Origin of the sequence: Kerstersia similis (genome assembly GCF_965139615.1) — a bacterium.
Taxonomy (GTDB): Bacteria; Pseudomonadota; Gammaproteobacteria; order Burkholderiales; family Burkholderiaceae_B; genus Kerstersia; species Kerstersia similis.
This window is the reverse complement of record NZ_CBCSIQ010000016.1, coordinates 57,010-100,882: the sequence shown is the minus strand read 5'-3', so window position 1 is coordinate 100,882 and position 43,873 is coordinate 57,010. Positions and strand designations below refer to the sequence as shown.

Below are 43,873 nucleotides of genomic sequence, written 5' to 3'. Positions count from 1 at the left end.
GGGGAGGTGGCTCCGGCTTGGGCTCGGGCGGTGGCTCGGGCTTGGGCGCTGGCTTGGGCGGTTCGGGCTCGGGCGGCGCCGATTCCGGCTGGCCGGCATTGGGGCTGTCGCCCGGCGCCCACATTTCCACCTGGATCGGGCGCGAATCGTCCTTGCTGCGCCACACGCCGACGACGACCAGCAGCGCCAGCACACCGTGCGCCAGCAGGGATTGCACCAATGCCTTGCGCGGCAGCCTGGGCGTGTCGTCGTCCGGCATCACGTTAGGATCGGGATCGCGTGAGGATTTCATGGTTTTGGGCTCAACGCTTGCCAGACTTGCTGTTGTCAGACGCTTGCTGGTCCACCAGCAGGCCCAGCCGTGCAACGCCAGCGGCGCGCAGGGTATCCATGACCTTCATGACCTCTTCGTACGGGACTTTGCCATCGGCGGCGATGACAACCGGGGTATCCGGCGTCAAGCGGCCCAGTACGGCCGATACCAGGTCGGCGCGGTTGATGCTTTCGACCTCGGCGCCAGCCTCGCGCATGCGCAGGCCCAGCTTGCCGTCCGCTTCCAGCTGGATCTCCAGCGGCGTGCTGGGAATCTGGTCGGCCTGCCCGACGGTAGGCAAATTGATCAGTCCGGGCGTGATCAGCGGTGCGGTCACCATGAAGATGACCAGCAGCACCAGCATGACGTCGATGTAGGGAACGACGTTGATCTCGTTTTTCAGGCGGCGGCCGCCGCGGCCACCACGCGAGCGTAGTGAGGCCATCAGCGCACCTGACGTTGGAGGATGTTGAGGAATTCGTCCATGAAGTTTTCGAAACGCAGCGCCAGGCGGTCGATGTCGTGGGTATAGCGGTTGTAGGCCACGACGGCGGGGATGGCGGCGAACAGGCCGATGGCCGTTGCGATCAGCGCTTCGGCAATGCCAGGGGCGACGGAGGCCAGCGTGGCCTGTTGCACATGGGCCAGGCCGACGAAAGCGTGCATGATGCCCCAGACCGTACCCAGCAGGCCGATGTACGGGCTGACGGAACCGGCGGAAGCCAGGAAGTTCAGATTGGACTCCAGGCTATCGACTTCACGCTGGTAGGCGGCGCGCATCGCACGGCGGGGGCCGTCCAGCATGGCGGAGTGGTCGGCGGGCGGGTTGCGCCGCACCTTGGTGAACTCCGTCATGCCTGCATCGAAGATACGGGCCAGGGCGCCATGTTCATTGCGGTGGCTGCTGACGGATTGCTGCAGCATGTTCAGGTCGCCGCCCGACCAGAAGTCATTTTCGAAGCGGCGTGTCAGGGATTGTTCCCGGCGCAGTGTGCTGCGTTTGCCGAAGATGAAGGTCCAGGACAGGATGGAGATCAATACCAGCAGCAGCATGATGACCTGAACCGGAATGCTGGCGTTCAGGATCAGCGACAGTATCGACATATCGGCGGAGGAGGAGGCCATGGAGGGTGATTCCGTTATTCCGAAATGAAAGTAAGCAAAGTGGAGCGCAGCGGCTCAGGCACAGGCATGGGCCGCATGGTGTCAACGTTGACGCAACAGACTTGGATGGTGCTGGTGGCCAGCAGTTCCGTGCCGCGCAGGACTTCCTGAAAAAAATCGACGGAAGCGCCGCCAATGCGGGTGATGTGGCTGCGGATCGTGAGCAGATCATCCAGCCGTGCCGAGCGCCGGTACTGGATGCCGACTTCACGCACCACGAACACGGCGCCCGTTTCGCGGGCATATTCCGCCTGGTTCACGCCCAGCCGCCGCAGCCATTCCGTGCGGGCGCGTTCCATGAATTTCAGGTAGTTGGCATAGAACACGACGCCGCCGGCGTCCGTGTCTTCGTAATAGACACGGACCTGCAGCGTTTCGCCGTCCGGGGTGGCTTGGGAGAGAACCGTCATTGTTTCAGTCCTGCGGGCAAAAGGGATCAGTAGGCGTCCAGGGTGGCCAGGATGGCTTCCACGGCCTGGGCCACGGGGATATGTTCGGCATTGCCGGCACGGCGGCTTTGCACTTCCACAATGCCGTCCTTGAGGCCGCGTTCGCCGATGGTGACGCGCACGGGCACGCCGATCAGCTCCCATTCAGCGAACATCACGCCAGGGCGCTGGTCGCGGTCATCCAGGATGACGTCGATGCCACGCGCTTGCAGCGCGCCGTAAATGGCTTCGGCCTGTTCGCGCACGGCTTCGCTTTTGCCCCAGCCCACCGGGCACAGGACCACTTCGAAGGGGGCCAGGGCGCGCGGCCAGACGATACCCTTGTCATCGTGATTCTGTTCGATGGCCGCACCGACGATGCGCGTCACGCCGATCCCGTAGCAGCCCATCTGCATCAGTGCCGGCTTGCCGGTTTCATCCAGGAAAGTGGCTTTCAGCGCTTCGGAATACTTGGTGCCCAGGTAGAACACGTGGCCGGTTTCAATGCCGCGCTGGATGGCCAGCTTGCCGCCGGAAGGGGCCGGGTCGCCGGCCACGGCATTGCGGATGTCCGCCACCAGTTCCGGTTCGGCAAGGTCGCGGCCCCAATTGGTGCCGGTGTAGTGGAAGCCGTCGTCATTGGCGCCGACGACGAAATCGCTCATGTTGGCGACCGTGGTGTCGGCCACGACGCGTACAGGCTGACGCGGGGCAACCGGGCCCAGCGAGCCGGGATGGGCGCCGAAATGTTCGACGATTTCGGTCTCGGTGGCAAAGCGCCAGCCGGCTTTCAGGCCCGGCAGCTTGCCTACCTTCACTTCATTCAGTTCGTGGTCGCCGCGGATTAGCAACAACCAGAGCGTCGTGCGGCCGCTTTCCGCCTCTTCGGTCGCCAGGACCACCGATTTCACGGTTTGCGTCAGCGGCAGGTCGAGCAGGGTGGCCACATCGTCGCACTTGCTGGCGTTGGGGGTAGCCACTTTTGTCAGCGCCTGGGCGCCGCTGGCACGCGCAGGCAGCAGGCAGGGGGCTTCGGCCAACTCCATGTTGGCGGCGTAGTCGCTGTCCGGATCGTAAACAATCAGGTCTTCGCCGGTGTCGGCAATCACCTGGAACTCATGGCTGCGGCTGCCGCCGATCGAGCCGGTATCGGCCGCCACGGCGCGGAAGACCAGGCCCAGGCGCGTGAAGATGCGCATATAGGCTTCGTACATGGTGTCGTAGCTGGCCTGTGCGCCGGCTTCGTCACGATCGAAGGAATAGGCGTCCTTCATGGTGAATTCACGGCCGCGCATGACCCCGAAGCGGGGGCGGCGCTCATCGCGGAATTTGGTCTGGATGTGATAGAAGTTCACCGGCAGCTGGCGCCAGCTGTGGATTTCGTTGCGGGCGATATCGGTGATGACTTCCTCGGAGGTCGGCTGTAGCACGAAGTCTCGGCCATGGCGATCCTTGATACGCAGCAATTCGGGGCCATATTGTTCCCAGCGGCCGGATTCCACCCACAGCTCGGCAGGCTGGACCACCGGCATCAGCAGTTCCAGGGCGCCGGCCTGGTTCATTTCCTCGCGCACGATGGCTTCCACCTTGCGGATGACCTTCAGCCCGAGCGGCATGTAGTTGTAGATGCCGCCGGCCAGCTTGCGGATCATGCCGGCGCGGGTCATGAGCCGGTGGCTGGTGACCTCTGCGTCGGAGGGGGCTTCTTTGAGGGTGTTCAGATGGTAACGTGAAGCGCGCATGGTATGGATGAGGCTCGAAGTAAGGGTCGAATCGGATCGGCAGAAGAAAAGGCTGACCGTATAATCACACGTAATTGTATTGAATTCGCTGGGGGTGGCTGATGCTTGACCGTGAAGGCTATCGTCCCAATGTCGGCATTATCCTTGTCAATCACAAGAACGAGGTGTTCTGGGGCAAGCGTATCCGTGAGCACGCATGGCAGTTTCCGCAGGGCGGCATCAAGCACGGGGAAAGTCCCGCGCAGGCAATGTACCGCGAACTGCACGAGGAAGTCGGCCTGCTGCCGGAGCATGTCCGCATTCTGGGGCGTACGCGCAACTGGTTGCGCTATGACGTGCCGGAGCGCTTTTTGCGTCGTGATTCGCGCAGTCACTACCGGGGCCAGAAGCAGATCTGGTTCCTGTTGCGGCTGGTCGGACGGGACAGCGATGTCTGCCTGCGGGCGACATCTCATCCTGAATTCGACGCCTGGCGCTGGAGTCATTACTGGGTACCGCTGGACTCTGTCATAGATTTCAAGCGGGATGTGTATTCGCTGGCGCTCAATGAGCTGGCAGCGATTCTGTTCCGGCGGGCGCAGCATAACAAGCGTTATCTGCGGCATCGTCCGGGCGGACGGCAGGACCCGGAAACGGCGGGAACGTCGTTGTTGCTGTAGTCTGTAGGGAGTTCGGCGCGGAGCGTCACCCGTTGCGGCGGGGGCGCTTTCGCGGAAATGCCGGGATGGTTTACGATAACGGATATGTTGGAAGATCTCGATCGACTCGTTGCCCGCATCGGGCAGTTGACTCAATACTCGGCACGCCTCAAGGCCGAGCGTGCCCTTGCGCTTGAACGCGAGGCCGCCGCCGTGCGGCGTGGTACCCAGTTGCAGGGCCAGCTGGCCGAGCAGCGCGAGCAGGCGGAAACGCTGCAGCAGTTGCTCGACGAGTGCGAGGCTTCCCGCCTGGGCCTGCAGACGGAAGTCGATAATGCGACTGCCGGGCTGCGCGAAGAGGTGGAACGCCTGTCGGCGGAAAACCAGCGCATGCGTGTGGAACTGGGTGTGCGCGAAGGCCAGCTGGTGCGCCTGCAGGCTGTCAATGAAGAAGCACGGCAGCGCATCGACGCCGTGCTGGAACGCTTGCCTGGCGCGATTGTCGCCGTGCAGGAAGCTGGCTCGGAGGCTAGGCAATGGAACGCGTAAATGCCACCATCCTGTCCCGTGATTATTCCCTGGCCTGCTCGGCCGAGGAGAAGCAGACCTTGCAGGCTGCGGTCAATCACGTGGCGCGGGTGACCGCTAATATCCAGGCCAGCGGCCGGGTATCCGGCAATGAGCGCATTGCCGTGCTGGCGGCCCTGCAGATCGCCAGCGAGTTGCTGGCCATGAAAGCACCGGACGGGCCGCTGGGAAGTTTGGCAGTGGGCGATTTCAAGCGTAAAATCGAAGCTGTACACCAGCTGATTGATGCAGCGCTGGCCGAGGGCAATGCCGCTACCTGAGTCATCAGGCGGGCAGGCGGAACCCCCGGTCTTGGGGTGAAAGAATTGGGTGGGCTGTGCTTTAGCAGCTTGCCAGCAGGTTGTCCCTGCGGTGTTCGTGACTTGGCCATATTCTCTGAACCGATGCTTTTATGGCATAGGTTGTGAGGGCGTCCGGTAGGTGCGATCGTCTCTTGTCAGACGAACCCGAAGCCAGACCACGAGCGACCAACTTGAACTCTCTGGGTTCGAGATGCCGGCCTGGACGGCACACGCGGGGCATTCAACACGGCGGGAACGAAATACGTTTCCCGCAGTCAATCAAGGCGGTGCCGTGAATGCGGTACCGCCTTTTTCTTTGGCTCCTGGCCATGGTCGGTGAGCGGCCCGCAGACCGCCGGATTTCACAATTCTTGCACGGGCAAGTTTGAGCGATGCAGGCCATTTTCACCGTATCCTGTCTTATTCCACGTACTTAAAGGAGTGCTCCATGCAGCGTACCCGACAACGCATGATTCGTCGCAGTGCCGCTCTGGCCCTGGCGCTGGCCTTGCCCGCCGCAACAGCCTGGGCCGGTAACGATGACGGCCGCCAGCCACGTGAACGCGCCCCGCAATTGACCTTGCAGGCCGAGGCTGCCACCAAGGTGCAGCAGGATACCGTTATTCTGACCCTGGCCTATGAATCGGAAGCGGCCAATCAGGCGGACGTCAGCCGGGCGCTCAATGAGCATCTGGAGGCGGCCATGAAGATGTTGCGTGATGAAAAAGGCGTGAAGGTGCGTAACGGCAGTTACCGCATCTGGCCGCAGAATGATCGTGATGGCCGTATCAGCGCCTGGCGTGGCCGTGCCGAGATCCTGCTGGAGTCTTCGGATTTCGCCAAGGCTTCCGGCCTGGCGGTCAAGGTGCAGAACCAGATGCCCTTGGATAACATCGCTTTCGTGCTGTCGCCGGAAGCACGCGCCAAGCATGAGGAACGCCTCTTGCAACAGGCGGCGGATGCTTTCCGCCAGCGTGCTCAGGCGGCGGCGGAAGCCTTCGGCTTCAAAGCCTATGAAATCCGCAAGATCGACCTGGGTGGCGGCGGTGTGCAGTACGAAATGGCACCGCGCCCCCAGATGATGATGGCCAGGGCGGCTGGCGGGGCAGAGGACAGCGTGCCGCTGGAAGCCGACACGGTGACCGTCTCTGTGTCGGTCAGCGGGACGGTTGCGCTGAAACCCTGAAGAACAGCCATGCGCCGACAATGATCATGGGCAATGACAGCCATTGACCCATGCTCAGCCCGGCGGCGAGCAAGCCGAGGAAGCTGTCGGGTTCGCGAGTGAACTCGACAGCAAAGCGGAAGATGCCATAGCCGGCCAGGAACAGGCCGCTGATCTGGCCGGCGGGCCTGGGCCGCAGCGCGAAGCACCAGACGATCACAAACAGCGCCAGGCCCTCCAGGCTCATCTGGTAAAGCTGCGAGGGATGGCGAGCAATGCCGTCCTGCGCCTGGGGGAAAATCATGCCCCAAGGCACGCTGGTAGCGCGGCCCCACAGTTCCCCATTGATGAAGTTGCCCAGGCGGCCGAAGGCCAGCCCCAGGGGAATCAAGGGTGTGACGAAGTCGCCGACTTCCAGAATGGAGTATTTCTTGCTGCGGGCGAACAGCAGCAAAGCGATCACCACGCCCAGCAGGCCACCGTGGAAGGCCATGCCGCCTTCCCAGAGATAGAAAATTTCCAGCGGGTGCGAGAGGTAATAGGACGGCTTGTAAAACAGCACATACCCCAGGCGGCCGCCCAGAATGACGCCGATGACGCCATAAAAAATAATATCGTCCAGATCGCGTTCCGTCAGGCGCGTCAGCCCGCCGTGGCGGATACGCCAGCGGCCCAGCAGCCAGGCGGAGGCGAAGCCGCAGAGATACATCAGTCCATACCAATGCACGGCCAGCGGGCCGATCTGCAGGGCGATGGGATTGAATTCCGGGTGTTGCAGCATGATGTCGGGGAGCACAGGGGGCCAGGGGAACAATGCGGGGATCATACCAGCCGTAGCCGGACGGAAAAGTGACTGCGTCCCGGGAGCTAAGTTCCCGTTTCTGTGGTTTCCCGTTGCAGTGGTTTTGCGTTTCTGTGGTGGCGCCTGGCGTTGCCGGGTCTCTGGGAGGATGCGGCTGGCGGTTTGCGCCGGGCGCAGCGGCCAAAGTGCCTGGCTGGATGCTTTTTGGGGCGTCCGGCGTCCCGGCCTGCTATCTGGTGATCGGCAGGCCGGGTGCAGCGGCGACGGAGCAGCAGGGCAGGATCAATCCTGCGTCGTGCTGCGGTAGGCGGCGGGCAGGCCGCGTTGTTCGCAGCAATTGCCCCAATGCTTGAGCTTGGAGGTCTGGCCGATACCGGGATTGAAGGTATTGGTCGGATCCAGCTGGCGATAGAAATTGGCCAGGGCAGGCTTGGCGACATAAAGATGCCCGACATTATGTTCTGCCGGGTATTCCGCCTGGCGGGCATCCAGCAATGTCCACATCTTGTGCTCCATGGCGACGGGGTCCACCCCTTTGCGGACAATATAGTCCTGATGGAACACGTGGCAGAAGAAGTGGCCGTAGTAGAGCTTGTGGATGATGTCGCCTTCCATCTCCTGCGGCAGATGCTCCACCCATTCGCGGTCGTTGCGGCGCAGGGCGATGTCCAGGGCGACGATATCCTGCACGCTGCGGCGGTGCGTGTCGCGGTAGCGGATGGCTGCGCCCGCGATGGCGAAACGATGCAGGAAGGCCTTGCGGCCTTCCTCGGCATCGCATTCAAAATAAGCGCCGCTCTGGCTGGTGCTGAAATGCTGTTGCAGGAAGGTGCGCGTGGCATCCGCCGTATCGTTGGCTACCCGCAGCAGCAGATGGTGTTCGTAGCGGTCGCGGTAGTCGCGCATGCGGCGCGGCAAATGATTGGGCAGCAGGGCGGTGAGGCCTTGCATGATATGGTCGGTCAGGCCGGGCAGCCCCAGGCGTTCGCAGACATCGTCGATACGGCTTTTGATGGCAAAGGCCTTGGGCACCCGTGCCGTGCCGAATTTGTCGATCAACAGAAAGACATCCTTGCCGTACTTCGCACCGATATCGAAGGCGGTGCGATGGATGTATTCGCCGGCAATGGGCAGGCTGGGCAATTCGGTCAGCAGGTGACGGCGCACCGTCGTGAGGTCGTCCGGGTCGTTGCTGCCAATATAGAACACAGTGCTGGCTTCGCGCGGGAAGGTATCCAGGCGCACCGCGAACAGGCAGACCCGGCCGGCTGAGCCGGAGGCTTCGTGCAGGCGGGTGGGGTCGGCGTTGAATCGTGCGGGTGTCGGTTCGTCCACCTGGCGGACATGTTCGGCATAGCGCGGGTCGGAGGCCGCGCCGGCATCGTCGGCAATGTCTTCCGGGCGATAGTCGCCGGCCTGAAGGCGGGTCAGGATTTCTTCTGGCGAGTCGCCCAGCTGGATGCCCAGATGGTTGACGAGTTCCAGCTGGCCATCTTCGCGGACACGGGCGTACAGGGCCAGTTCGGTATAGGCGGGGCCGCGCCGCACCAGGGCGCCGCCGGAGTTGTTGCAGACGCCGCCCAGCACCGAGGCGCCGATGCAGGACGAGCCGATGACTGAGTGCGGCTCCCGGCCTAGTGGGGCCAGGGTCTGTTCGAGGCGATCCAGGGTCGCGCCGGGCAGGCAGACCACTTGTTCGCCTTCACGGATGACTTGCACGCCAGTGATCCGCATCGTGTTGATGAGCACGATTTCGCGGTCGTAGTCATTGCCGTCCGGTGTGGAACCACCGGTCAGGCCGGTATTGGCCGCCTGCATCAGCACGATGCGGTCGGCGGCCACGATGGCCTGTACGGCCTGCCATTGCTCCAGCAGGGTGCCGGGCTGGATCACGGCAAGTACCTTGCCCTCGCCGGTACGGCGCCCCTTGCGGAAGCGCCGGGTGGCCGATGCATGCGTCAGGACATGCTCTGCACCGATAGCCTGGCGCAGCTGAGCCAGCAGTTGCGCGCTGTCGATGGTATCTGTGCCTGTGTTGCTATCCGTGTTTGCGGTGCTCATGCGAGACCCTCTTTGACCAGCAGGTCGGAAGTGATTTCACCGATGTTCCGCGCGCCGGTCAAAGTCATGGCGACGCGGATTTCCTTGTCGAACAGGTTCAGCAAGTTTGCCACAGCATCCTGGCCGCCGGCTGCCAGAGCATAAATATAGGCCCGGCCTATCATGGCCAGGTCTGCGCCCAGCGCCATCACGCGGACAACGTCCAGGCCGCTGCGGATGCCGGAATCCACCAGGATCTTCAGTTGGCCTTTGACTGCGTCGGCGATGGGCGGTAACGCCTTGGCGGCTGACAGCACGCCGTCGAGCTGGCGGCCGCCATGGTTGGACACCACGATGCCGTCTGCCCCGAAACGGACGGCGTCGCGCGCATCTTCCGGGTCGAGAATGCCTTTGATGACCATGGGGCCTTGCCAGAAATCGCGGATCCATTCCAGGTCTTTCCAGGAAATGGTCGGGTCGAAGTTGGCGCCCAGATAACCCATGTAATCTTCCAGGCCGGTGTGCTTGCCCAGATAGGCCGAGATATTGCCCAGGTCATGCGGCCGGCCGAACAGGCCGACATCCCAGGACCAGCCAGGACGGGTAACGGCCTGCAGATAACGGCGCAGGTTGGCGTTGGGGCCGCTCATGCCCGAATGGGCATCGCGGTAGCGTGCGCCGGGAATCGGCATGTCCACGGTGAAAACCAGTGTCGAGCAGCCGGCATCGCGGGCGCGTTCCAGTACGTTGCGCATGAAACCGCGGTCTTTCAGCACATACAGCTGGAACCACATGGGGCGCTTGATCTTGGGCGTGACTTCCTCGATCGGGCAGACCGAAACGCTGGACATCGTGAACGGGATGCCCTTGGCGTCGGCGGCACGCGCCGCCTGGACTTCGCCGCGGCGCGCGTACATGCCGGTGAGGCCGACCGGCGACAGGGCGACCGGCATGGACAGCGTTTCCTCGAACAGCCGGGTCGTGAGATCCAGGGTGGCCGTATCTTTCAGAATGCGCTGGCGCAGCAGGATGTCCGAGAGGTCGCTGACATTGTGGCGCAAGGTATCTTCGGAGTATGCGCCGCCGTCGATGTAGTGAAACAGGAAGGGCGGCAGGCGTTTCTTGGCGGCCAGTCGGTAGTCGGAGGGGGAAGAAATGATCATGGCTGTATTTCCAGAGAAGGCAGGCGGGCGGAGCGCTCGCGCCTGGCAATGTCGTCATCCATTTTGTGCAGGGTGACGCGCACGTATTCCAGATGTTCGCTGATGATGCTCCGGGCACGCTCGGGATCGCCAGCGAGGATGGCCTGCATCAGGCATTCGTGCTGAATGGTGAGTTTGTCCTGTGAGGACGGGCTGTCATGGACGAACATGACGCGGCGGTTTTGCGCCACGGTAGAAAGCACCAGGTCGAACAGGCCACGCATGACCTGTAGCAGGACGAGGTTATGAGAGGCTTCGGCGATGGCGAGATGGAATTGCGCGTCGGCATGGGCCGACTGCGTGACGTCGCCACGTTGCTGGTGGGCGATCATCTGTTCAAAGCAACGCTGGATTTTGTCTTTGTCTGCTGCCGTGGCGCGCAGCGCGGCCAGCGCGGCAGTGTTGGACTCCAGCGCGGCACGCGCTTCCAGGACGTCATAACGGTAATGCGGGTCTTCCAGCATCAGCGCCGCCAGCGGCGAGATGGACTGTTGCGGCCATTGGTGCGAGGCATCCTGCAGGAAGGTGCCGGAACCGGCTTTGCTGACCAGAATGCCATGGCTGGACAGTTTCTGTATGGCTTCGCGCAGCGCTGTACGCGAGACGCCCAGCTGCTCGGCCAGGCTGCGTTCGGCGGGCAGCCGTCCGCCGGGGGCGATGCCCTGGGCCTGGATCAGAGAGAGCAGTTTTTCAGCAACTTGGTCGGAAATGCGCATGGTCGGAAACATCATCAATCCGTAGCGGCAATGCCCCCGCCAGGCGTGAAGCACGGCGGGGGCATTGCGGGCCGCGGGTTTACGGGATCATCCAGGGCACGACATAAGCTTGCAGCGTTGTGATGCAGCCGATGATCACGGCAAACACCAGGCTATGACGGACGGTGAAGCGGAACAGATCCGACTCCTTGCCGACCAGGCCGACTGCCGCGCAAGCGATGGCGATGGATTGCGGGGAGATCATCTTACCCGTCACGCCGCCGGTCGTGTTGGCGGCGACCATCAGGACCTCAGGAATACCGATCTGCTGGGCGGTCGTGGCCTGCAATGCGCCGAACAGGGCGTTGGCCGAGGTGTCGGAGCCGGTCAGGAACACGCCGATCCAGCCCAGGAAGGGCGAGAAGAAGGTGAAGGCGTCGCCAGTATGGGCCAGCGCCAGCGCCAGGGTGGCCGACAGGCCGGAGTAGTTGGCGATAAAGGCGAAGGCCAGCACCATGCCGATGGAGTAGATCGGCAAGGCCAGTTCCTTGAAGGTTTCACCCAGCGTTTCCACGGCCTGAGCAGGCTTCATGCGCAGCACCAGGATGGTGATAAGGGCGGCAATGAGAATGGCAGTGCCGGTTGCCGAGAACCAGTCGAAGCGATAGACCGCCGCATAGGGCGCAGCGGATGCAACGATGGGAGGCGCCTTTTCCACCAGGTTGTGCAGGAACGGAACGGGCAGGCTGAAGATCCAGCCGGCGAGGGGGCCATCGGCAGCGAACAGGGCCTTGAAGGGCTTTACGCTCCAGATGGTGACCATGGCCGTCAGGATGATGAAGGGAGACCAGGCCTTGATGATGCTGCCGGCATTCAGTGCAATCCCCGTCCCTGCCGGCGCCTGGCTGGCGGCCTTGCTGGAGGCTTTGGCGGCGGCGTTGTCTTGGCCACCTTCGGCTTCATCGAAACGGAAAATATGCTTGGGCTTCCAGACCTTCAGGAACAGCGTGAGGGCGATCAGCGAGACGATGGCGGAGGTGATGTCCGGCAGTTCCGGGCCGATGTAATTGGCCGTCAGGAATTGAACCAGTGCGAAGGAGCCACCGCCGACCAGCACGGCAGGCCAGGTTTCGCGAATACCACGCCAGCCGTCCATGATGGCCATCAGCCAGAACAGCACGAGAATGGTCATGAAGGGCAGCTGGCGACCGGCCATCTGGCCGATGGCGAAGGGATCCAGCCCCGACACCTGGCCGGCCACGATGATGGGGATACCCATGGCGCCGAAAGCGACCGGTGCGGTATTGGCAATCAGGCACAGGCCGGCGGCATACAGGGGCTTGAAGCCCAGGCCGGCCAGCAGTGCTGCGGTAATGGCGACAGGGGCGCCGAAACCTGCGGCGCCTTCCAGGAAGGCGCCAAAGCAGAAACCGACCAGAATCAGCTGCAGGCGCTGGTCAGGGGTGATGGAAAGGATGGAGGCGCGGATGATGTCGAACTGCCCGGTCTTCACGGAAATCTTGTAGAGGAAGACGGCAGCGACAATGATCCAGGCGATAGGCCACAGGCCATAGAAGAAACCATAGACGACCGAGGCCAGCGCGCCGCTGACAGGCATGCGATAGAACAGCAGCGCGACGCCCAGGGCCAGCAGCACCGTAATGGTGCCGGCGATGTAGCCCTTCAGGCGCAGCTTCGTCAATGCCAGGAAGAAGAAAATGATGGGAATCAGTGCGACCAGTGCAGAGAGCCAGATATTGCCCGCTGGATCGTAGTTTTGTAGCCAAGCCTGTGGCATTGCTTAATCTCCCTTGGTAAGTGGTCGTACCAATTTGTTGTTCTGGTGAAAAGATGCGCAATTATATGCAGGGCTTTATGCACCATCGCATTAAGGTTTACCCTAGTTTTGGTGCATTTAAGGGTTTTTCTGGTGCAAAGTGGTAATACCAGTTGGTGCGCTTGCACCAGGGAAGAGCAGCGGGGTGTTGGCCCTGCGTCGGGCAGGGGCAGGTGTGTCCAGTGGCGCCGGGCGTGGTTGCCAGCCGTCAAGGATTCAGCTTGTTGCCGGCCAGGAAGGGCTGAGCGCTGACTTGGCTCGCAGCTCTGGGATAATGTGGCGGGAATGCCCGGAGCCTGCCGCAGCGTTGGCGGCATGAAGGCTGGCGTGCTTGGAAAGAAGGAAGGAATATGAACGAACAATGGGATAGCTTGATCGTCGGTGGCGGTTGCTTCTGGTGCGTCGATGCGGTGTTCCGGTCGCTGGATGGCGTAATCTCGGTTGAGCCGGGCTACGCGGGCGGCAGGACGGAGCATCCGACCTACGAGGAAATCTGCCAGGGCAATACCGGGCATATCGAGGTTGTGCGCATTCGCTTCGATCCGGCCCGGATCGGGCTGGAGTCATTGCTGGAGGTGTTTTTCGCCTCCCATGATCCGGCCAGCCGCGACCGGCAGGGAAATGATGTGGGCGAACAGTATCGTTCCGTCGTGTTCTATGCGTCAGATGCCCAGCGCGAGATGGCGCTGGCGGTGAGGGACAGGCTGCAGGCCGAGGGCTTGACCGAAGGCGCGCCCATCGTGACGGAAATCCTGCCGGCCCCGGTTTTCTGGCCGGCTGAGCCTGAGCATGACGATTACTTTGCCCGTCATCCCTGGCAGGGCTACTGCCAGTTCGTGATTGCGCCCAAGGTCAGCGCCATGCGCAAGAAGTTCGCACGCCTGCAGCGCAGCGAGTGACATCCTTCCGTGGTGGCGGGTTGCGCCCTGGGCCAGTGTCCGGGCCTCTGGCAGTCAGCGCCTATTGAAGTCAGGGGCTGTGGCAGCCAGGGCTGATATCAGGGTTGAACTTTGCGCAGAAAATCCGCCAGCACGAGAGCGTGATTGCAAGTTTTGTCATGCGCAGCGTAGAGCAGCGTGACGTCGCTTTGCGCCAGATACCCTAGTAACTGTGCGACAGCCTGCGGGTTCTGGGCGAGCTCCGCTTCGTAGCGTTCGCGGAAGGGCTCGAAGCGGGCCGGATCGTGCCCGAACCACTTGCGCAGTTCGGGTGTTGGCGCGATGTCCTTGAACCAGAGGGTCAGGGCGGCATGTGCCTTGCTCAGGCCGCGGGGCCAGAGGCGATCGACCAGAATGCGGGCGCCATCCCCGGTGCTGGCAGGTTCATAGACGCGCTTGATGTGAATCTCGTGCTGCATGAATCCTCCGTGCCGGGGTGGGCGCTGGATCTGTGATCAGAAGGGCAACTGGGCGTGCGGTGCCAGCGCCAGGATTTGCTCCTTGAAGGCCTGCTTGATGCGTTCCAGCGCAGCGGCATTGTCCGCCTCGAAGCGCAGCACGACGACAGGCGTGGTGTTGGAAGCGCGGGCCAGGCCAAAGCCATCGGCATATTCGGCACGGACGCCGTCGATGGTGTGGATATGCAAGGCGCCAGGGAATTGGGCTTTTTCCTGCAAGGCCGCGACCAGCGCATGCGGTTCGCCTTCCTGCATGGGCAGCTTCAATTCAGGCGTGGACAGCGCATCGGGCAGGGCTTCCAGCACGGCGGACGGGTTTTCATTGCGCGACAGGATTTCCAGCAAGCGGGCGCCGGCATACAGTCCGTCGTCAAAGCCGTACCAGCGTTCTTTGAAGAAGATGTGGCCGCTCATTTCGCCGGCCAGCGGTGCACCGGTTTCGACCAGCTTGGATTTGATCAGCGAGTGGCCGGTGCGCCACATCAGCGGCTTGCCGCCGGCGGCTGCCACGGCCAGGGCCACGTGGCGGGTGCATTTGACGTCGTAAATGATTTCGGCGCCCGGCTGGCGCGCCAGGATGTCGCGTGCATAGAGGATCAGCTGACGGTCAGGCCAGACGATATGGCCGGACTTGGTCACGACGCCCAGGCGGTCGCCATCGCCATCGAAGGCCAGCCCGATTTCGCAATCAGTGTCGCGCAGCGTACGGATCAGGTCCTCCAGGTTGTGCGGGTCAGCAGGATCCGGGTGGTGATTGGGGAAATCGCCGTCGATGTCGCAGAACAAGGGCGTGACTTCGCAGCCCAGGGCTTCGAACAGGCGGACGGCCGTCGGGCCGGCCACGCCATTGCCGGCATCCAGGGCAATCTTCATCTTGCGCTGCAAGCGGACATCTCCGGTGATGCGCTGGACGTAGTCGCCCGCGACATCGCGCAGTTCGGACTGGCCTTGCGGGCCGGTGTAGGCCTGGGGCGCTTCCATGCGCGCCTTGAGGCCGAGGATATCTTCGCCATGCAAGGTACGGCCGCCCAGCATGATCTTGAAACCGTTGTACTGGGGCGGATTGTGGCTGCCGGTAATGGCAACACCCGAGCCTGTATTGAGCAGGAACGTGGCGAAATACACCAGCGGCGTGGGCACGGAGCCAATATCCACCACGTTGATGCCGCCTTGCTTCAGGCCCTGTTGCAGGGCTTGCGACAGCGCCGGGCCGCTGTGACGTCCGTCGCGGCCCACCACGACTGTCGTCACGCCCAGTTCGCGGGCTTGCTCGGCGAGGGCCAGGCCCAGGCGTACGGCAAAGGCTTCGTTCAGTTGTTCGGGCACGGTGCCACGAATGTCATAGGCTTTGAATACGGCGGCAGGCAGGGGGGGCAGCGAGGTGGCAGTCATAGGGAGGACAGAAAAGAGAAGAGGGGGCTCCGGCATCGACACCGCAGCATGGGTTCATGGGCGATTCTACCCGGAGCCAGACGTAGAATAGGCGCAAACTGCAATGGCCCGCCCGGTTCCGGCGCAGGGCGAAAAGGATGTCGGGGGAACACGTGGAAGGTTTGCTGAAAGAGTTGCGCGCCATCGTCGGGGTGGAGCACGTGCTGGAGGGCGAGGCTTTGCAGCCCTTGCTGGAGGATTGGCGTAAACGTTATCGAGGCTGGGCCAGGGCGGGGGTACGGCCTGACAGCACGGAGGCTGTCGCGCAGGTCGTAAGCGCCTGCGCGCGCCATGGCGTGCCATTGGTGCCGCAAGGCGGCAATACCGGGCTTTGTGGCGGTGCGACGCCCGCGGATGATCGTGCGGTGCTGTTGTTGACCTCTCGTATGAACCGGGTGCGCGAGATCGACACGGCCAATGACACGATAACGGTCGAGGCCGGCTGCCTGCTGCAGCAGGTTCAGCAGGCGGCGGAAACTGCCGGGCGCTTGTTCCCGCTCAGCCTGGCGGCAGAGGGCAGTTGTACCATCGGCGGCAATCTGGCGACCAATGCCGGCGGCACGCAGGTATTGCGTTATGGCAACACGCGCGACCTGACGCTGGGCCTGGAAGTGGTGACCCCCCAGGGAGATATCTGGCATGGCCTGCGCGGGCTGCGCAAGGACAATACCGGTTATTGCCTGCGGGATATCTACATCGGGAGCGAGGGGACGCTGGGCGTGATTACGGCGGCGACCCTGAAACTGTATCCCCAGCCGCGCGCGCAGCGCACGGCGCTGCTGGCCCTGCCTTCGCTGCCTGCGGCCGTGGCCGTGTTGGAGCGGGTGCGTGCCGGCTTTGGCGCGGGGCTGACGGCTTTCGAGGTGATGGCAGCCATGACGCTGCAGGCCGTCGTGCATTATTTCCCCGAACAGCGCCTGCCGTTCGCCGCCGAGACGGCTCCGTGGTATGCCTTATTGGAGTTTTCCGATAGCGAAGACGAAGTCCATGCGCAGTCGCGGCTGGAAACCGTGCTGGGCGCGGCGCTGGAGGCGGGTGAAGCCCTGGATGTGGCCGTGGCAGGCAGTGTGGCGCAGAGCCAGGCCTTCTGGCATCTGCGTGAAAGCATTCCGCTGGCGGAATTCCGCATGGGCAAGGCGATCAAGCACGACATCGGCGTGCCGGTGTCGCGCATAGCGGCTTTTGTTGAAAAGACCAATGCCGCCTTGCAGGCGGCATTTCCCGGTGTGCGCCATGTCATCTTCGGGCATCTGGGCGATGGCAACCTGCATTACAACGTGGCGCCTGCGCCGGGCCAGAGCGAGGCGGAACTGCTGGCGCTGCAGGCGCAGGTCTATGACATCGTGCATGGCAGTGTCATGGCCCATGGCGGCAGCATTGCGGCGGAGCATGGCGTGGGGCAGCTCAAACGCGACCTGCTGCCGCGCTACAAGGATCCGGTGGAAATGGCCTTGATGCGTCGTATCAAGGCGGCGCTGGATCCTGACGGCCTGATGAATCCGGGCAAAGTGCTGTAAGGCCGTGAGCGGCGCGTGGGGCGTCGCTGGCCTGGCGGCGCCTGCAGGGCTTAACGCGCACGGCGCGGCAGAGGTGCCAGGCGCCAGATAGACGGGCTTAGTTGCGTTGGCAGCGTGGGCAGTAATACGTGGCCCGTTGCCCTTGCACGATCCGTTTGATAGCCGTGCCGCAATGCCGGCAGGGCTGGCCTTCACGGTCATAGACGGCGGCGTGGATATCGAAATAGGCGCCGGGCTGGCTGTCGGGGTTGACGTAATCGCGCAGCGTGCTGCCGCCGGAGGCCAACGCATCATTGAGCGTCTCGGTGATGGCTGCCGCCAGCCGGTCGCAGCGCGCCTGGGAAAGTTTGCCGGCAGGCGTGGCCGGGTGGATACGGGCGCGGAACAGGCTTTCCGAAGCATAGATATTGCCGACGCCCACCACTGCCTGCCCGGCCAGCAAGGCCTGTTTGATGGCCTGTGACTTGCCGGAAAAATGGCGGCGCAGCCAACTGCCATCGAAGCGGGGGTCAAAAGGCTCTATGCCCAGGTGCGCCAGCAGCGGGTGTTGCTCCACCGGCGTGTCACCATCGGGGTGCCAGAGCACAGCGCCGAAACGCCGTGGGTCATGCAGACGCAGAATGGTGTCGCCGAAGTCCCATTCCACATGATCATGGGGGCGCACGAAGCTATCACGCGCGACCACGCGCAGGGCGCCAGACATGCCCAGGTGGACAATCTGCACCCCGCGCTCGAAACGCAGCAGCAGGTATTTGCCGCGCCGGCTGCACTCCAGCAAGGTTTGTCCGGGCAGAATGGCAGGCAGATCGGCGGGGACTGGCCAGCGCAGGCGTGGTTCCCTTACAACGAATTCGCGCAGCGGCTTGCCGCTGACCAGGGGCGCAATGCCGCGCCGGGTGGTTTCGACTTCTGGTAGTTCGGGCATGGGATCCCCTGTGGCTTCGCCAGTGCTAAGATGGCCCTTCGTTCGTGACGGCAGGATTGTGCCATCAACAAGGCGGGTCGCGTGAAATCCCTCAAGGTTGTGAAATTCGTTACGGTAGCGCTGTTCCAGGGCAGCGCGGCTTTGTTGTGTGCTGCCCAGGCAGATAGGTTGCCAGGCAGCGACGCGCAGATACGGGACAGGCTCGACGAGCAGCCGGTGGAGGTGATCCGCCTGCGTGCCGGAGAGTTGCCCGAGGTCACTTTGTCCGCAGATATCCTGTACCGCATTCTGGCGTCCGAAATCGGCGCGCAGCGCGGCGTCTTCGATATCTCCTCGCGGACGATGCTCGGCCTGGCCCGTGATACGGGGGACCCCCGATTGGCGCGTCGTTCGCTGGAGTTCGCACTGGCCAATGGCAATATGCGCGGTGCGCTGGATGCCGCGCGCTATTGGAGCCGTCTGGCGCCCAATGACCCCGAGGCCAGCGCCACGGAGCTGGCACTGGCCGCTGCGGCAGGCCAGACCAGCGGTTTGGGCGAGGCACTGCGTGAACGTATCGACAAAGCCCAGGATAAGGCGGAGGCCATCGGCCAGGCTGTCGGCGTGCTGAGCCGTGTCAGTGATCGCCGCATGGCGCTGCGTGTGCTGGAAAGCGCGCTGGAAGGCCGTGCCCGCCACGTACCGGAATCTCATCTGGCCTTGTCCGATGTGGCCTTTACGGCCGGGGAATACCAGCGTGCGCTGGATGAGGCCAAGGCGGCCCAGGCATATCCGGCCTTGCGCGAAGAAGGCGCCTTGCGCCGCCTGCAGTACGGTATCGTGGTCGATCCCGATCAGGCGGTGGCCGATACGCGTGCCTTTGTCAAAACGCATCCTGCCGCGCGTAATGTGCGCCTGATGCTGGCCAGCTACCTGTCCGAACGGGGCGATTATGATGCCGCGCTGGAAGAGGTTCGCGATATGGCGCATCTGGCGCCGGAAGATTTTGAACTGATCTACATCCAGGCGCAGCTCAACTATCGCGCCGGCAGGCTGGATCAGGCAGATTCGCTGCTGCAGCAGTTTGTCGGTGTCCAGGCGCAGCGCCAGGAAGCCGTGGCGCCGGGCGCCAGCGATGCGGGCGAAGCGCTGGCCGATGCGCGCCTGTTGCGCGCCGCCATCGCCGAAGACCAGGGCCGGCTGGACGATGCCATCATGGAGCTGGGCCGTATCGACGACCCGGCCATGCGTTTCCCGGCCCGTCTGCGCCAGGCCAGCCTGAGGGCCAAGCAAGGCAATCTGGATGAAGCGCTGGCCATGTTGCAATCGGTCGAGCCCATGGACGAGGACGAGCGCATGCAGCAGGTCATGCTGGGTGTGCAACTGCTGCGTGGCGCAGGCCGCCACGAAGAGGCAGTGACCTTGCTGCGCGAAGTCGAGGCCGAAATGCCGGATTCGACGGATATCAAGTATGAACTGGCCATGGCGCTGGAGCCCTTGAACCGCATCGGGGAAATGGAGCAGCTGCTGCGCGAGGTGATAGAGCTGGATCCCAGCTACGCGCATGCCTACAACGCGCTGGGCTATACCTTCGCAGAACGCAATATCCGCTTGTCCGAGGCGCGTGAGCTGATCGAGCGGGCGCACGAGCTGTTGCCTGACAATCCGTATATTCTCGATAGCATGGGCTGGGTGCGCTACCGCCAGGGCGATGCGCTGGAAGCGCTGACCTACCTGCAGCGCGCCTATGCGCAAAGCCAGGAAGTCGAGATTTCCGTGCACCTGGGTGAAGTCCTGTGGGCCCTGGGCCGGCGGGGTGAGGCACGGGCCATGTGGCGTGCTGCCGCGGCCAGGGATGCCGATAACGAATTGCTGCGCGACACGCTCAAGCGCCTGGGGGTCAAGCTGTGAGCTTGAGCCTGCGGCGTTGGCTGGGTTATCTGCCTTTGCTGGCAGTGAGCGCCTGCGTGACGCCGCCGCCGATTGCCGAACAGCAGGCCGACGGTTTTGCCCGTACGGGGCGGTTTGCGCTCAATGTGGAAGAAGTAGGGCGTAAACCCGAGGCGGTGCAGGGTGGCTTTGCCTGGCGTGATGAAGGCAGCCGCCTGGTGCTGGATCTGGCCAACCCGGTGGGCAGTACGCTGGCGCGCCTGGAGGCCACCGCTGGTGGCGCTTCGCTGACGCATGCCGACGGCCGGGTAGAGTATGCTGCCGATGTGGAAACCTTGTTGGCGCAGGTGCTGGGCGGCCCGATGCCGGTGACGGTGTTGCGCGCCTGGTTGCGCGGCAAGCTGGCTGCCGGCGCGCCCGCCGAGAATGTCGAGCGGGATGCCGATGGCCAACTGGCATCGTTCCGGCAACTGGGCTGGGATGTCCGGCTCTGGCGCTATGACAACCAGGGCCCGTTGCGGCTCAATGCCAAGCGTCAGGATGGCCTGCAGTCCATAGACCTGCGCCTGGTGGTTCAATCCTCCTGATTTTTTCGCCATGTTCTACCGTCCAGGCCAGTGCCTGCATGATGTACCCGCGCCGGCCAAGATCAACCTGTTCCTGCATGTGACGGGGCGCCGTGCAGACGGCTACCACCTGTTGCAGACGGCGTTCCAGTTTCTGGATCTGGCCGATACCCTGCATTTCGATTTGCGTACCGACGGGCGCATCGTGCTGCATGGCGCAACCGCCGGCGTGGCGCATGATGACAATCTGGTCGTGCGTGCGGCCCGCAACCTGCAGGCGGCATGTGGGACCGCGCTGGGGGCGGATATTCGCCTGGAAAAGCGTATTCCCATGGGGGGCGGGCTGGGGGGCGGCTCCAGCGATGCCGCCAGTACCCTGATTGCGCTGAACCGTCTGTGGGATGCCGGCCTGGGGCGCGCGGCCCTGATGCAGCTGGGCGTGGCACTGGGTGCCGATGTGCCGGTATTCCTGTTTGGGGACAATGCTTTTGCCGAGGGGATCGGCGAGCAATTGCAGGCGTTGACGCTGCCCTCACGCGCCTATCTGGTCCTGCGCCCAGGTGTCTCGATTCCAACAGTAGAAATTTTTTCTGCAAAAGACTTGACACGTGATTCTGAGAGGATCATAATGGCGTTCTTTTCCGAGATGACGAAAACAAACAAGGGGAACATTTCCGAGTTTGGCCGGAACGATCTGGAAACGGTAGCATTCAGTCGCTACCCCGCCGTCAGGCAGGTGGCTGAGTGGATGACCGAAGAAGGGTTCCCGGTTCGCATGTCAGGGTCTGGAAGTTGTCTTTTTGGCGAATTTCACGATCTCGACAAAGCAGTTTTGGCAGAACGGAAATTTGCCGCTAAAATGCGTGCTGTGCAGTTTCCCGGTAACGGTGAGGCTGCCCCGGTAGAGACATATGTTTGCCGGGGATTAAGCGAGCATCCATTGAAGCAGTGGGTTGTTTGAGCAGTTGGGGAGTCGCCAAGTTGGTTAAGGCACCGGATTTTGATTCCGGCATTCGAGGGTTCGAGTCCTTCCTCCCCAGCCACTAACCCATACATACCAGGCATTGACTGCAAAAAATACGCAAAGCTGTTGAACCCGCCGATTCATCATAGTTGGCTCAGTTCGACAGCTTTTTCTTTTTCTGACGTCCGGAACCGTCACTACCATGTCCTCCAACGACAGCTTCATGATTTTCACCGGCACAGCCAATCCCAGGCTTGCTGCCGATGTCGCCAGTCATCTCGATATGTCCCTCGGCAAAATGTCCGTTGGCCGTTTCTCAGACGGTGAGGTGGCAGTGGAAATCAATGAGAACGTGCGCGGCAAGGACGTATTCGTGCTGCAGCCCACCTGTGCGCCTACCAATGACAACCTGATGGAAATCATGGTCATGGTTGACGCGCTGCGCCGTGCATCGGCAGGCCGCATCACCGCCGCCATTCCCTATTTCGGCTATGCCCGCCAGGATCGCCGTCCGCGTTCGGCGCGCGTCGCCATCTCGGCCAAGGTCGTGGCCAACATGCTGCAGGTGGTGGGCGTTGACCGCGTCCTGACCATGGACCTGCACGCAGACCAGATCCAGGGCTTCTTCGACATCCCCGTTGACAACATCTATGCGTCGCCGGTGCTGCTGAAGGACATCTGGAACCACGAATTCGAAAATCTGGTCGTGGTTTCGCCCGATATCGGCGGCGTGGTGCGTGCGCGTGCGCTGGCCAAGCAGCTGGAAGCCGACCTGGCCATCATCGACAAGCGTCGCCCGCGCGCCAATGTCTCCGAAGTGATGAACATCATCGGTGAAGTGGATGGCCGTACCTGCATCATCATGGATGACATGGTGGATACCGCCGGTACGCTGTGCAAGGCTGCCCAGGCGCTCAAAGAGCGCGGCGCTGGCAAGGTCTATGCCTATTGCACGCACCCGGTGCTGTCCGGTGGCGCGGTCAAGCGCATCAGCGAATCCGAACTGGACGAACTGGTCGTGACCGACACGATTCCGCTGAGCGCCGAAGGCGCAGCTTGCGGGAAGATCCGCCAGCTCTCCTGCGCATCGCTGCTGGGTGAAACCATGCTGCGCATCTCGCACGCCGAGTCGGTCAGCTCCTTGTTTGTCGATTGAACTGTTTCTGACGGGGTGCTGGTCGCGGCACCCTGTCTTTTTGTCCGCCACACAGGGTGGCGGACGCTTACCCGGCGGTTCGCCGCCTATCAAGTCTGGAGTTATCCATGCAATTCAACGCCACTACGCGTAGCGTCCAGGGTTCGAGTGCGAGCCGCCGCCTGCGCCGCGCCGGCCGTGTTCCCGCCATCGTTTACGGCGGCACCGAACAGCCGCTGAACATCGAACTGGATCACAACGAGATCTACCACGCACTGCGCAAGGAAGCTTTCCACGCTTCCATCCTGAGCATGCAACTGGAAGGCAAGACCCATTCCGTTCTGCTGCGCTCGGTGCAATGGCACGCCTACAAGCCGCAAGTGCTGCACGTTGACTTCCAGCGCGTGCTGGCCAACGAAGCGATCACCACCAAGGTTCCCCTGAACTTCATCAACGGCGAGCAATCGCCTGCTGTGAAGCTGGGCGGCGCCATGATCAGCCACGTGGTCACCGAAGTTGAAGTCAAGAGCCTGCCGGCCGACCTGCCTGCTTCCATCGACGTCGATCTGGCCAACCTGCAAGGCGGCGAATCGGTGCACCTCAGCTCGCTGGTTCTGCCCAAGGGCGTGACCGCGCTGGGCGATGCAACGCAAGTGCTCGCCACGGCCATCGTTCCTGCTGGTGGCGCTGCTGAAAGCGAAGCCGAGGCCTAAGCTGCCCGGACGCCAGTGCTGCACGGGCTTGTTGCCAGGCCCGTGCGTGCAGTCTGTAGAATCCCTGTCTGGCCTGTGTGGCCTGGCAGGGATTTTTTTCATGGATACCGTGCGCCGCTTTCCGGCGCAGGACAGGAGTTGCAATGAGTGCCGCGCCGATACGCCTGATTGTGGGCCTGGGCAATCCCGGAACCGAGTATGAGCGAACCCGTCACAATGCCGGATTCTGGCTGGCTGATACCTATGCCTCTGATTTGCGCGCCAGCTTCGCTGTAGAAAAAAACTTCATGGGTGAAGTGGCCAAGGCAAGGGTGGATGGCGAGAATATCTATCTGGCCAAACCGATTACCTTCATGAACCGCTCCGGGCAGTGTGTTGGCACGCTGGCGCGCTTTTATAAACTGGCGCCGGAACAGGTGCTGGTGTTGCATGATGAGCTGGATCTGTTGCCTGGGCAGGTCAAAATCAAGCAAGGTGGTGGGCATGCGGGCCACAATGGCCTGAAGGATATCCAGGCCGCGCTGGGTGGGCCGGGCTTCTGGCGCCTGCGCATCGGTATTGGCCACCCACGTACCCTGGGCCTGGCGCAACAGGTAGCGGATTTTGTATTGCACCCGCCGCGGCGCGAAGAGCAGGAACAGATTGACGACGCACTGGCGCGTTGCCGCCCGTTGCTGGCGCATTTCCTGTCCGGGGATTTTGAACGGGCCTTGCGTCAGCTGAATGAGGGCAAGCGGGCATGATGTCCGGTCGCCGTTCCGCGCGGGAAGCTATCCGGCAAGGGCCGGTGTCCCGGAGGGCAATGCGCCGGGGAGCCGGGCATGAGTGAGCAGCGGGCCATGAGCCTGGGGCGTGATGTGCGCGACTTCCTGGCGTTCATCCGGCGCCCGACGCTGGCTTGCCGCAGGCCGACCGGCATGGGGCTGCCCGTGGATAACGGACGGGCGGATTGGCTGAGACTGCCGCGTTTGCGCCGCATGCTGCTCTGGGCGGGGCTGCTATGGCTGATATCGCTGCTGGTATTTGCGCCCTTGATCGTCGGAGTGACCGAAGCAGGAGGGGCATCGCACCGGCTGGTTTTGCATCAATGGCTGTGGCTGCATGCCATTTTCTGGGCGCCGGTGACGGAAGAACTGGTGTTTCGTTACTGGCTGCGGCGGCCCTGGCTGGGTGCGGCCTTATTGCCACCGTTGATCGTTGTGCTGGTCAATGGCCCGACATGGTGGACAGGCGGCCTGCTGGCGCTGGTGTTGGCGGTGTTGTGGTGGCCGCGTACGCGGCACCATGTGCCCCGGCGTGCCTGGCGGCCGTTGCGCTGGTACCGGCGCGGCTTTCCGTGGATATTCCATCTGTCGGCGCTGGCCTTTGCCGGCATGCATCTGATCAACTTCAATCTTGGACAGGTGTCGTGGTGGTTGTTGCCGGTTTTGGTCTTGCCGCAATGGCTGGCTGGCCTGGTACTGGGATGGATACGCGTACGGGCTGGCATCGGCGCGGCGATTGTCTTGCATGGCTTGTATAACGGCGGGCCGGTATTGGTGTTGATGCTCGCATTCAAACTGATGCCAGGCGCTGCCTGACCCGAATAGCGCCAGCGCGCTGGAACAATGTCTTGTGCCGCGTGCTGTGCATGGGGGGGGATCGCTTGATCTGCCTGGCAGGTGCAGGCAAAGAAACATGCCGGCCCAAGCGCCGGCATGTTTCTTTCAGAAGAGCCAACCGTGACGAGGAAAGAGAGGTTCCCTCGTCATGGGCCGGTTCAGCCTTGAGGCTGGCCGCGTTGCTGACGGCGTAGGCCCAGCAGGCCCAGCGCCAGCAGTGCCAGGTGGCCCAGTGCGCCCCCGCCACTGCCACCATTATCGGAGCCATTGTCGTTGCCGCCGGCCGGTTCCGACGGCGCCGCCGTCACGACGACGGCAGCGGTGGCAGAGACTGCATTCGGACCACCGAAGCTGCGCACGCAATCCAGCCCGAAGGTATAGGTGCCCGCCTGGTTGAGCGTCAGTTGAACGCCGTTGCTGCCGTCCAGTGCCTGGGCTCCGGTCCACAAACCGTCATTCTCCCCTGTTGCGGAGCAGCTACTGACATTCTCGGCTTTCCAGGTAAGGGTGAGCGCACTGCCGGCAGCGAGCTGCTCGGCGGATACGGCGAGTTCTTGAGTAAAGACTTCTGGCAGAGCGACATCAATAGAGAAGACGGTGCCGTTTCCTTCTTGCAGGCGTGTACCGTCCGATATTTCGCCGTTGCCGCCGTGAGCGTTGATACCAAACAGTTTCTGTACTCCGTTGTTGACGGCGCCGGCAGATAGCCCGATGGGCAGACCGCCTTCGGTACCGAGATCGAAACGGTGCAGAATTTCGAGTTGATCGTCGGATCGGTCTGCTTGCTTGCCTGTTTTCACACGGAAGATCGTGCCGCTGCCTACGGCATATTTCTTGGCATGGACGGCGGAACCGTCGAAACGCGTGGTGCCGTAGATATTGCCGTCCACGGCGCGAACCAGTGTGCCAGTCGGATTCACGCCATCCGTATTGGCGACTCCCGTGGCATGAGTATTCTGGAAATAGTGCACGACCTTGAAACTGGCCGGATCATTTTTCCTGACGCGCCACAGGGCGCCGCCGTCGGACGATTCGGGCACGGCGCTTGCAACGGAGTCACTGGATCCATTGTTGAAATAGGTCGTGCCGTAGAGCCATTCGCCATCTTCGAGCAGGGCGCTCATGCTGCCGTCATCGCCCGCACGCAGTACTCCGTCACGGCCGCGCAGGAACGTATGCAGTACCTCGACCTTTTCGGGTGCGAGCACGCCGTTGTTGGCCGCACCTTCCTCCAGCGCCGCTTTGTTGATGCGCACCAGTGTTCCGACACTGCGCCCGTAGTAGTCGCTGCTCATGCTGCTGTCGGCAACGCCGAGTGTTGCGACGATGGTCAGCAGGTACAAGGCCTGGTCCTTTTCGCTCCAGACCATGTGCTGCGGGACGCCGCCCTTGTGCTGGACTTGCGTGGCATTGGTCGTGCCCGTGTAAAAGCCCCCGTCATTGCCGCCGGCGCAGAAATCCACCACCAGGGTGTAGATGCCCTGGGCATTCATGCGCCAAAGTTTGTTGCCCGTATATGTGCTTGCGCAGGTCCCTGCGCCACCGCTGCCGAAATAGAGATTACCGTCGCTGTCCATGGCGAGCTGGCCGCGAGGCTTGGCAGCCTTGCTCAGGGCAGCGGTTTGATCCGGCCGGGAGAGGAAGGTGGCCTGGCCGTCTTTGATGGTGAAGACACCGCCAGTGCTGGCCGTGCCGGAATAGATGGTGCCGCCGTAGAGCGTATCTTGCGCAGTATTGGGTACCAAGGTGGAAATGCTGGCGCGGATGTCGCAGTCCAACGGATTTGCCGTGTAAGTGACGCTGGAGGAGGGGTCCAGGCTATAGACGACGCCACGATCGAAATTCCAGTTTTCCCAGGAGCTGGGGCAGGTGCCGCCACCGACCCGGGTTGTGCCATACAGTTTGCCGTCTGCAAGCTGGATGGGTGGGGAGTATGGCCACGTGCCTGGGTGGCTGCCCTCGGTGCCAGTGAACCGCACCAGGATATCGGGGGTGAAGGAAGTGCTTGCCTGCTGGGCGGCAGCAGGCTGGGCATGAAGTATCCCGGCGCACAGCAAAGCGCTGCTTAAAAGCGTCAGGGAAATCAGGGCGGGAGGATGATGACGTTCAGTTTTCATGGGGATTCCGTACGGTAGGAATGAGAAGCGGGCGAACAGGGATACGGTCGGTTTTCAGTGTTGCGTGCGATGTCCAGCCCGGCGCCGGCGTTGCCAACCGACGCCCCCAAGGAGGGGGAGCAGCAGCCAGGGGAGGCTGCCGCCCCCGCCGCCATTGCCGTAGTCGGTATGGTTGCCATCGTTGGCCGTGACCGGCGCATTGACGTAGAGCGTGGCGGTCGCTGCGATCTGCGTGCCTTTGACTTCGTCTATGCATTGCAAGGTGTGGTAGTAAGTGCCGCTGGCTGGAATGATTTCGTCGCTGCCGCTGGATGCGACGGATTGCCAGTTGTTGTTTGCATCCTTGCGCCAGGACGCTTTGCAGTCACGGGCCTGATGGGAGGTCCAGGTGACGGTGCTTGTGGCGCCAAGATCTATTTCACTGGGAGAGAAGGTCAGCGTGATGCTGGCGTCAGGCGTTCCACCCTCCAGGTCGATGGTGAAGACTGTGCCGTGGTCGTCGGAGTGGTAATGGATTCCGCTAGAGGCCGTATAACCTTGCCCGCCAAACAGCGTGACGCCATAAAGGCGGCCGTCGGCACCTGCGTTCAAGCCGTTGGGGCGGCGGCCGTCTTTGTCGTATTCGAATGAATGCAAGGATTCAAAGCCACCGTCCAGAACCGTGCCGTTGTCGTCCAACCTGATCCGGTCTGGAACGACGCGCCACACGGTTCCGGTGGGCGAGGTGATCGTGACATCCGCACCGATATCTGCCGTTATTTTTTCTACCTTTTTTAGCGTGGTGTCGATGATGCGGTATTGGTTTGCGCCGCCGGACAAGGTTGTGCCGTAAATCGCCCCGTCTTTGCCTCTTGCCAATTGGCCACGTGGTTGGCTGCCATCGGTGAATTTGAAGGTATGCAACATTTGCAGTCCGCTATTGCCGTCCATGCTGATGCGATAGACGGCGCCATGGGGAAGAGGGCCGTCGTAGAGTCGGCTGAAATCATCTTCTCGTTGCGCACTGCGGTAGCTGCCTTCACCGCAGAGAGGCGTCTGGCGGGTGACATAACGCAGGGTGCCTTGGTTGACGGTTTTTCCCACTGCCCAATAGGTACATTGGGGGAGGGAAGTGGTACCGTACAGATAGCCGTCCGGGCCTTCGACGACCCAGTTGAGCGGGCTGTAGTAGGACTCCCTGTGCTCGCGATCGGAGACCAGGTCGCCAGGGTGGATCTCCTTGTCGGTGCCATAGAAGAAGTTGTTGGCAGACCAATAGCGGCTGGAACGTAATTCACCATTGGCCAGCGTCAGGGTATGCAGTACCTGGAAGGTGCTGGAGGGTACGGCCGCCGCAGGATTGATCTTGTAAATGATGCCGACCGGCGTGTCGGGAGCGGTGGGGACATCGGGGGCCAGCGGCATGCCGCGAGGATAGGCGCTGGTGCCGTAAAGCCAGCCGTCCGAGCCCAGGATCATGCCATTGGGAACCTGCTTTTTTCCGTTGGGGGCCAGTGCAAACTCGTAGAGAGTATGGAAGGAGCCGTCGGCGCTCAGCTTGAAGATGCGTCCCCCGCCTGAGGGGCCCAGATCCACACCATAGAGATTGTCAGCACTGTCGATGACCAATGCGCCGTTGGGAAGATTCAGTTCCCCCAGCGTGGCCTCGACGATTTCCAGGTGAGTGCCGTCGAACTCGGTGCGGAACATCATGCCGCGTCCGACCAGGCCGGAATGGCCCGAAGAAAAATAGCTGCTTGTGATATTCGGGTTTTGATTGGGCAGCGGGGGTTGCGCGCCAGTCATGGCCAGGCATGCCGCGAGATTCTCGCCTTTGCAATCTATGCCGTCATCGGAAAAATTGCGTGTGTTGATACTGTTGTAGTTGCTGCTGATGATGACGCCATACAGATGCTTGCTGCGGGATTGAACCGGTGTGCCCATGATGATGCCGAAGACCTGATCACCATCCGGCGTTTGCAAACGATCGTAGTGTCCGGGAGCCGCTGGCATCCACCATAAACCCGCGTTCTGCAGGAAGTTGATTTTCTGGCCCAGACTGCCTCCGAACAGGTAGCTCGTGCCGGAGTAAGGATGGGTCGTCAGCAAGGGCGGAGCCGTGGGCCAACGCAGGTTGGGCCAGCCCTTAGCGCTGCCGTCGGGGTCGGTTGTGAGTTCGCCGCCATAGTGGAAGGACGTCAGGTTGGTGACGGCTACGCTGGATTGGGCCTGCACCGGCGTCGCGAGCAGCAGGCAGAGCGCAATATTCAGCAGTCGGGCGCTGCGGATGGCTCGGGGCGCTGAAAGCGAGGGGGGGAATCCCGGGTAGCTGCGGAAAGGAAGTCTGGCAGTGTTTGACATGGTCGTTCGGCGTCTTGGGAAGATCGGGAAATGGGGCACGTGGGAGGCGTGTCAGAAGCTGACCGATACTGAGCCTGTGGCGGTACGGCCAGGTGCGATCCAGTACGTGCCGTCCATTGCCTCGTAGTAGTTTTCGTCGCGCAGGTTCTGTACCGAAAGCCGTAGCGTGACGTTCTTGTTCATGACCAGGCTGGCCCATGCGTCATAGACGTGGTACGAGCGTGTGTTGTTGGCGTGGCCGATGTATTCGGTATTGGCACGCGAGGGTTTTTCGTAGTGCATGCGCAGCCCCAGCGTGAGTCGTTGGTCGAACAGCCGCACGCCACCTGTCAGCACCAGTTTTTTCTCAGGAGGCATGGCATACAGGATGTTGGGGCTGGCGCCCCCTTTGCCGTAATCGGTGGGGGGATAGCCGACCGTGCTGCCCAGCGGGAAGGCGTCATAGCGCGATTCGCCGGTATTGATCAGCGCATGGGTATAGTTCGCTGCAGCAAAGGCCACGCCTGCGTCGTAATCGCTGGAAAGTTCTAGGCCGCGCGTATGGAATGGCGCCAGTAGGTTGACGAAGGCATAAGGGGGAGTGCTGCCGCCGCTGGTGGTGGATGAGGGCGTCATGATGGAAGCGCCCACGATGTAGTTATCGACCTTGGTGTCGAACCATGCCAGTTTCAGGCCGAGCTGATCGCGAGCCGAGAGCAGGCCGTTGAGCATCAGGTTGGCGCCCACATCCCAGCTACGCGATTTCTCGACGTCCAGATTGGGGTTGGGGTAATAGAAAAAACTCACGCCTGGATGCTTGCCGAAGCGCAGAGACTCGGTGATGGCGGGCGGTCGCATGCCTTTGCCGTAGTTGGCAAACAGCTGCAAGGTGTCGATGGGTTTGACGGCCAGGCGCAGGCTGGGCAAGACAGCGGAGTCATGTTTATCGACGGAAAACGAGGTGTACATGTCGCTGTACGGCGGGCGTGCCCCTGAACCGTTGAAGAAGCGACCGACATGCATGAGGCCATCGCCGCGCAAGCCGAAACTGTCGTAGCGCAGGCCGGCCGTCAGCTCTATGCGGTCGCGCCATGACAGGCCCAGTTCGGTAAAGGTGCCCATCACGGTGCGTTCACCTTGTGGCGTGCCGCCGACGGCGATTTTCGGATCCTGCCTATCGGCGCCTGTCGCTTGTGTCACTGCGCCAGGGCGGGTGCGGTCACGGTAGATTTCGCCGCCGAGTGTCCAGCGGGCGTCCAGGCCGCCGAGCATGAAGCGAGCCTGGTTCTGGACCGTAGCGCCCAGCGTGTAGGTTTCGTAATGCATGCGTGCCGGCGCGATGCCCATGGATGCCTTGCCCTCCCGATCAGAATCGTTGCGGGTATTGGCGTAGTACAGGCTGCTGTCCAATTGCCACCAGGGAGAGTCCGGTGCCCAGCTGTGCAAAAGTGTCAGGGTATCGTTGCGGACGCGGTTGCTGGACTCAATCGTTCCGCTCAAGCTAGGGTCGGCAAAGCTGCCCTCGTCGAAATCGGCGGCATAGCCGACGTAGCCCAGCTTCAACTGATGCGTCGCTGCTGGCTTCCAGCCCAGCTTGAAGAGTCCGGAGGTCTGATCCTGGCGGGTCTGGCGGTTGACGCCGGCGCCGGTCAATGTCGGTTCGGGGCCACCAACGTTGCGCTCGCCGCGTTTGAATTCGCCCATGCGTTTTTTGGAAACAGCGGCGGTGACATCCCAGTGTTCGTCCAGCCGCCAGCCGCCAGCGGCACTGCCGCTGAAGTTGTAGCTGTTGCTGCCGGAGCCCAGGTTGATCTGGGCGCCGGTGCTGCGTCCGGCTTCTACCAGGTCACCTATGTCCAGGGTGCGGAAATTGACAGATCCTGCAATCATGCCGGCGCCGCCTACCCCGGCGGAAGGCCCCTTGGCGATGTCAACCTGGGCCAGTAGCGCAGGATCCAGATAGACACTGCCATTGCTGCCGTGGCCGCTTTGCTGGAAATTCTGGCGCGCGCCGTCGATCATGACATTGACGCGGCCGTAGCCCTGCAGCCCACGGATATTGATCGCCATGCCCGGATTCTGTCGGCTTTGACTGGTCGATACGCCGGGAACATCAGCCAGAATGTCTCCGGCGTTGCGCGGCGGCAAGCGTTCGATCTGCTGACGGGTCACGACATTGACGGAGCCGGCAACGGTATAGGGTTCCATGTCCAGGGGCAATTGGCCGCTGACCTCTATCGGGGCGAAATGGGTAACGGGATGATTGCTGTGTGTCGGGCTTGGCCGCACGGAATAGAACTCTCCGTGGTCGTGAATTAGTTGCCAGCCGGTGCCTTGCAGCGCCAGGCGCAGGGCTTGTTCTGGTGTGTGGCGGCCTGTGACAGGTGTGGAACGCAGGCCTTGCAGGGCGGCTGCATCGAGGATGAGCACCAGGCCGGTGCGTCGTGCAATGCTGTTGAGCGCGTCAACCAGGGTGTCGGCTGGCTGGGCATAGTCGTACGCATGCGTTGCAGCGGGCGGGGGCTGCTGGGTTTGCGCGGCCGCATTTGTCCCTATGGCCAGGCAGGCCATCAGGCTGGCACGGCCTAAGGAGGGAAAGGGGAAAGGCATTGTGGCTCCGGCAGGAAAATAGTGTCTCTACTCTCTATGCCGGATGAAAATAAAAAAACGAAAGGAGAATGCGAGGAATTCCTAAATACTGTTAACCTGCAGGCGCCGCGTGGCAGACGGACAAACAGGCGTGATTGCTGCCAGATGTCTGTGTAAGATGGAGGGGTCGCGTTTGCGGCGGCTGTCTTGCCTGTACAAAGGAGCCGATATGGCTAAGAAAAAAGAAGATGTTGATCCCGACCTGGAAGCCCTGATCGCGTGGTGCGGCGAGGTTGAGGCCTTGTTGGTTGAAGCCGGGGCTTCTCCGGCTGAGGCGCAAGCCTATATTGAGGAAGAAGCTGAATGGTTTACCGACCAGTTCTATGAGGGTTTGACCCCTGAGCAGGCAGCACAGGCATCCTTGAACGACGGAGCGGAGGGCTGATTCCTGGTGCAGCCAGATGTACGGATGGCCCGGACAGGGTTATCCGTATAGGCGGGTATCAACGAATTTCTTCTTCAGTGCGCGCTGGCAGGATATCGACCCATAACTGGCTGAAGCGCCGGATCCGTATGGGCAATTGGGCAGATAGCGCCAGCAGTGAACGGTCGGTATCGCGCAGCGAGAAAGTGCCGCTGACGCTCAGTTTGGCCAACGCGGGATCAAGGTGCAGCCTGCCTGAGCGGTAACGGCCCAGATGTTCGATGACCATTTCCAGTGGTACATCATGGGCGACGAGCATGCCATCCACCCAGGCATCGGCGTCTCGTGGCGCAGTGGTAAGTGTGAAGGGAGTGTCTGGAGCAATGCGCAAGGCTTGCCCGCTTTGCACGATGATTTCGCGCTCAGGCATTTCTGCTGTCGCTTGCACGGCATGTTCCAGGACGGTCAGCCGTGTTCCTTTGTTGTCGGTTTCCACCAGGAAGCGGGTGCCCAGGGCACGCATCCGTCCGTAACGGCTTTCCACGATGAAAGGCCGGTTCGCTGCATCTGTGCTTGTTTCCACCAGTATGCTGCCCATGCGGAGCCGTACCAGGCGTTCCGTATCGGTGAATGAGATATCCACTGCGGATCGCGCATCCAGATTCAAATGACTGCCATCCGGCAGCATGACCATCGCAGTCGTTGCCGTCGAGGTGGCGTAGTCTGCTGTCAAGGCGGTCAGGGGCCGTTGACTGTGCAGCGCGGCAGCACCTCCGAATAGCAAGGCCAGCGCCAGCATGGTGCGGGCGGCATGCCGTCCCGGGCGTGCCTGGCGTCGATGGCGCGCCAGTACTGATCGTGCCGGGGTGTCCAGGTGTGCCAGGGCGGCATCCATCTGGGCCAGTTTTTCCCAGGCTGCGCGGTGTGTGGCATGAGATTTCAGCCATGTCTGGAAGGCGCGCTGGCGCGCGGGCGGCAGGGTTTCAGTGCCGTCATGCTCGAGTTTCCAGGCAATCGCCTGGTCCAGGGCATCCTGTTTCCCTTCTGAGGACGGATTGCCGGGGGATTCAGTGGCGTTTGTCAGGCTCATCGCGCTGCTGTGCCGTCTTGCTGCTCCAGCCATTGCCGCATGGCCCGGGCCAGGTGGGCGCGTACCGTGACGGTCGAAATGCCCAGCAATTGGGCGATGTCGTCCTGCTTCATGCCGTCGATCCGGCTATACATGAACGTCAGGCGAACTTTCGGGGGCAGGGCATCAAGCAGGCTATCGAGCTGGCGCAAGGCCTCCAGGGCCAGGCAGCGTTCTTCCGGGCTGGGGTGCAGGGCAGGCGGCAAGGCGGCGAGTGCATCAAGGTAATCCCGCTCCAGCCGCTGGCGCCGTTGCAGATCCAGCATCAGGCCTTTGGCAATGATGGTCAGGAAGGCCTTGGGGTTCTGGATGGCCGAAAGATCACGCGGGCGGCTGAGCAACCGTACGAATGTGTCCTGGGCAAGATCGGCAGCGTCGTGCGCGGTGGAGACCCGCTTGCATAGCCAAGCCTGCAGCCAGCCGTGATGGTCGCTATACAAGGTCTCGAATAGGTTGCGAGCCGCAAGTTTTTCGGTAGCCATGCAGATGTCGTTGCTGGAAAGACAAAGCCATTAATCCATTCATATTAATCGAGAATCGTTTTTGTTATCGAATGTGGGTAATTGTGTTGTCGTATTTCAGTCGCTGTCGATGGAAGAATAAAGTAGCGCGGACGATGTGGAACGGCCTGGACCGCGCTGCCGTCTAGCCACGAGAGCGGCCGGGCCGTAGATCAAACCGCCACGGAATCCGCCCAGGGCGGAGCCGCTGCTGCCGGAGGGGGAACCTCACCAGCGGCCAGTGTCTTGAGCCACTGGGTGAAGGCTTCTATCTTGGGCCAGTGCCTGTCGGATAGCGTGCTGACGTAATAGTGCTGGTCGCATTTCAGCGCCATGCCGGCAAACGGGGTGATCAGTTCTCCGCTGTCCAGGCGTTTCTGTACCAGGCGCCGGCGGCCCATGGCGACGCCGGCATGGTGCATGGCGGCTGTCATGGCCAGGTCGGCGCGGTCGAAACCCAGGCCGGTATCCGTCTCCAGCGCCAGCCCGAAATGCTGCGCCCAGCCATGCCACTCATCCGTGCCGCTGTCATAGCTCCAGGCCTGTTGGTCGTGCAGCAGGGTGCAGCGCGACAGATTGGCGGGCTGGCCGGCCAGATCGAATTGGCGGGCGTATTCGGGGCTGCAGACCGGGATGATGCTTTCGTCCATCAGGTACTGATTGTGCAGCTGCGGGGAAGGCGTGGCATCAAAGTAGATGGCCAGGTCTATGCCGCTGCGGTGGAAGTTGATGTATTCGTTGCCGGTGAGCAAGCTCAGCCGGATGGCAGGAAAGCGCTGGGAAAAGTCAGCCAGGGCGGGCACCACCCAGCATTGTGCGATGGACGGCCGGCAATAGATCGTCAGCGGGCCGGAGAGCGACTGGTTCTTGATGTCCAGGATTTCCTGGCTCAGCGTCTGCAAGGAGGACTGCAGCGCCCAGAACACCCGCTTGCCTTCTGCCGTGAGTTCGACTTTGCGGTGGGAGCGCACAAAGAGCGGGATACCCAGCTGTGCTTCGATCTGATTGATGCTGTGGCTGACTGCGCTGGGCGTGAGCGAGAGTTCGTTCGCGGCTTTGGCAAAGGATTCATGCCGTGCAGCCACCTCGAAGGTATGAAGCTTGGACAGCTGCCAACCGTTGAGTGAACGGTGCCGGGTGGCGGTTCGCTGGTCTTCCGTCATGGGATATCTCAGGATCGGTGTGGGCGTGGGCAGGAACATCCGGGCCACCCGGCTGCGGCTTGCGCTTGCAGGCGGCTGGAGCAGGACGGTTTGCAGGCCTGAATGACGGTGGCGGACTGACAGCGGCACTCAGGCAATGAGGCTCCGGCAGTGTTGCGCCGGTAGTGAGCAATGCCCAGTGTTTCAATGGTGAGTGAATATTTTATGGTCATGAGCGAGTTAAATCGCCAAATATCGGTGTAAACCCTATATTTGATTAAATTTAATTCACTCAAAAGGCAATATATATCGTTTGTCAGCAAAAGCGGGAATCCCTCTAATACGGAAAAACACATAACCGGAAGGGGACTACCGTGGATTCAAATACCTGGGTGCTTGCCACCCTGATCACTAGCATCGTCCTGGTGATCGTCACCATCGTCAAATTCAAGCTGCACCCGTTTCTGGCCTTGCTGCTGGCCAGCTTCTTCGTGGGGACGATGATGGGCATGGGCCCCATCGACATGGTCGATGCGATTGAGAGCGGCATTGGCGGCACCCTGGGTTTCCTGGCTGCTGTCATCGGCTTGGGAACCATCCTTGGCAAAATGATGGAAGTGTCCGGTGCGGCCGAACGCATCGGGCTGACGCTGCACCGCTGCCGCTGGCTCTCGCCGGATGTCATCATGGTGCTGGTCGGGCTGATCTGCGGCATTACGCTGTTTGTGGAAGTCGGCGTGGTGTTGCTGATTCCGCTGGCGTTTTCCATTGCCCGGAAAACTGGCGTTTCCTTGTTGAAACTGGCGATTCCGCTGTGTACGGCGCTGATGGCCGTGCATTGCGTGGTGCCGCCGCACCCGGCCGCGCTGTTCGTGACCAACGCACTGGGCGCGGATGTCGGGCTGGTGATTGTGTATGGCTTGCTGGTGGGCCTGGCGGCTTCGCTGGTCGGCGGGCCGCTGTTTCTCAAGCTGCTGGGCAACCGGCTGCCATTCAAAGCCGTGCCCGCCGAGTTCTCCGCGCTGGAGGTCAGGGCAGAACATACCCTGCCTTCGCTGGGGGCGGCCCTGCTGACGATCCTGCTGCCCATTGCGCTGATGCTGGTCAAAACCGTGGCAGAACTGTACATGGAACCGGGCGGCAGCCTGGTGGCCTTCATGGCGTTCATCGGCAACCCGATCACCGCGATGTTCATCGCCGTTTTCGTGGCTTACTACGTCCTGGGCTTACGCCGCGGTACGGGCATGAGCGCCTTGCTGGGCTATACCGAGAGCGGTTTCGCGGCCATCGCCAATATCCTGCTGATCATCGGTGCCGGAGGCGCTTTCAACAGCATACTGAAGGTCAGCGGCCTGGCGGACAGCCTGGCGCTGATCCTGTCGAATCTGTCCCTGCATCCCATTCTGCTGGCCTGGCTGGTGGCGCTGATTCTGCATGCCGCCGTCGGTTCCGCCACAGTGGCAATGATGGGCGCTACCGCCATCGTGACGCCCATGCTGCCGCTCTATCCCGAGATCAGCCCCAACATCATCGCGATTGCCATCGGCTCCGGTGCGATAGGCTGCACCATCGTGACGGATTCCCTGTTCTGGCTGGTCAAGCAATACTGCGGAGCGAGCCTGAGCGAGACCTTCAAGTACTACACGACAGCCACATTCATTGCATCATTGGTCGCGCTGGGAGCCACTTTCCTGCTTTCCTATGTCATCTGAAGCGCGACACCAACCGATATAACCTGCCAGCGTCAACCGCCAGGAAACAACCGATATGACTCAAATAGATTTCGCTGCCCTGATCCAGGCGCATCCCATTGTCAGCGAGCTGATCGCCCTGAAAGAAACCAGCTGGTTCAACCCGCAGTTCACGACGTTGGCGGAAGGCCTGCCCTACGTCGGGCTGGGGCAGCAGGATATTGCCGCCGCCCATGCCCGGCTGCAGCGTTTTGCGCCGTATCTGGCGCAGGCCTTTGAGGATACGGCCGCCAGCGGCGGCATCATTGAATCGCCGCTGTTGCCTATCCCGGCCATGCAGCGTGTGCTGGCGCAGCGCCTGGGGCAGCCCATCAACGGCGCATTGTGGCTTAAGAAAGACAGCCACCTGCCGATTTCCGGTTCCATCAAGGCACGCGGCGGCATCTATGAAGTGCTGGTGCATGCCGAGAAACTCGCCCTGGATGCCGGTTTGTTGCAGGAGGGGGATGACTACGCCAAACTGCTGACGCCAGCCTTGCGGGACTTCTTCGGCCAGTACCGCATTGCCGTCGGCTCAACCGGCAACCTGGGCATGTCCATCGGCATCATGGGTGCGCGCCTGGGATTTCATGTCACGGTGCATATGTCTGCGGATGCCCGTGCCTGGAAAAAAGCGAGGCTGCGCGCGCATGGCGTTACCGTGGTGGAATACCAGGAAGATTATGGCGTGGCGGTCGAGCAGGGGCGCAAGGCAGCGCAAGGGGATCCGCGCTGCCTGTTCATTGACGATGAAAACTCGCGTACCCTGTTTCTGGGCTATGCCGTCGCCGGCGAGCGCCTGAAGGCGCAACTGCAGGCCCAGGGCACGCGGGTGGATCGTGACCATCCGCTGTTTGTCTATCTGCCCTGCGGTGTGGGCGGCGGCCCTGGCGGTGTGGCTTTCGGCCTGAAAATGGCACTGGGCGACCATGTGCACTGCTTCTTTGCCGAACCGACACATTCACCCTGCATGACGCTGGGTGTCAGCACGGGGCTGCACGACGCCATTGCGGTGCAGGACATCGGCATCGACAACGTCACGGCTGCTGATGGCCTGGCGGTCGGCCGTGCTTCCGGCTTTGTCGGGCGCGCGATGCAGCGCCTGATCGACGGCTGCTACACCCTGAGCGATGAATCCATGTATGACATGCTGGGCTGGCTCAGCGCGGCGGAAAACATTCAGCTGGAGCCTTCCGCACTGGCAGGCATGGCCGGGCCGCAGCGGGTCTGTGCCAGTGCGGACTACCAGCGCTTGCATGGCCTGAGTGCCGGGCAGATGCAGAATGCCACGCACCTGGTCTGGGCGACCGGGGGCGGCATGGTGCCGCCGGAGGAAATGGCGGGCTATCTGGCCAAGGGCATGGCATAAGGCATAAGCCCGGGCGTTAGGCATCGGCCCGGGCGTTCGGTACAACCTGGCATTAGGTATAACCTAGCTAAGGGCCGGCCACCGCCAGCTGGCGGTGACGCTATGCGGCCGGTTAATGGGTGAATGTCATCCCGATATGCGGTTTGACGGCCTGTCGGGGCAGGTTCCTGGCCGGGACTGGCCTGCTTGCCTGGGCCTGCCTGGGGCATGCGCCATTCCGCTGCGCGGCCCGGCTGCTGGAGTGGCCTGACTGCGCATGCAAACCCCAGTACAGGCCGGGTGGTGGGCAGGCGGGACGGCCGGCGGCTGGGCAGTCGCGGTGGCTGGATGTGGGCCACAAGCATGAAAACCTGGGTTGTCTGCGCCCTTTGTCGGTGATCAGGCGGGCAAGTTGCCGGTTCCTGGCCGTCTTTCACGGTAAAATGCTGGGCAACAAACTGCTGTTCCGCCTCTATGGCCGATGCCTGTCTGCATCGGCTTTTCTTCATACAGGACTCTCATGGCTTTGCAATGTGGCATCGTCGGCCTGCCCAACGTGGGCAAATCGACGCTTTTCAATGCGCTTACCCGTGCCGGCATCGCGGCGGAAAACTATCCCTTCTGCACCATCGAGCCCAACGTCGGCGTCGTGGAAGTGCCCGACCCCCGCCTGGACAAGCTCGCGGAGATCGTCAAGCCCGAGCGCATCCTGCCGGCCACCGTCGAATTCGTGGACATTGCCGGCCTGGTGGCTGGCGCCAGCAAGGGTGAAGGCCTGGGCAACCAGTTCCTGGCCCACATCCGCGAAACCAACGCCATCGTCAACGTCGTGCGCTGCTTCGAAGACCCCAACGTCGTGCACGTTGCGGGCAAGGTAGATCCCATCGCCGACATCGAAGTCATCGAAACCGAACTGGCGCTGGCCGACCTGCAGACCGCTGAAAAAGCCCTGCATCGCTTCCAGAAAACCGCCCGCGCTGGCGACAAGGATGCGCAGAAGCTGGTCGCCATCCTGGAAAAAGCCATCGGCGAACTCAACGAAGGCAAATCCATCCGCAGCCAGGGTCTGAGCGAAGACGACTTGAAACTGCTGGCGCCGCTGTGCTTCATCACGGCCAAGCCGGCCATGTACGTCGGCAACGTCAGTGACGACGGCTTCGACAACAACCCCATGCTGGACCGCCTGAAGGCCTACGCCGCCGAGCGCAACGCGCCGGTCGTGGCCATCTGTGCCGCCATTGAATCGGAAATCGTCGATCTGGAAGACGAAGACCGCAAGGCCTTCCTGGCCGACATGGGCATGGAAGAACCGGGCCTGAACCGCCTGATCCGCGCCGCCTTCAAACTGCTGGGCTTGCAAACCTACTTCACGGCCGGCGTGAAGGAAGTCCGCGCCTGGACTGTACCCATCGGCGCCACCGCCCCCCAGGCTGCGGGCGTCATCCACACCGACTTCGAACGCGGCTTCATTCGCGCCCAGACCATTGCCTACGAAGACTTCATTTCCTTCAAGGGCGAGCAGGGCGCCAAGGATGCAGGCAAGATGCGCGCCGAAGGCAAGGAATACGTGGTGAAGGATGGGGATGTGCTGAACTTCCTGTTCAACGTCTGACCCTAGAGAGCCATTTCTCAGCATTTCACAAGATTGCTTAAAACCCAGGAAGCAGCGCTAGAACCCCGGAAATTCCGGGGTTTTTCATTTCCATGGATTTCATGGGATTGCTCGGCCTTGCTCGCGCAAAGTGACTACGCTGGTGTATACGAAGATTGGACGAGGCGACAGAAGGTGTATATGATCCTTCTGTCGTTCCTTATTGCCGATCCCGTGACACCGTGCTGACAGATGCCCACTGCCGTGCTGCCAAACCGAAGGAGCAGCTCTACCGCCTGAATGACTTTCGCGGCCTTTACCTCGAAGTGAAGCCCAATGGGGTAAAGGCTTGGCGCTACCGCTTCAAGCTGGGCGGCAAGGGATCGTGGTTTGCGCTGGGCGACTACCCCGCCGTCAGCCTTGCCGAAGCGCGGGACAAGTGCGAGGAAGCGCGGAAACTGGTCAAGCAGGGCATCAACCCCGTCCAGCATCGGCAGCTTGAGCGCCTCAAGCGCGAAGAGGATTCCGCCAATACCTTCGAGACCGTCGCCAAAGAGTGGCTGGCTCTGCGGGACTGGGAGGACATCACCAAGAAACGCCGCCTGGACATGCTGGAGCGGGTGGTTTTCCCCAGCATCGGCAAGCTCCCGGTGCGCGACATCACCCCGGCGCACGTTCTCGACATCCTCACCAAGACCGTGAAGCGCGGTGCGCCGACCGTCGCCGCGGAAGCGAAACGCACCATGTCCAGCATCTTCGAATTGGCCGTCGCCACCTTGCGGGCAGACAACGATCCTGTCTGGCCCGTCCGCAAGGCGCTGCCCGCTAACAAGACACAGCACAAGACGGCGCTAACCACCGCGCAGATCGGCAAGCTGCTCAACGACTTCGACAACCACCGCTGCGGCTATCAGGTCAATTTCTGCATCCAGTTGATGTGGTGGACACTGGCGCGTCCCAGCGAAGCGGCAGAAGCGGAATGGGCTGAATTTGATCTCGATGCAGCGCTTTGGACGATCCCAGCCCGGCGCATGAAAGCCCGTCGCGAGCATGTTGTGCCGCTGCCGTCGCAAGCCGTAGAGATGCTGCGCCGCCTGCACGCCATCAGCGGCGACCGGACTCACCTCTTCCCTGGCAGGGATGACCGCAACAGGCCGATGTCGGTGCATTCGATCCGGCAGGCGCTCAAGGTGCTGGGTTGGAGCGGCACCTACAGCCCGCATGGCACCAGAACCACGGGCAGCACCCGGCTGAACGAAATGGGCTATCGCCCGGATGCCATTGAGGCGCAGCTTGCCCACGCGGAACCCAACTCGGTGCGCCGCACCTACAACCATGCCACCTACCTCGAAGAGCGGCGGGGCATGATGCAGGCATGGGCGGACAAACTCGAAATCTGGAAGCGGGAGGCTGCCAATGACAAAGGCTGATGAGCGGCGTCAGTTCCGCTTCGCGCTGGTGAAGGACATCCTGCGCTGTGAGTCAGTCAGGAAACTGCCACATGACCACAAAAAGCTGCTTTTCCGGTGGCTGGCGAATGGCTGGAGCATCACCGATACCCCGCCTGATACATCGCGTATCCGGGCGCTTGAAAAGGTTGCGTCTGACGCGCATCGCCTTTGGTCTGCAATCAACAACCTAGATGACAAAGACGAAAAAAGCCTGAACTCCAACTATGGCCAAACCGCCCAACTCTCGTTACAGCAAGGCGCTTTGCAACGCCTAGAGCAAGACGCCGTAGCCTTGGCTTCAATTATTAAGGGTGAACAGGCGGACATCGTGCGGCTGCGGAAAAGGCGGACGGCGAAAAATATTGTCAAAACGCTCTGTATGTTTGGAATCCCGTGCAATACGCGCAATGATCGTGACATAAGTGAGCGCAATGTGACGACAGCCATGCGCTGCGTGATGTTCGCCATGCTGGAAGCCGATGCGAAGAAGCTGCATTGGGGCACAGCCGCCGCCATCGTCAAGCTGGGCTTTCAGATGCTGACCGATCCTGACGAAGAGAAGGTGGTGTTTTCAGAAGGAAAAATATCAGTTACGGCGGGGGATGCTGAGAACTTCCGGCTTTTCCTGCGTGAAATGCCTGAGTTCAACGGCATTAAGCTGGTGGAGTAGCGAAAAGGCTTCCCCCAAGCCTTTCGTCAGGACTATCATCTAAAAAATCCGCATATAGAGAAGCGCAATTTCGATGCATATACGTGTGCAAACTTACCGCGATAAAAGCGGAAACACACGACAGGGAAAATCAATCTCCCTGCTACGCTACGCCTATGACCGTGAGAAAAAGCGTTCCAGACAGATTATGCTAGGGACTGTGGATCGCTGGGCAACGGCACTGCCGCCTGACATTGAAGCCATCCTGACTGACGCCGAGCGTGAAGAGTTCAGGGAATGGATGGCCGAGAGAGACCGGCAGCTTGCTGAGTACAAGCAGAAAAGCCACTTGTTGCACGCTGCCGAGCACATGGGGTGGGCGGCAAAAGCACTGGCTGCTGGAGTGGAGCCAGTCCGGCCTGAGCGGATTTGGGAGGCTCTGGATGTGCTGGCGAAGGCGCTGGAGAAGGCTGGGCACCCAAGGCCAAGCCGAGCGCGAGGGCGTCCGTCGAAGAGCGAAACGCCGACGCCGGATGATCTTGTTGCCAGCCCTTACGACGATCCGATGCTGGCGGCAGAGATAGAAGATGCGCAAGAACGGGTGGCGGCGTTGCCAAACTTCATCCCGCTCCCCCCGGCAGCACGAAAGGGGAAAGGGTCAGATGGCCCGTGATGCGTTAGGATTATGAGATAAGAGTATTGGTGAAAAAATGGCCACAGCCGAGCAAATTAAAGCACTTTTAAGAAGCCATGCTGATCGGGACGATCAGCGCTTCTACGCTACGGCTTTGCAGGTCGCAGCTCAAGAGGCTCGCCAAGGCCATCGTAAACTGGCCAGCGATATTAAGGAGATGGTTGAAAAATCCCAAGTTAATAGCAACTTGGGGCTCGCGCCGGTAAAACCAACGCCACTTGTTCAGCAACCCAAAGGCGACTTAAGGGGATTGCTTGAGCTTACGCACTCGACAGTAAGAATTGGCGAGCTGGTCCTCGGTGCCGAGGTTCTGGAGCGCCTCCATCGCGTATTGCTTGAGCAACGACAAAAAGATCGCCTTTCCCAATTTGGATTGCTCCCGCGACGCAAGCTCCTGTTCACCGGACCGCCAGGAACGGGAAAGACAATGTCTGCCTCTGTGCTTGCGACAGAGCTGAAACTACCGCTCTATACGATTGTTCTTGATAGTTTGATTACTAGGTTCATGGGGGAAACCGCAGCAAAGTTGCGACTTGTTTTTGACCACATCAAGCAAACTCGGGCGGTCTATCTCTTCGACGAGTTCGACGCCATCGGCACCCAGCGCGGAGCGCAAAATGATGTAGGGGAAATTCGGCGCGTTTTGAACTCGTTCCTTCTTTTCGTGGAGCAGGACGACTCCGAAAGCATTATCGTCGCCGCGACCAACCATCCCGAGCTGCTAGACAAGGCGCTTTATCGCAGATTTGACGACATCATTCGGTTTGAGAAGCCGTGCGATGACCAAATTCAGAAGATTATCGAGAACCGGCTGGCCATGTTCGAGACCCGATCTCTTGCTTGGAATGAGGTTACTGCGGCAGCTCACGGCCTGAGCGCTGCGGAAGTGACACGAGCCTGCGAAGATGCGGCGAAAGAGGCGGTTCTTCATCATGACAATAAACTGTCTACCACGCTTGTATTGAAGGCGATTGAGCAACGTCAAGCTGGCAAAGAATAAGGAGTGGTTATGCCAGACCAGAAGCGGCACCTTCTGATCGAAGGTTTTCTGTCCAACGAAGATTTTAGATCGCGCAGAACTGGTAGAAACCCGGCCATTCCTCTTCAAGATCGGATTCCGCACGGCCAGCAGTTGTCAGCAAGATACGCTGATCTAATGCAGCAGTACGATGAGAAAC

Annotated in this window: 40 protein-coding genes, 1 tRNA gene, 1 other RNA gene and 1 pseudogene (1 of these 43 cut by a window edge); 24 read left to right on the top strand and 19 right to left on the bottom strand. The window is 61.5% G+C overall.

What is annotated here, in order from left to right:
- The 5 genes and pseudogenes from ACNA1V_RS11315 to ACNA1V_RS11295 all read right to left on the bottom strand — a co-directional run.
- Nucleotides 1-292: pseudogene (locus ACNA1V_RS11315) on the bottom strand (cell envelope integrity protein TolA); the annotation flags it as partial.
- Between the two features lie 10 nt (nucleotides 293-302).
- Entirely contained in the window at nucleotides 303-758 is a 456-nt protein-coding gene (locus ACNA1V_RS11310) for an ExbD/TolR family protein (RefSeq protein WP_415833710.1), read from the bottom strand.
- Nucleotides 758-1,438 (bottom strand): protein TolQ, encoded by a 681-nt coding sequence (gene tolQ, locus ACNA1V_RS11305; RefSeq protein ID WP_415833709.1) that lies wholly within the window; start codon nucleotides 1,436-1,438, stop codon nucleotides 758-760. Before tolQ ends, ACNA1V_RS11310 begins: the two co-directional genes overlap by 1 nt.
- A 14-nt stretch (nucleotides 1,439-1,452) precedes the next feature.
- The gene (gene ybgC, locus ACNA1V_RS11300) at nucleotides 1,453-1,887 is read right to left on the bottom strand and encodes a tol-pal system-associated acyl-CoA thioesterase (RefSeq protein WP_415833708.1); all 435 of its coding nucleotides are present in this window, start codon (nucleotides 1,885-1,887) and stop codon (nucleotides 1,453-1,455) included.
- A 26-nt stretch (nucleotides 1,888-1,913) separates the two neighbouring features.
- On the bottom strand, nucleotides 1,914-3,647 hold the full coding sequence (locus tag ACNA1V_RS11295; protein ID WP_415833707.1) for a proline--tRNA ligase: 1,734 nt from the start codon (nucleotides 3,645-3,647) through the stop codon (nucleotides 1,914-1,916).
- Between the two features lie 101 nt (nucleotides 3,648-3,748).
- Between ACNA1V_RS11295 and ACNA1V_RS11290 the strand changes: the two genes are divergently transcribed.
- From ACNA1V_RS11290 to ACNA1V_RS11270, 5 genes are all read left to right on the top strand, one after another.
- Nucleotides 3,749-4,306, top strand: coding sequence for an RNA pyrophosphohydrolase (locus ACNA1V_RS11290; RefSeq protein ID WP_415833706.1), 558 nt, complete (start codon nucleotides 3,749-3,751; stop codon nucleotides 4,304-4,306).
- An 84-nt stretch (nucleotides 4,307-4,390) separates the two neighbouring features.
- Nucleotides 4,391-4,834: a hypothetical protein gene (locus tag ACNA1V_RS11285; protein ID WP_415833705.1), complete on the top strand. Its 444-nt coding sequence runs from the start codon at nucleotides 4,391-4,393 to the stop codon at nucleotides 4,832-4,834.
- On the top strand, nucleotides 4,822-5,133 hold the full coding sequence (locus tag ACNA1V_RS11280) for a cell division protein ZapA (protein WP_415833704.1): 312 nt from the start codon (nucleotides 4,822-4,824) through the stop codon (nucleotides 5,131-5,133). Before ACNA1V_RS11285 ends, ACNA1V_RS11280 begins: the two co-directional genes overlap by 13 nt.
- Before the next feature lie 80 nt (nucleotides 5,134-5,213).
- A non-coding RNA gene (ssrS, locus tag ACNA1V_RS11275) (6S RNA) lies at nucleotides 5,214-5,397 on the top strand.
- Nucleotides 5,398-5,602: 205 nt separating this feature from the next.
- Complete coding sequence (locus ACNA1V_RS11270; protein ID WP_415833703.1) at nucleotides 5,603-6,340, top strand: SIMPL domain-containing protein; 738 nt, start codon at nucleotides 5,603-5,605, stop codon at nucleotides 6,338-6,340.
- Here the strand turns inward: ACNA1V_RS11270 and lgt are convergent.
- The 5 genes from lgt to lldP form a co-directional block, all read right to left on the bottom strand.
- Nucleotides 6,312-7,100 carry a prolipoprotein diacylglyceryl transferase gene (gene lgt, locus ACNA1V_RS11265; protein ID WP_415833713.1) on the bottom strand — a complete coding sequence of 263 codons (789 nt, stop codon included), beginning with the start codon at nucleotides 7,098-7,100 and terminating at the stop codon, nucleotides 6,312-6,314. The two genes, ACNA1V_RS11270 and lgt, sit on opposite strands and share 29 nt — an antisense overlap.
- 303 nt (nucleotides 7,101-7,403) lie before the next feature.
- Nucleotides 7,404-9,182: a D-lactate dehydrogenase gene (gene dld / locus ACNA1V_RS11260; protein ID WP_415833702.1), complete on the bottom strand. Its 1,779-nt coding sequence runs from the start codon at nucleotides 9,180-9,182 to the stop codon at nucleotides 7,404-7,406.
- Complete coding sequence (lldD, locus tag ACNA1V_RS11255) at nucleotides 9,179-10,324, bottom strand: FMN-dependent L-lactate dehydrogenase LldD (protein ID WP_415833701.1); 1,146 nt, start codon at nucleotides 10,322-10,324, stop codon at nucleotides 9,179-9,181. The genes dld and lldD overlap by 4 nt, the downstream gene beginning before the upstream one ends.
- Nucleotides 10,321-11,091 (bottom strand): transcriptional regulator LldR, encoded by a 771-nt coding sequence (gene lldR, locus ACNA1V_RS11250; RefSeq protein ID WP_415833712.1) that lies wholly within the window; start codon nucleotides 11,089-11,091, stop codon nucleotides 10,321-10,323. Before lldR ends, lldD begins: the two co-directional genes overlap by 4 nt.
- 67 nt (nucleotides 11,092-11,158) lie before the next feature.
- Entirely contained in the window at nucleotides 11,159-12,856 is a 1,698-nt protein-coding gene (lldP, locus tag ACNA1V_RS11245) for an L-lactate permease (RefSeq protein WP_415833700.1), read from the bottom strand.
- A 389-nt stretch (nucleotides 12,857-13,245) separates the two neighbouring features.
- Here lldP and msrA point away from each other — a divergent pair, with 389 nt between their 5' ends.
- Nucleotides 13,246-13,794, top strand: coding sequence for a peptide-methionine (S)-S-oxide reductase MsrA (gene msrA, locus ACNA1V_RS11240; protein ID WP_415833699.1), 549 nt, complete (start codon nucleotides 13,246-13,248; stop codon nucleotides 13,792-13,794).
- A gap of 98 nt (nucleotides 13,795-13,892) precedes the next feature.
- On the opposite strand, the gene ACNA1V_RS11235 is transcribed toward msrA, so the two are convergent.
- Together ACNA1V_RS11235 and ACNA1V_RS11230 are read right to left on the bottom strand one after the other, a co-directional pair.
- Complete coding sequence (locus ACNA1V_RS11235; RefSeq protein ID WP_415833698.1) at nucleotides 13,893-14,252, bottom strand: DUF488 domain-containing protein; 360 nt, start codon at nucleotides 14,250-14,252, stop codon at nucleotides 13,893-13,895.
- Nucleotides 14,253-14,288: 36 nt separating this feature from the next.
- Entirely contained in the window at nucleotides 14,289-15,683 is a 1,395-nt protein-coding gene (locus ACNA1V_RS11230) for a phosphomannomutase/phosphoglucomutase (RefSeq protein ID WP_415833697.1), read from the bottom strand.
- 137 nt (nucleotides 15,684-15,820) lie between these two features.
- On the opposite strand from ACNA1V_RS11230, the gene ACNA1V_RS11225 reads away from it, so the two are divergent.
- Nucleotides 15,821-17,239, top strand: a complete 1,419-nt coding sequence (locus ACNA1V_RS11225) for an FAD-binding oxidoreductase (RefSeq protein WP_415833696.1) — start codon at nucleotides 15,821-15,823, stop codon at nucleotides 17,237-17,239.
- 97 nt (nucleotides 17,240-17,336) lie between these two features.
- Here ACNA1V_RS11225 and mutM read toward each other — a convergent pair whose 3' ends face one another.
- The gene (gene mutM, locus ACNA1V_RS11220) at nucleotides 17,337-18,164 is read right to left on the bottom strand and encodes a bifunctional DNA-formamidopyrimidine glycosylase/DNA-(apurinic or apyrimidinic site) lyase (protein ID WP_415833695.1); all 828 of its coding nucleotides are present in this window, start codon (nucleotides 18,162-18,164) and stop codon (nucleotides 17,337-17,339) included.
- An 81-nt stretch (nucleotides 18,165-18,245) separates the two neighbouring features.
- On the opposite strand from mutM, the gene ACNA1V_RS11215 reads away from it, so the two are divergent.
- The 8 genes from ACNA1V_RS11215 to ACNA1V_RS11180 all read left to right on the top strand — a co-directional run bounded on the left by ACNA1V_RS11215 (nucleotide 18,246) and on the right by ACNA1V_RS11180 (nucleotide 24,991).
- Complete coding sequence (locus ACNA1V_RS11215) at nucleotides 18,246-20,054, top strand: tetratricopeptide repeat protein (protein ID WP_415833694.1); 1,809 nt, start codon at nucleotides 18,246-18,248, stop codon at nucleotides 20,052-20,054.
- On the top strand, nucleotides 20,051-20,620 hold the full coding sequence (locus tag ACNA1V_RS11210) for a lipoprotein insertase outer membrane protein LolB (protein ID WP_415833693.1): 570 nt from the start codon (nucleotides 20,051-20,053) through the stop codon (nucleotides 20,618-20,620). Before ACNA1V_RS11215 ends, ACNA1V_RS11210 begins: the two co-directional genes overlap by 4 nt.
- Before the next feature lie 10 nt (nucleotides 20,621-20,630).
- Nucleotides 20,631-21,560: a 4-(cytidine 5'-diphospho)-2-C-methyl-D-erythritol kinase gene (gene ispE, locus ACNA1V_RS11205; protein WP_415833692.1), complete on the top strand. Its 930-nt coding sequence runs from the start codon at nucleotides 20,631-20,633 to the stop codon at nucleotides 21,558-21,560.
- 5 nt (nucleotides 21,561-21,565) lie between these two features.
- A tRNA-Gln gene (locus tag ACNA1V_RS11200) sits at nucleotides 21,566-21,642 on the top strand.
- A gap of 123 nt (nucleotides 21,643-21,765) precedes the next feature.
- On the top strand, nucleotides 21,766-22,719 hold the full coding sequence (locus ACNA1V_RS11195; protein ID WP_415833691.1) for a ribose-phosphate pyrophosphokinase: 954 nt from the start codon (nucleotides 21,766-21,768) through the stop codon (nucleotides 22,717-22,719).
- Nucleotides 22,720-22,826: 107 nt separating this feature from the next.
- Nucleotides 22,827-23,411 carry a 50S ribosomal protein L25/general stress protein Ctc gene (locus tag ACNA1V_RS11190; RefSeq protein WP_415833690.1) on the top strand — a complete coding sequence of 195 codons (585 nt, stop codon included), beginning with the start codon at nucleotides 22,827-22,829 and terminating at the stop codon, nucleotides 23,409-23,411.
- 143 nt (nucleotides 23,412-23,554) lie between these two features.
- Complete coding sequence (gene pth, locus ACNA1V_RS11185; protein WP_415833689.1) at nucleotides 23,555-24,154, top strand: aminoacyl-tRNA hydrolase; 600 nt, start codon at nucleotides 23,555-23,557, stop codon at nucleotides 24,152-24,154.
- A 78-nt stretch (nucleotides 24,155-24,232) separates the two neighbouring features.
- Nucleotides 24,233-24,991, top strand: coding sequence for a CPBP family glutamic-type intramembrane protease (locus tag ACNA1V_RS11180; RefSeq protein ID WP_415833688.1), 759 nt, complete (start codon nucleotides 24,233-24,235; stop codon nucleotides 24,989-24,991).
- Between the two features lie 179 nt (nucleotides 24,992-25,170).
- On the opposite strand, the gene ACNA1V_RS11175 is transcribed toward ACNA1V_RS11180, so the two are convergent.
- Genes ACNA1V_RS11175 through ACNA1V_RS11165 form a run of 3 tightly spaced genes read right to left on the bottom strand, consistent with a single transcriptional unit; the run spans nucleotide 25,171 to nucleotide 32,058 of the window.
- The gene (locus ACNA1V_RS11175) at nucleotides 25,171-27,129 is read right to left on the bottom strand and encodes a choice-of-anchor tandem repeat GloVer-containing protein (protein ID WP_415833687.1); all 1,959 of its coding nucleotides are present in this window, start codon (nucleotides 27,127-27,129) and stop codon (nucleotides 25,171-25,173) included.
- A 54-nt stretch (nucleotides 27,130-27,183) separates the two neighbouring features.
- Complete coding sequence (locus ACNA1V_RS11170) at nucleotides 27,184-29,469, bottom strand: choice-of-anchor tandem repeat GloVer-containing protein (RefSeq protein ID WP_415833686.1); 2,286 nt, start codon at nucleotides 29,467-29,469, stop codon at nucleotides 27,184-27,186.
- Nucleotides 29,470-29,520: 51 nt separating this feature from the next.
- Entirely contained in the window at nucleotides 29,521-32,058 is a 2,538-nt protein-coding gene (locus ACNA1V_RS11165) for a TonB-dependent receptor (protein ID WP_415833685.1), read from the bottom strand.
- A 208-nt stretch (nucleotides 32,059-32,266) separates the two neighbouring features.
- On the opposite strand from ACNA1V_RS11165, the gene ACNA1V_RS11160 reads away from it, so the two are divergent.
- Nucleotides 32,267-32,482, top strand: a complete 216-nt coding sequence (locus tag ACNA1V_RS11160) for a hypothetical protein (RefSeq protein ID WP_415833684.1) — start codon at nucleotides 32,267-32,269, stop codon at nucleotides 32,480-32,482.
- A 58-nt stretch (nucleotides 32,483-32,540) separates the two neighbouring features.
- Here the strand turns inward: ACNA1V_RS11160 and ACNA1V_RS11155 are convergent, their stop codons facing one another.
- The 3 genes from ACNA1V_RS11155 to dsdC all read right to left on the bottom strand — a co-directional run bounded on the left by ACNA1V_RS11155 (nucleotide 32,541) and on the right by dsdC (nucleotide 35,253).
- Nucleotides 32,541-33,551, bottom strand: coding sequence for a FecR domain-containing protein (locus ACNA1V_RS11155; protein WP_415833683.1), 1,011 nt, complete (start codon nucleotides 33,549-33,551; stop codon nucleotides 32,541-32,543).
- On the bottom strand, nucleotides 33,548-34,072 hold the full coding sequence (locus ACNA1V_RS11150) for a sigma-70 family RNA polymerase sigma factor (protein WP_415833682.1): 525 nt from the start codon (nucleotides 34,070-34,072) through the stop codon (nucleotides 33,548-33,550). Before ACNA1V_RS11150 ends, ACNA1V_RS11155 begins: the two co-directional genes overlap by 4 nt.
- Before the next feature lie 191 nt (nucleotides 34,073-34,263).
- On the bottom strand, nucleotides 34,264-35,253 hold the full coding sequence (gene dsdC, locus ACNA1V_RS11145; protein WP_415833681.1) for a DNA-binding transcriptional regulator DsdC: 990 nt from the start codon (nucleotides 35,251-35,253) through the stop codon (nucleotides 34,264-34,266).
- A 353-nt stretch (nucleotides 35,254-35,606) separates the two neighbouring features.
- On the opposite strand from dsdC, the gene dsdX reads away from it, so the two are divergent.
- The 8 genes from dsdX to ACNA1V_RS11105 form a co-directional block, all read left to right on the top strand.
- A complete protein-coding gene (dsdX, locus tag ACNA1V_RS11140) occupies nucleotides 35,607-36,944 on the top strand; it encodes a D-serine transporter DsdX (RefSeq protein WP_415833680.1) in 1,338 nt (445 codons plus the stop codon).
- 55 nt (nucleotides 36,945-36,999) lie between these two features.
- Nucleotides 37,000-38,331 carry a D-serine ammonia-lyase gene (locus ACNA1V_RS11135; RefSeq protein WP_415833679.1) on the top strand — a complete coding sequence of 444 codons (1,332 nt, stop codon included), beginning with the start codon at nucleotides 37,000-37,002 and terminating at the stop codon, nucleotides 38,329-38,331.
- A gap of 499 nt (nucleotides 38,332-38,830) precedes the next feature.
- Nucleotides 38,831-39,922 carry a redox-regulated ATPase YchF gene (ychF, locus tag ACNA1V_RS11130; protein ID WP_415833678.1) on the top strand — a complete coding sequence of 364 codons (1,092 nt, stop codon included), beginning with the start codon at nucleotides 38,831-38,833 and terminating at the stop codon, nucleotides 39,920-39,922.
- A gap of 155 nt (nucleotides 39,923-40,077) precedes the next feature.
- Nucleotides 40,078-41,331, top strand: coding sequence for a tyrosine-type recombinase/integrase (locus ACNA1V_RS11125; RefSeq protein ID WP_462937406.1), 1,254 nt, complete (start codon nucleotides 40,078-40,080; stop codon nucleotides 41,329-41,331).
- Nucleotides 41,318-42,022 (top strand): hypothetical protein, encoded by a 705-nt coding sequence (locus ACNA1V_RS11120; RefSeq protein ID WP_415833677.1) that lies wholly within the window; start codon nucleotides 41,318-41,320, stop codon nucleotides 42,020-42,022. Before ACNA1V_RS11125 ends, ACNA1V_RS11120 begins: the two co-directional genes overlap by 14 nt.
- Nucleotides 42,023-42,095: 73 nt before the next feature.
- On the top strand, nucleotides 42,096-42,674 hold the full coding sequence (locus ACNA1V_RS11115) for a hypothetical protein (RefSeq protein ID WP_415833676.1): 579 nt from the start codon (nucleotides 42,096-42,098) through the stop codon (nucleotides 42,672-42,674).
- A 37-nt stretch (nucleotides 42,675-42,711) separates the two neighbouring features.
- Complete coding sequence (locus ACNA1V_RS11110; protein WP_012077394.1) at nucleotides 42,712-43,695, top strand: AAA family ATPase; 984 nt, start codon at nucleotides 42,712-42,714, stop codon at nucleotides 43,693-43,695.
- Between the two features lie 9 nt (nucleotides 43,696-43,704).
- Nucleotides 43,705-43,873 carry the beginning of a S8 family peptidase gene (locus ACNA1V_RS11105; protein WP_415833675.1) on the top strand. The gene runs 2,321 nt beyond the window's last position, so 169 of the gene's 2,490 nt are visible here — the first part of the coding sequence; its start codon is at nucleotides 43,705-43,707; the stop codon falls past the right edge of the window.

Bases quoted from the DNA above. Each gene is read 5' to 3' on its own strand.
- ACNA1V_RS11115 (WP_415833676.1), top strand. From the start codon at position 42,096: ATGCATATACGTGTGCAAACTTACCGCGATAAAAGCGGAAACACACGA.
- ACNA1V_RS11310 (WP_415833710.1), bottom strand. From the start codon at position 758: ATGGCCTCACTACGCTCGCGTGGTGGCCGCGGCGGCCGCCGCCTGAAA.
- ACNA1V_RS11155 (WP_415833683.1), bottom strand. From the start codon at position 33,551: ATGAGCCTGACAAACGCCACTGAATCCCCCGGCAATCCGTCCTCAGAA.
- ACNA1V_RS11225 (WP_415833696.1), top strand. From the start codon at position 15,821: ATGTCGGGGGAACACGTGGAAGGTTTGCTGAAAGAGTTGCGCGCCATC.
- ispE (WP_415833692.1), top strand. From the start codon at position 20,631: ATGTTCTACCGTCCAGGCCAGTGCCTGCATGATGTACCCGCGCCGGCC.
- ACNA1V_RS11190 (WP_415833690.1), top strand. From the start codon at position 22,827: ATGCAATTCAACGCCACTACGCGTAGCGTCCAGGGTTCGAGTGCGAGC.
- ACNA1V_RS11235 (WP_415833698.1), bottom strand. From the start codon at position 14,252: ATGCAGCACGAGATTCACATCAAGCGCGTCTATGAACCTGCCAGCACC.
- mutM (WP_415833695.1), bottom strand. From the start codon at position 18,164: ATGCCCGAACTACCAGAAGTCGAAACCACCCGGCGCGGCATTGCGCCC.
- lldR (WP_415833712.1), bottom strand. From the start codon at position 11,091: ATGTTTCCGACCATGCGCATTTCCGACCAAGTTGCTGAAAAACTGCTC.
- ACNA1V_RS11295 (WP_415833707.1), bottom strand. From the start codon at position 3,647: ATGCGCGCTTCACGTTACCATCTGAACACCCTCAAAGAAGCCCCCTCC.
- pth (WP_415833689.1), top strand. From the start codon at position 23,555: ATGAGTGCCGCGCCGATACGCCTGATTGTGGGCCTGGGCAATCCCGGA.
- ACNA1V_RS11165 (WP_415833685.1), bottom strand. From the start codon at position 32,058: ATGCCTTTCCCCTTTCCCTCCTTAGGCCGTGCCAGCCTGATGGCCTGC.
- ACNA1V_RS11195 (WP_415833691.1), top strand. From the start codon at position 21,766: ATGTCCTCCAACGACAGCTTCATGATTTTCACCGGCACAGCCAATCCC.
- ACNA1V_RS11135 (WP_415833679.1), top strand. From the start codon at position 37,000: ATGACTCAAATAGATTTCGCTGCCCTGATCCAGGCGCATCCCATTGTC.
- tolQ (WP_415833709.1), bottom strand. From the start codon at position 1,438: ATGGCCTCCTCCTCCGCCGATATGTCGATACTGTCGCTGATCCTGAAC.
- ACNA1V_RS11170 (WP_415833686.1), bottom strand. From the start codon at position 29,469: ATGTCAAACACTGCCAGACTTCCTTTCCGCAGCTACCCGGGATTCCCC.
- msrA (WP_415833699.1), top strand. From the start codon at position 13,246: ATGAACGAACAATGGGATAGCTTGATCGTCGGTGGCGGTTGCTTCTGG.
- ACNA1V_RS11160 (WP_415833684.1), top strand. From the start codon at position 32,267: ATGGCTAAGAAAAAAGAAGATGTTGATCCCGACCTGGAAGCCCTGATC.
- lldP (WP_415833700.1), bottom strand. From the start codon at position 12,856: ATGCCACAGGCTTGGCTACAAAACTACGATCCAGCGGGCAATATCTGG.
- ACNA1V_RS11270 (WP_415833703.1), top strand. From the start codon at position 5,603: ATGCAGCGTACCCGACAACGCATGATTCGTCGCAGTGCCGCTCTGGCC.
- dsdC (WP_415833681.1), bottom strand. From the start codon at position 35,253: ATGACGGAAGACCAGCGAACCGCCACCCGGCACCGTTCACTCAACGGT.
- ACNA1V_RS11230 (WP_415833697.1), bottom strand. From the start codon at position 15,683: ATGACTGCCACCTCGCTGCCCCCCCTGCCTGCCGCCGTATTCAAAGCC.
- lldD (WP_415833701.1), bottom strand. From the start codon at position 10,324: ATGATCATTTCTTCCCCCTCCGACTACCGACTGGCCGCCAAGAAACGC.
- ACNA1V_RS11180 (WP_415833688.1), top strand. From the start codon at position 24,233: ATGAGTGAGCAGCGGGCCATGAGCCTGGGGCGTGATGTGCGCGACTTC.
- ychF (WP_415833678.1), top strand. From the start codon at position 38,831: ATGGCTTTGCAATGTGGCATCGTCGGCCTGCCCAACGTGGGCAAATCG.
- ybgC (WP_415833708.1), bottom strand. From the start codon at position 1,887: ATGACGGTTCTCTCCCAAGCCACCCCGGACGGCGAAACGCTGCAGGTC.
- ACNA1V_RS11120 (WP_415833677.1), top strand. From the start codon at position 41,318: ATGACAAAGGCTGATGAGCGGCGTCAGTTCCGCTTCGCGCTGGTGAAG.
- ACNA1V_RS11110 (WP_012077394.1), top strand. From the start codon at position 42,712: ATGGCCACAGCCGAGCAAATTAAAGCACTTTTAAGAAGCCATGCTGAT.
- dld (WP_415833702.1), bottom strand. From the start codon at position 9,182: ATGAGCACCGCAAACACGGATAGCAACACAGGCACAGATACCATCGAC.
- lgt (WP_415833713.1), bottom strand. From the start codon at position 7,100: ATGCTGCAACACCCGGAATTCAATCCCATCGCCCTGCAGATCGGCCCG.
- ACNA1V_RS11175 (WP_415833687.1), bottom strand. From the start codon at position 27,129: ATGAAAACTGAACGTCATCATCCTCCCGCCCTGATTTCCCTGACGCTT.
- ACNA1V_RS11290 (WP_415833706.1), top strand. From the start codon at position 3,749: ATGCTTGACCGTGAAGGCTATCGTCCCAATGTCGGCATTATCCTTGTC.
- ACNA1V_RS11280 (WP_415833704.1), top strand. From the start codon at position 4,822: ATGGAACGCGTAAATGCCACCATCCTGTCCCGTGATTATTCCCTGGCC.
- ACNA1V_RS11285 (WP_415833705.1), top strand. From the start codon at position 4,391: ATGTTGGAAGATCTCGATCGACTCGTTGCCCGCATCGGGCAGTTGACT.
- ACNA1V_RS11150 (WP_415833682.1), bottom strand. From the start codon at position 34,072: ATGGCTACCGAAAAACTTGCGGCTCGCAACCTATTCGAGACCTTGTAT.